Below are 43,240 nucleotides of genomic sequence, written 5' to 3'. Positions count from 1 at the left end.
CAGAAAAAAGCCAGAAATGGCTAAGAAAGTACTGGTTCGAGCATCGGATCAGCTCATTTTTTGGATTTTTAGCAATTCATATTCGATATGCGTTGATTTGTGGGTCTTTTTAGAGGTTCCCAATAGCTGCCATGAAATCATTAGCAAACTCTTCAAACGGAAAGCCTTCACAGTTATCCAGAGCGACTTTTGCTAACTTAGTATTAATTTCCTTTAAAGCCATCTAAAACTTTTCCCGTATTGTTTGAAGCTTGTACGTATTTAGCACGCTTAACGCCGCACTCTGCGGCAAATTCGGAGCGCAGCGGAGGATTTGTCCGGCAGCAGTACATTGTTAGGCATTTTTGCTGTCGTCCTCAACTGCAATATCGAAGTGGAACACATCCTCGATGGTGCCCACTTTTGAATACAACTCTATGGCGGGCTGATCCTCTACGCCTTTGTCGGCTTGAACGTAAATCACATACGCGCCGCGTGCAGCGCCAACAGCCTTTAGCTCTTGGATAAGGGCGGTGGCAACGCCCTTTCTGCGAAAAGTCGAAATTACCGCGAGGTCATAGATATATATCTCGCTTCTTTCCTGTTCAAACTTCTTCAGCTCATACGCTGCGATAGCACCTACGACTTTTCCTCCATCAACGGCAGCAAGCGCAATAAAGTTAGTTGTGCCAAGCAATGCTTGAAGGTAGCTTGACGACGGCTTGTTGCTGGAGTAGCTCACTTCGTCATCAAATACCTCACCGAACATCGCATTTATAGATTGCAACAATGCAACATCATTTGCACTGAGATGGATAATTTTGACTGGCACTCGTCCTCTCCTGATGCCTAACGCTTTGCACAGCCGCGGCGCGGCTGGCGAAAATTTTGGAACAAAATTTGTGACAGCTAGTGCCGTCAGCTGGTGCAACTGGTTATGTGTTGACCGACTGAAAGCCCCTAAACCTCACGGCATTCAAAGCCTGAAACAGATACACTCTTAACACCACGGGGACCACAAGCATCCTCCGCAAATTGGGAGTTGTCTTGAACCAACTTCGCAGCAATTATATCGTCGCCAATCCACATACCTACTGCAGTTACCGCAAGCAGGCTTGCGATTAAAGCTCCTTTAAAATACTTCATAGATATCTCCTTATCTAATACACATAAAGCTTAGATAATCGGCAGTGAGCAGTACGATACAATTTCGCTCTTCATTGTGCTGCTCACTGTCCGTATTGATCTTCTTGTTGCGCTAAGCGCCTCGGTAATGAGGAAATTTGGGGAAGGTTTGTCCTGTCCTTTCAATCGTTGCACACTGCCGAGTTGTTATATTCATAGCATTGAGCTGCTTCCGACGATGCCTTCACAATTCTTGCGGGCACGCCAAACTCTCTGCTCTACTTACGCAGTGTTACACTTTAAATCATCCCTCGCAACTATCTGCTGCCTCCTCTTTTTTGGCGCATAAAACACAGGTTGGTAGAGCATCTGCTCGCATTAAAAAGTCTTGCACCGATAGCTCTAAATAGTTCACTGCCTGCTGCCTAAAATGCGCTCTGGCTTGGTTCAATTTGTCTTCGCAGCAATGGTTATATAACCCATAACAGCGAACAGTTTGCTGGCCTGACTCCGCAATATGTTGCGCGGCAAGTGAGACTAGGTTTTCTGGCCGATACAGTCTTGTTTCGTACTGACCACTTTTGTGTGACTTGAAGCGAAACTTTACTTTGTCGTTCGCTTCAAATAGCCTCGCTTTTTGAAGCGGCCCACCTTTCATATACCTCGCTAGGTATTTCGCTACACCCATTCCGGTTGCATATGGCTTACACGCATGTACGACCCAAGCTTTTTTCTTGTGGCTGCTAATCCTGCTATGAATGGCTTTGTAGGTTAACTCTGGTGGAAGCTGTAACTCAGCATTGAGTAATGCTGCTCTCAGTGTTTTTAAAAGCTGCTTTTTAAACAAACGGCTAAGTACCTTTTGTGGGAACAAAATGTCGCGTTTTGGGGCTACCCACTCACCCACGTCGTTTAACCCACCGTGTGCAATCAAACAATGAATATGCGGATGTATTGACAGGCTGCGCCCCCAGGTATGTAGCGCCAAAATAAATCCTGGTTTAGCTCCCAAGTATTTCGGGTCGTTAGCGAGCGTATTGATCGCGTATCTAACTGACTGAAATAACGTATCGTTGAACCAACGCTTGTTGTACATCCATAGGCTGTTGTAGTCGTGAGGAATGGTAAAGATTATATGGTGGTGCTGAGTATCCAGCAGCTTGGCTTTTTGCTTTTCTAACCACCGAGCATTCGCTAGCTTCTGGCACTGAGGACACGCTCTACAACGGCAGCTGTTATGGTAAACACCAAGCAAATGACCATGCTCACAATAATCACTATGACTGCCCATTTTGGAAGTACGACAGTCTCTAATCTGTTTCAGGGCTTTGATCAGATGAGGTGGTAGCGGCTGCAAAGCCAAATAGGAATCTAGCTGGCTCTGCAGGATGTTTTGAAGGGTCAAAGTAGCCATGGATAAAATGTAGACTAAACTATATTTTTATCCAGTATCTAGAGGTCCTAATTCCTCGCTTGGCTCGCCAAGCGCGAGTGCAACGCCCGCATAAGCAGCGGGAAACAGTTGGCTAAAATTAGTGAGGAACGAACGGTAGCCAACTGTTAACCGTCTGCTCTTAATGCACTGGTTAAATGCTTATTTCATGACCTGTTCATAGAATAATACGTCAAGTTCACCTGAAAGTTCGTTGCCGCGTTCATCCGTGATTTTATATTTTTCTTGAGTGGCAGCTAGTGAAGCTGAGCCTTCAAGACCACCAATTAAGTTGTAGGTAGATTCTTTAATAGCCTGCTCAATTAACGATACAACTTCCGCTTTTAGTTCAGGGCTAAGATTTAGAGAATCTAGCTTAGTACCGATTGCGGTTTGGCCTTCAGCACCTTCAGCATAAAGAGATACTAGACTTTCAATCTCAGCTTTTATGTTACTGACGAATTGATCAGGGCTCATGATTACCTTAGGCATTTAACGCCCGCTTAAGGGGCAGCCAACGCTACGACTAACTTTCCGCACAACATCGTAACCACAAAAACTAACGCATGGTAAAAACGCCACGCGTTGGCTGTCCCTCTTGAAGCGTTTGTTAGGCATTTATTATCCGTTTAATCTCATCATAACTTGAGCAGTAAACTATTTTATTTTTGTATTTTGATGTGAAATTTGTAATGCGCACCATATTGTCAACATCAAATTTGCTATTCCATCGCCACAACTCAATGAAAGACGAAAACGTTTCTTTCCTAAAATCACCTAGAAAAAATTTACGAACCAAAAACCTTTTCAGTATCCTCCATTGACGCTTTATAAGAGGAGGGTTCAAAATTATAATTACATCCGCATTCTGAAATGACCGATCAAGCCATTTATAATAAACGCCTTCGATAATCCAATTATCGCATTCCAAAATAATATTAAGCTTTTCAGTTCTTAATTCTTCACTTGCTCGGATATATGAGTTTTGGCTTTGATCCCAAAATACCTCATCTAAATCGAAAGCAGTCAAATTAGTCGCTTGCTGCAACTTTTTGGCACTATATGTTTTCCCACTTCCGGGACCACCAATTATGTGGATTTTATGATACTGCAAGATGACTCCTTGATGCCTAACGCCGCGCTCTGCGGCAAATTTGGAGCGCAGCGGAAAATTTGTCCGACAGCAGCGCCTTGTTATATGGTGCCATCATAGGCACTCCCATCCGCTTACCAGTCCTGCCTCATCAAATTCGACGAGCAATTCCTTCGATGATAGAGCTCTACGCCTAGCTTCTCTCGATATAGAATCGAAATCATTAGAAGTCCTAAATGCGCGAACACTATTTCCTCTATACTCTTTCCATTTATTATCAACAAATTTAATAGTTCTGAATTCTATATCGTTGGCGCTTAGCTTTACGCCATTCCTAACAAAGTCGTCATCATTTTCTAGTAGTTTATGAATTGCTTTTGAGAGCAAGGCGTCAAATGTTATCGCTATAGCGAACGCCTCTTTCACAAATTGCTTAATATCTGTCGGTGGTGTATCTGCTCCGGCAACATGTGCCGCTCTGTGCCTTCTCAACGAGGCACTCTTAAATATCTCAGCCAACGATAACGTTGCAGTCAATCCTAGATCAGATGAAATTTTTGACATTTGACGCCACGGGTCTTCAACATTAAAAGACTTCAGAATATCTCCTATTACGGTATTGCTTATATTGGCTTGAGAATGAGCAAATGTATGGCTAGACAATTCATAGTTTGGAGTTGCTGTGGACGAAATTTTAAGAGCATGATCTTGAATATAAGAAGGCTTATCGTCCTTATCCAGCAGGCCCAACTGGTAATTCAATGCTGAAAGCACCTCGTACGTTGCTGCTCTTTGTAATTTCTCTGGCAACTCGACAAATGCTATTGTACATCTGCTGACTTCTTCCATGGCTTCTGAAGATCGTTTTTTAATAAAATCCTCTAACGATGCAAAGCTAACTACTGCTAGTCCGTTTCTGAGCATTCTCGCAATTGAGTTATGCTCTCTCTCAGTTAATGCTCTGTTCTGAACAGCATCCGTTTCAATTGAAGAATCAAGGCACCTGATACGCTCAATAAAGTCTGTTTTTGCTGAAGGCATATCAAACCTCAACAGCTTCAAGCATATCTTTTAGCTTTGACACTCGATTTCTAATGGCTAGAGTGTCACCTGTAGCTTGTGTCACAGCTTTATGAAACTCAGGATCATTTTCATATAAATCTCTAGTTGCAGATAGGACGACATCTTGCGCACCTTCCAATGCCTGAACTCTAGCCGGATCTAAAAGAGAAACGGCTACCATTTGTGCATCAAAAAGTGGGGCGATAAGTTGTTCTCTCCAGCCATTATTCAATGGTTTTTGAAAAGAAAAATCTCCCCATATCTTCTGGCAGCCTTCTATCGAGTACTGAAAAAGCTCCCGCAGCTCATTGACTTCTTTATCCTGGTTTTCTGCCATAAAGTCATCCATTGCCACAGATATTTTTTTACCAAAATTCTCCCAGCGACTATGAATTGTAAAAAACCTTAAAACTAGTTCTAGGTCATCCATACTTCTATATGCAGCTGATTTATTGGAAGTTATCTTTAGCTTCGATTTTAAAAATTCATTTTCAGATAGTTCAAAAAGCAAGTCATTTAATGGGCCTGCGAACGCAACATTTCTAATCTCTTGAGCTTTCAACTTCTCCCCACCAGTATTAAGCCTCAAGAAAACTTCATATTTCAATTCTGGATCAGATTGTTTGAGTAACGTTATTACACGCATGAATGGCCTAATAGAAAGAGCTCTCTTTAATTGAGCAGGCAGCTGCTCAAATGTAAAACCGTTTAGCTCAGGAACTTCTTTCAAGTCCTTTAATTTGAATTTTCCAGATAGAAAGTCATAAATGGCTGTTATTCTTTGCTTTCCATCGATAACCGTATACGTGCCATATTCATCTTCGGAGAGATAAACAGGTGGAACGGGTATATTTAGAAGAAAAGACTCAATTAGTGCAGACTGCTTCTCGACATGCCAACGATCCCTTCTTTGATAATGGGGTGTTATATCTATTGACTCAAACTTAACCATCTCCGCTATTGCAGAAAGTGAGAAATCAGATTGTTGAGTAACGAGGCTTTCCTGTGCTCTGGCAAATTTATCTAGTATTTCTTTCATTTCATGTCCAAATTTTCAATCTGACTTGTTGGTATCAACTTAAACCATATAACGCTTACAGCAGTTGCGCGGGCTTTTTCGCGTCGACTGCCTGTGATTGTTATGCATAGGTAGCCATTGATGCAACTTCATACTCCGAGGCATCACTAACTTCCTTTGCGGCAAATCTAGGTGGTAGAAATGCTAAGGCTTCTGCTTCACTCGTAAACTCGGCTTCGAGTATCGTAGGAATATTTCTGCCAACGTTTATGGACATCTTTACTCCATTGTACGGGAAGTAGTATCGGTGCCTTACAACTTCAATTCCTTCCAGTTTGGATAGAAAGCCGTATTCAGTTTCTGAAAGATAGATATTTGTTATTGGCTCACAAATAGCCGATGTCTTCCCGTATTTTTTACAAAGCTTATATTTAATACTGTCAATTGATTCTTCCTTTCTAAGACGCAAGCGTGAATCCGTTATATACAGATCAGTAAGTATCTTAACTTTCAGTTCAGAAAAGTCTGGTAGTTCGTCCTCATGTACTAACCACCTTCTTTCAATTTCTAGCTCAGAGTATTTCATTCTTCAGATGCATAACGCCGTGCGCATGCGCGCGAACTTGTGAGCGTCGCAGTGGCCGAAGGACACGAATGCCGCACTTTGTTAGGCTTTTTGTTCATGCTCTTTGCCACCTATTAATTCTTTTAACATTTCAAACGATAACTGCTCAATGCTATAACTGCTAAAAAAATTGTGCCAAAGCCTTGGAGCTTTGTTAGATAGCATTACTATTGCTGTATCTTGATTTGGGCAACAAACTACCATAGATTTTTGCCCCAATGTTTGCCCATTGTGCCAGGCAAAATCCCCGACCACGTCACCGCAGGCAAGCATCCAGGCTAGTCCTACATGATCACATTTTGGATCATTAATTGACGCCACAGTTGTTTTAGCCAATAGGTTCTTCCATTGTTCACCGGAGTAACCCAAATGTGCTTTTAAAAAAACAATCATATCCTTGGTTGTCGAACGCCAAAGCCCCGCAGGTTCCATACTGTCCCATTTAAAATGAGCTACTGCTTTTCCATCACCACCGTGCCCAATAGCTAAACGATGCTCGTCATAAACTGTATTCGAGACATGCGTATCGCTCATACCAAGAGGATCGAGAATATAGGTTTTTACTGCCTCTTCGTAAGTGCTCCCCACATGATCAGCCAAAAGATTACCAAGCAGTGCCATACCAATATTTGAATAGTTAAACTTGCCGCTCGTCAAAGGCTTATTAAGCCCGTTCAAAAAATTGCAGTAATCCGAGTGACTAAAATTTTTCACTGCCTTTTGCGTATCTAATATAAGGCCTTTAAAAGGGTTACTTGGCAGCCCTGATGTATGGTTAGCCAACTGCAACAAGGTCACATCTTTTGCAAATGGTAGTTCAGGCTTAAACTTATCAACTTTGTCATTTAAACTGACGAGACCTTTATCGACCAAAACAGCAAGTAATGTCGCTGTAAAGGTTTTCCCGACAGAGCCTATTTCAAAAACATCAACGCATGCTTGTGATTCATGACCGAAGTTGGCGTAATACGATTCACCATTGTGCCAAATTCCAACCGCTAATTGAGGAATAGAAGATTTAGCAACAAAGGCTCTAATTTTTTCGTCGATCTGTCTATTCACACTGATAGCCTAAAGCTATGTATAGTGCATGCGCGTTTTGGCCTGGCACGTGTTTCGGATTGGAGGAGTAAACTGGGCTTGCTAAGTGCCTGAATCGCCTACTGAAATCGAAACATGTAACGCTTTGTTAGGGGCAAAGTGTGCATGCGGGTAATGTTTTGTATCAAGGTACAACAAAAACACATTAAAACCAATGGCAACGGTTACACAAACTGGCTTTTTATCCACTACTATATATCCATATACTTTAAGTAGTGAGGTGTATTATGGCGCAAAGGCGATTGAGGGATGAGCTTCATGAAGCAATCCGAGTACGTGGCTATAGTTATAGAACCGAGCAAACCTACTATTTATGGATTTGTCAGTTTGTACGCTTTCACCATATGCGCCACCCAAAAGAGTTGCACGAGCACGAGGTTGAGCAGTATTTAACCTGGCTTGCCGCGCAGCGGCAGGTTTCGCCAGGCACGCAACGCATTGCACTGAATGCGCTGGTGTTTTTATATAAGCAGGTTTTGCATTTAGAGTTTGGGCAGCTAAATTTCCAGCCTGCCAAGCCCAATAAGTATTTACCCACTGTGTTAAACCCAGCTGAGGTGAGTGCCATTCTGGCGAACTTAGAAGCGCGCGACCGGCTCATTATTTCTCTGCTTTATGGCTGTGGATTAAGAATCAACGAATGCTTAAATTTACGTGTGGGCGACATCGATTCTCAGCGCTCAAGCATTACAGTTCGCAATACGAAGGGTAAGCGCGATCGCACGACGTTATTGCCAAAGTCTCTGGTATCCGAGGTTGTTAGCCAGCGCGAAAAAGCGATTATTTCGCAAGCGAAAGACAATCAAGCCGGATTTGGCCCATCTATTCCCCCTGCCCTTGCTAGAAAGTACCCAAATGCTTGGCAGGAACCATGTTGGATGTACATGTTCCCAAGTATACAAAGCAGTATTGAGCCTATGACTGGCAAGCTTGCGCGGCATCACTTGCATCGCTCGGTCGTGCAGAAGTCACTAAAGCGAGCGGTAAAAGCGGCAAGTATTAGCAAACGCGTTACGTGCCACACATTTCGCCATAGCTTTGCAACCGAGCTGTTGCGAAGTGGCACCGACATCCGAACGGTGCAGGAGCTACTTGGCCATTCAGATGTTAAAACAACGCAAATCTACACGCATATCATTGGTGAGCACTACGCTGGTACCAACAGTCCATTGGACACCATTGCTTTTGCAGCACCGCACACTTAGGCTATTGCGCACATTAATAACAGGAGGTGCTTTATGGCTAAACTAGCGGTGATTACCGGCGCTAACCGTGGCATTGGGCTAGCCCTTGCTAAACAGCTGTCGGCTAAGGGGTATGAGGTAATTGGCATTTGCCGTGAGTCGAGCACCGAGTTAGAAGGGCTTGCTGCGCGGGTAATAACTGGTATCGATGTTACCGATCAGGCGTGCATAGAGCGTGCAGCAACTGAGTTGAAGGGTAAGCAAATTGATTTGCTAATCAATAATGCAGGCCTACTAGACGACAATGTGTTGGGCAGCATTGAGCTAGACAGCATTCGCGCGATGATGGAAATTAATGCCTATGCACCGCTGAAAGTGACTGAAGCGCTTCTGCCTAATTTGGCGTCGGGTAGCAAGGTTGCACTCATTACCAGCCGCATGGGCTCCATTGCCGATAACACGTCGGGTGGCCGTTATGGCTATCGTGCTTCGAAAGCAGCACTCAATGCTTTTGGTAAATCGTTGGCGGTAGATTTAGCACCACAAGGTATTAGCGTGGTAATTTTGCACCCTGGATATGTGGCCACTCGTATGGTGGGTTATCGTGGCATGATTGAACCTGATGACTCGGCTCGTGGTTTGGTTGAACGTATTGAGGGGCTGAGTTTGCAAAACTCGGGGTCGTTCTGGCACTCTAATGGCGAAGAATTACCTTGGTAGTTATATTTATGTTTTCTCATTAATTGCTACTTTTTATTAAATATTATTCGTTATTTGATACTTTATACTATTTCATTAGAAGTCGACTAATTTCTCTTTCTTGCCTAACAACATGTAGCATCATTACATTTTGCTTCTCGATCTGATAGATCAATCTTATAGGGCCGACTAAAAGTTGCCTATAATTCAGTTCGGGAAGCTCATCTACTACAGGGCAAGATTCTGGAAACTGCTCTAACTGCTCCGTTCTCTGAAACACGAGTTTTGCTAGCTGCTCAGCCGCCATTGAGTTGCTTAGTTCGATGTATTCAATAATATCTCGTAACTCAAACAGCGCGGACTCTGTCCACTCGACGTCAAATTTTTCTGGCGGCATTATATTAGCCATTTCGAAAACATGTTTTTCGCTTCGTCAGATGTTTTGATGCGACCTTCGGAAATATCTCTCTGACCCTTTGCAATGCCTTCCAGAATTGCCATCCTCTGCTGCATCGACTCATAATCAGACACATCCACAAGATACGCCGATGGCTTGCCATGCTCCGTTATCAACACAGGCTCTTTGTCTTCATGTAAGCGCTGCAAGATATTTGTTGCTTGACGCTTTAAGTTGGTTACCAATTCAGTGCGCATTTATATACCCTCACGATTAGTATCACTATAGTATCATTATCGGCAGGTAATGCGAGCTCGTTTTCAGATGATGGCTTGCATGTCGCCCGAACCTCCGGTTCGTACGACCTACGAACCATTCTGTGAGTGAGTTAGCCGTATTTTTACAAACCACGAGCTTGGGAAGCATGGGTGTCGCAGTTCCCTGCGGGAAACATGGCCTACAACTGACCTAGATATACAGTTGCAACTAGATACCCGCCTTCGCGGGTATGACGATTGGTCGCCTCATTTTACTTATTAGTCCAAAGGTGAATGCACCAAAACGCAAAAAGCCAACCCTGGGGTTGGCTTTTTATTTTCAGAACTAGATACCCGCCTTCGCGGGTATGACTGAGGTCTAAGGCAAAGTTGATGAACCCATTAGGAAGGTATCTACTTCACGTGCAGCGCGGCGGCCTTCGTCAATAGCCCATACAATCAAGCTCTGACCACGGCGAGCATCGCCTGCTGCGAATACGCCTTCAACGTTCGTCGCAAACTTGTCGTATTCAGCTTGGGCGTTTGAACGACCATCTTTTTCAACACCAAACTGCTCTAGTAAGCCACCTTCTGGGCCTAAGAAGCCCATCGCCAACAATACTAGGTCGGCTTGGTAAACTTTTTCTGTGCCTGGCACTTCTTTCGGGCCTTGTGCTGTCCATTCAACCCCTACGGTGTGAACTTCTTTCACGTTGCCGTTGTCGTCGCCTACCATCTTCTTGGTCATCATGGTGTAGTGACGAGGGTCGTCGCCCTGCTCTGCAATCGCTTCTTCTTGGCCGTAATCTACCAGCAGTGTTTGCTTGTATTCAGGCCAAGGGTTGCTTGCAGCACGCTCAAGCGGCTTAGCACCCATAATTTCAAGCTGATGCACGCTCTTACAACCGTGGCGCAACGAAGTACCCACACAGTCGGTACCTGTATCACCACCACCAATTACTAGTACATTTTTGCCTTTGGCATCAATGTAGTTGCCGTCTAAGTGGCGGCTGTCTAGTAGGCTCTTGGTGTTCTGACCCAAGAATTCCATCGCAAAGTGCACGCCGTTTAGCTCTCGGCCTTCAACTGGCAGGTTGCGAGGTACCGTTGCACCGGTACAAATGACTACTGAGTCGAACTGTGCTTTCAGTTCGTCAGCCGTAATGTCTTTGCCCACTTCGGTATTCACAACAAACTTGATGCCTTCGGCTTCAAGAATGTCTACACGGCGCTGAACCACTTCTTTTTCCAGCTTCATGTTTGGAATGCCGTACATTAGCAAGCCACCAATACGGTCGGCACGCTCGTATACTGTCACTTCGTGACCTACGCTGTTTAACTGCGCTGCAGCGGCTAGGCCTGCTGGGCCCGAGCCAATGACAGCAACCGTTTTACCAGTGCGCACTTTCGGAGGGTTTGGTTTTACCCAACCTTCTTCGAAGCCTTTGTCGATAATCGACACTTCGTGCAACTTAATGGTGACTGGGTCGGCATTAATACCCAGCGTACAGGCGCTTTCGCACGGCGCTGGGCAAACACGACCAGTGAACTCTGGGAAGTTGTTGGTCATATGCAAACGATCCAACGCTTCTTTCCAGCGGCCACGGTAAATTAGGTCTTGCCATTCAGGAATCAGGTTATTCACTGGGCACCCCGCAACCTGCGGGGCGTACTTCGAATCACCAGACTGACAGAATGGGATACCACAGTCCATACAACGAGATGCCTGCTCGGCAATCTTCTCTTCTGGCCAGTGCTCGTGCACTTCCTTCCAGTCGCCTAAGCGCTCAGAAGGATTACGATCAGCAGGCAAATTCCGCTCAACATTTAAAAAACCTGTTGGGTTACCCATGAGTATCCTCCCAATTACTTGGCTTTCGCCAGGTTGTTCATGTGCATATCAAACGCAGCTTCCATCACTTCGTTGTCGGTTTCATACTGGCCGCTTTCACGTGCTGCAGTCATGTAACCAAGCATGCGCTTGTAATCTACTGGCATAACTTTGATGAACTTCGCCAACGAAGCATCCCAGTCGGCTAGTAGCGCTTCTGCTACATCAGAGCCTGTTTTCTCTTTGTGTTCAGTAATCAACGCTTGCAAGTCGGCTACGTCTTCCGGCGCTTCAACTTTTTCTAGCTGCACCATTTCCATGTTGCACTTGCTAGCAAAGTCACCATCAACGTCTAGCACGTAGGCAACACCGCCGCTCATACCAGCTGCGAAGTTGCGGCCAGTACGGCCTAGAATCACTGCCTTACCGCCAGTCATGTATTCACAACCGTGATCACCCACGCCTTCTACTACCGCAGTTGCACCCGAGTTACGAACACAGAAGCGCTCACCAGCAATACCACGGATAAACGACTTACCAGAGGTTGCACCGAAGAATGCTACGTTACCAATCAAGATGTTCTTGCTTGGCTCAAATTTCGATACTTTCGGTGGGTAAATCACCATTTCCGCACCCGACAGACCTTTACCAAAGTAGTCGTTGGCGTCACCTTCCATTTCGAAGGTAATACCCTTAGCGGCAAATGCACCAAACGACTGACCACCAGAGCCTGTTAGCTTCAAGTGGATGGTACCGTGCGGCAAACCTTTGTCGTCGTAACGCTTAGAAATTTCGTTCGACAACATGGTACCCACAGAGCGGTCGGTGTTCACCAAGTTCTTCTCAATTACCACTGGCGTTTGGTTTTCTAACGCATCTTTGGCTTTTTCGATGAACTCACGGTCAACAATGTCGTTGATCATGTGCTTCTGTGGCACGGTGCAGTACAGGCTATCGCCTTCTGCTGGTTCTTGCTTATACAAGATCGAGCTTAGGTCTAGGCTGTTGTACTTCCAGTGATCCACATTGTCGCGGAACTTAAGTGCTTGCGTTTGACCAATCATTTCATCAACGGTGCGGAAACCAAGCTCTGCCATAATTTCACGCAGGCCTTGGGTCAACATCTTGAAGAAGTTAACCACGTGCTCTACTTGGCCATTGAAGCGTGCGCGCAAGTCTTTGTTCTGCGTTGCAACACCCACAGGGCAAGTGTTCAAGTGACACTTACGCATCATGATACAGCCTTCAACAACCAAGGCGGCAGTCGCTACCCCCCACTCTTCAGCACCTAGAAGGGCTGCAACAGCAAGGTCGCGTGGCGTTTTCATCTGACCATCGGCCTGTACCACAATACGGCTGCGTAGGCGGTTTTTAACCAAGGTTTGATGCGTTTCTGCCAAACCTAGCTCCCACGGCAAACCAGCGTGGCGAATTGAGCTCAGTGGTGAAGCACCTGTGCCACCATCGTGGCCAGCAATCAGTACTACGTCGGCATAACCTTTGGTTACACCAGCGGCAATCGTACCAACGCCCGTACCCGATACGAGCTTCACGTTCACGCGTGCATCACGGTTAGCGTTTTTCAAATCGTAGATTAGCTGTGCCAAATCTTCGATCGAGTAAATATCGTGGTGCGGTGGCGGCGAGATCAGGCCTACACCTGGCGTTGAGCCACGAGTACGGCCAATCCACGCGTCTACTTTGTGACCCGGAAGCTGACCACCCTCACCTGGCTTGGCACCCTGTGCCATTTTAATTTGTAGCTCGTCGGCATTGGTTAGGTAGTAGCTGTTTACACCGAAACGGCCAGATGCCACCTGCTTGATTGCCGAGCGCAATAGGTCGCCATTTTCATTTGGCTTAAAGCGAATTGGGTCTTCACCACCTTCACCCGAGTTCGACTTACCACCAATGCGGTTCATCGCTGCGGCTAGGGTTGTGTGCGCTTCCCACGAGATCGAACCAAACGACATCGCACCTGTGGCGAAGCGTTTAAAGATGTTTTCCGCTGGCTCTACTTCATCGATAGAAATAGCAGGACGATCCGCGTTGAACTCCATCAAACCACGTAGGGTAAACGCTGCTTCGGCTTGGTCGTCAACAACTTTGGCGTATTCTTTGAACTTCTCGTAGTCGCCGCTTTGCGTCGAATGCTGTAGCAAACGAATGCTCGCTGGGCTAAACAAGTGGCGCTCGCCATCATGACGCCAAGCGTAGTTACCGCCAGTCGCCAAGGTGTCGGTGACAGGAATACGAGCTTCCGCTGGGAAGCCTTCGCGGTGCTTCGCCAATGCTTCTTTAGCAAGCTCTTTTAGGCCCACACCACCAATACGGGTAGTGGTTGCAGTAAAGTGCTTGTCAACAAGCTCAGCGTTAATACCTAGCGCTTCAAAAATTTGGGCGCCGTGGTACGACTGAATGGTCGAGATACCCATCTTCGACATAATCTTCAATAGGCCAGAGTTAACACCCTTAACGAAGCCTTTGAAGTGCTCTTCAGCTGTTTTGTCTTTGCTTAGTACGCCTTCTTCGCGCAACTCAACCAAAGACTCAATCGCCATATATGGGTTAACTGCCGATGCGCCATAACCTACCAATGTTGCCACGTGATGGGTTTCCCATACGTCGCCGGCTTCCACAATAATGTCGGCTTTAGCACGCAAGCCAGCACGAATTAGATCGTGGTGCACTGCAGCAGTGGCCAGCAATGACGGAATGGCAGCGTGGTCGGTGTCGATGCCACGGTCGCTGATAATTAGCAGCGAGTAGCCTTGTTCAACGGCTTCACGCGCGTCACGGCATAAGCGTTCAAGTGCTAGTTCTAGCTCAGCCTCATCACCATTGGCAACAAATACCGAGGCCAACGATTTGGCTTGTAGATGCTCATGGTCGATGTACGAAAGCTTAGCAAGCTCATCATTGCTCAATACTGGTTGTTTAATTTCAACCTTATGGCAATGGTCTGCTGTTTCAACTAGTAGGTTTTGCGATTTGCCCACATAAGTGCGCAAAGACATCACCATCTCTTCACGAATCGGGTCAATTGGCGGGTTGGTTACCTGCGCGAATTGCTGACGGAAGTAGTTAGACAGGTGCTGTGGTTTGTCAGATAGCACTGCTAGCGGTGTATCGTTACCCATAGAACCTAGTGGCTCTTTACCACCAGATGCCATTGGCGCAATCACCATGTTCAAGTCTTCGAACGAGATACCGAAGGCTTTCTGGTGTTGGCGCAAGCTAATTAGCTCTGGCTGGTCGCGGTGCTCAGGCGCATTTGGCAGTTCGTCTAGTTTGATCTGCTTCTGTGCTACCCACTCGCCATACGGCTGCTTCGAGGCAACACGTTGCTTCACTTCGTCATCCGCAATGATTCGACCCTCATCTAGGTCGGCAACGAAGATTTTACCTGGCTCTAAGCGGCCTTTTTCAATAACAGTCGCTGGGTTAACGCATAGCGCACCAGTTTCAGAGCCCATTACTAGCATGCCGTCGTCGGTTACTAGGTAACGAGATGGGCGCAGGCCGTTACGGTCGAGTGTTGCACCAATGGTAATACCATCTGTGAATGACAACGATGCCGGACCGTCCCAAGGCTCCATAACTGAAGCATAATACTCATAGAAAGCGCGTTTTACGCTATCCATGTTTTCTTGCGACTGCCACGCTTCTGGCACAAGCATCATCATTACTTGCTCTAGCGGGCGACCAGACAACAGCAATAGCTCAACCGCCATATCTAGGTTGGCCGAGTCAGAGCTGTCGCGGTTACAAATTGGTTTAATCAGCTCAAGTTCTTCAGGCGAGAAGTGAACTGATTCAAACAAGGCTTCGCGGGCACGCATCCAGTTCACGTTACCACGAACGGTGTTGATCTCACCGTTGTGAGCAATGTAGCGGAACGGCTGAGCACGACGCCATGCAGGGAATGTGTTGGTTGAGAATCGCGAGTGGAACATCGCCAAACGTGATTCAACCTCTGGGTTTTGCAGGTCTAGGTAGTACTCGCGTACTTGTGCCGTTGTTAACTGACCTTTATACACGATGGTGCGCGTATTCATCGATGCAATGTAAAACGCATCTTTATTGTCGTCAGCCAAATCGGCATTTAATTGGTGCGCTGTGCTTTTACGAAGCACGAATAATTTGCGGTCAAAGTCTTCACGTGACACTGACTCAGGGCGCTTAATAAAGATCTGCTGGATGTCTGGCTCGCTTTGACGCGATGCTTCACCCAGGCCAGAGTTATCACCTGGTACCTTACGGTAGCCCAGCACTTCGAGGCCCAACTTAGCAATATTCGCTTCAAAATGGTCACGGCTCTTGGTAGCCAATGGCTCTTCCGCTGGGAAGAACACCATGCCTACACCGTAGTCGCCCTCGGCTGGTAGAGTAAAGCCAAGCTTTTCTGCTTCTTTAGCGAAAAACTCGTGTGGGATCTGGATCAGAATACCTGCCCCGTCACCACTTTTTACGTCAAAACCTGTACCTCCACGGTGCTCCATACACGTCAGCATGGTTAGAGCATTTTCAATAATATCGTGCGACTTCTTGCCTTTTAGGTTGGCAACAAATCCGATACCACAGGCATCGTGCTCAAACTCAGGACGATAGAGGCCCTGCTGCGGTTGGTTGTAATGAGTCATACTAGGTTTCCTGTAAATTTTCCGACCCACCAAAACTCTGGTAAGTATCAGATAGAAATTTTGCTGTACTTGCACTTGCCGGTATATTCCCGCAAAAGCTCGCAACTCGCCCCAAGAAAACGTCTTAGTGCGCAGCGCACGGTGCTATTTGTTGCACCTTTTTAGCCTTTCGTTTTGCTTAGCAATTCAGCCCAACATCCGTTGCCGCCTACTTGTTCTAATTGCTCTAACGTTTGCCAAACAAAACAGCACAGCGTAAGTCCGGCGCGTTATTTATCATGCGGTGTTTGCAAACTCAAGAAAAAGCTTGATTTATGCAAATGAGACACTTTATCATTTAAACAACTACGCCTATAAAACCCTCAGTATTTACAAGGGCTCTAGCCATTTTCATGGCAAATTGTGTCGATCCAAATACCGACAATTTATTTTCTAATGTCACCATGACAATCAACATGGTTACATTCCGCCATTAATACGGCACTAATATAAAGACTGGCTCAACAATTAACCACCCTCTGGTCCAGATTTAATGATTCGCAACCTGCTCCAATCGTCATGCCACTGCTGATCTTCGGCATGCTGATAGATTGCCGTAGTCTCGAGCTTCTCATGTCGTGCCGCCTTACTTAGGTGCTTCAAACTCACACCTGCTTCATCGGCATGCGTAATAGAGGTATGGCGAAGCCAGTGTGTAGATGCGCGTTGCAACTGCTGCCTTATATAAGTATCCGACTGCAGCGCCGCTACCTCAGCAAACACTCCCTTCACTATTCTATACACCATGTTAGCGGTAACACCATTACGGCCAGTAACCGAGCGTAACAGCGGTGAATCATCATCAATAGGCGGAAGCTCACTCAACCCTAGGTACAAGCGATAACGCTTTAACGCAGCTAACATCTCTTGCGACACTGGCACCCGGGCCTGTTTGCCGCCTTTCCCGGTCACAAACCACCACCATCTACCTTTATATAAGCGAAAGCTATTCATCGATTGATTTGCCACCTCGGATACACGAGGCGCTAATAAATAAAGTAGCGAGAATAAAAAACGACAGCGCTCCGCCTGGTCGCGCGCCCTTTTGGTTTGCCCTGGCATAGACTGCACTTGCTGCCATACAAGTTGCCACGTATCTACTTCAAGATAGCGCTCTATTAATTGCTCATGCCGACGCGCCCCACGACGCTTGCCACGCACAAGTGCAATAGGGTTGGCTGGCAAGTATTGCCCAGCGACCAAGTAGCTAAACATGGCGTTCAACACAATCATTGCTTGGCGCTGACTCGCCTCGCTTAAGGGTTTGTTAAACGGACGCCAACGCGCATCGGTGCGCTTATACCTATGCCCTAGCCAACTAGCCGGCGGCGCAGCCAAAAAAGCTTGGTAATCTGCAATATCTAGTCTGGTAACCTGCTTCAGCCCATTTAACCCGCGCCATTGCAACCACATCAAAAAACGCTCGGCTTCTTTGCGGTAATTGCGCTGTGTCGCACCGTTAAATTCGTTAAGCCAAATAGCCACGGCTTGCACATCATTGCTCGCACCCAGCACGCCGCTTACTAACGGTGTTTGGCTAGAACCAGGTTGGTGCAAAGCAAGCACATGAGTGGCCAACTGCTCTACATCCTTCATGTGTTACTCATTATTCATGATTATGGGGATAATCATGAATTTTAAATCTATAAATTGCAAGTTACGGTTTACTGTACTTATTTTACAATGTACGGTTACAGTATATTGTACTTTTTTCTACGGATTTCAAAAAATGAAGCGAATTGCCACATTAGATGCAGTATTTGACGCGTGTAATGAACTAGAAGAAGCTGGTATTGCTTGGGATAGAGACGATGTGCGGGCAAAAATTGGTGGTGGCAGTTACAGCGTTATAGAGCCATTAATCAAAACTTGGCGAGAGCACGCCGCACTCACTAGCGCCCTACCCGAGATGCAAGCAGAGCTGCTTTTAGGGTTGAGCGCCTGGCTCAAAGATCGTTTTAATCAACAAATAGAGCAGTTAACAGACGAACTGCGTTCGAATTTTTCCGAGCTGGAGCAAGACAACACAACGCTAGCGCGAGACAACGAGCAGCTCACTCAACAGGTACTAGAACTACAGCAACAGCTAGACACCGAACAAAGTGAAACCCAGCAGCAAATAAAAGTATTGCAGGCACAAGTCGATTCACTTGGTGAAGAAAATGAGCAACTGTTGTCTCGATTAGATGATGCCGAACTACTGCAAAGCCAACTAGAAGAAGAACACGAAGCAGAACTTGCCAACCAACAGCAAACTTTTGCCACGCAATCTCACATCAAAGATCAAACCATTTCGGCACTGCAGGCGCATATCGCAAGTATTGAGCAAGAAGCAGAGGCAACTAAAGCTCAAAGTAATCAGCATACTGAACAACTACGTAAACAATCATCAGAGCTAGAAGAAATGCGGCAAACACTGGCTAGTCAATCGCAAGCGCATATGCAGGCACTGCATCAGCTAGAATTAGAAGGACTAGCCGCTCGTTCAGCACTACAGAGCACGAACCAGCAGTTAGAAAGTGAAGCCAACCAATTAAAGGCATTGCTAGCACGCACCGAAAAAGAGCGCGAGTTGCTGCTAAGTAAATTGCTAAAGGAGTCATCTAATGACACTCAAGCATGAAGCGGCCTATATCAACGGTCGGTGGCAAAGCACTAACAACACCATCGCTGTCGACAATCCTGCCACGCAAGAAGTTATTGGTCGAGTCCCCAACTTAGACGAATCTCACATTCAGCAAGCCACTGATCACGCCCATACCGCATGGCAACACTGGCGTGAGTTACCGACTACAGAACGCGGTGACTATTTAATGGCTTGGTACCACGCCATTATGGCGCATCAAGACGAGCTCGCGGCACTGATGACCGAAGAGCAAGGCAAACCACTGGCCGAAGCGAAAGGTGAAATTGCTTATGGTGCTTCATTTGTGAAGTGGTTTGCCGAGGAAGCCCGTCGGGCCAACGGCAATACCATTCCTGCCATGAGCCGGACCCAGCAGATCACCGTCATTAAGCAGCCGGTCGGCGTATGCGCTGCCATCACGCCTTGGAACTTCCCTAACTCAATGATTACACGCAAAGCAGCCGCCGCGCTCGCAGCTGGCTGTACCATAATTGTCAAACCAGCGAGTGCCACACCGTTCTCTGCGTTGGCTCTAGCCCAACTCGCTGAAGATGTTGGCATTCCAAAAGGCGTGTTTAATGTGGTAACTGGCAAGGCTAGCATGATTGCAAAAGTTGTTACCACTGACGCTCGAGTACGGAAAATAAGCTTCACAGGCAGCACAGATGTGGGCCGACAATTAATGCAAAGTGCAGCGACGAATATTCAACGTATTTCCTTAGAGCTTGGCGGTAACGCCCCGTTTATTGTGTTCGATGATGCCGACATTGATAAAGCAGTTGCCGGTGCGGTCGCCGCAAAGTTTCGCAACAACGGTCAAACCTGTGTATGCGTTAACCGTTTTTATGTGCACCGCTCTGTGCTCTCTAGCTTTGAAAGCAAACTGGTCGCCGCGGTGAAAGCACTACAAGTAGGCAATGGAATAGAATCTGGCGTTCAGCTCGGGCCACTGATCAATAACGAGGCAGTACAAACCTATCAACAGCATATTGATGACGCCTTAGAACATGGCGGAAATTTACTTTATGGCAACCAAGCGGCCGATGGTAATTTTGTCCAGCCAACCGTGATCACTAATGTTTCGCCAAAGGCACGTGTATGCAGAGAAGAAACCTTTGCACCATTAGCGGCGATTGTGCCATTTGATAGCGAAACGGAGGTACTAGATTACGCCAATGAAAGCGAATACGGCCTCGCAGGCTATTTTTATAGTGAATCAGTTCGCCGATGCTGGCGTGTTGCCATGGCCTTAGAGGTCGGCATGGTAGGCATTAATGAGGGGCTAATATCAAATGCGACGGCGCCGTTTGGCGGCATTAAAGCTTCTGGCCTAGGTCGTGAAGGCGCTCACGATGGACTAGAAGAGTACTTAGAAACCAAGTACCTATGTTTCAATTTTGCAGACTAGCACGCACTAGCGTCAATCGATTTGCCACCTCGCTGGCTAGCGAGCCAATTGGCATCTCAGCACCTGCTAACGCATGCCATAGTGCCCCCTGCACTGCCGGCTCGGGGCATTTTTGTGCCATCAGTGCAGCAATCACACCGGTTAGCACATCACCCATCCCCGGCGCAGCCATTGCAGGACTTCCCGCACCAATTACATGTACGCCATCATGCCACACTAAACTGCCATTGCCTTTTAACACTACCTGCTCAGCACGCTTAGCAAGGGCATGAAGCGACTCAAACCTGTCGGCTTCAACGGCCTGAGTATTTTTATTGAGCAATCGCGCTGCTTCACCCGGGTGCGGGGTAATCACCTCAACCATCGTATCCTTGGGCAACCAATACAGCCCATCGGCATCTACTATTTTTCTGCCTGGCACCGCAACTGCTTGCTCACAGGCCTTTTTACCCCAATCATCCCTTCCAAGACCCGGCCCGATCGCTAACACATCCTGATCAGTAGCCGACAACTCATCTATGGGCAACACCATGGCTTCTGGCAGCATACTGGCAATAATGGCAACATTTTGTTGATGACAGAAAACACTCACCTTGCCTGCACCCGCTTTTAAGGCAGCCAGAGCCGTCAAATAAGCCGCGCCTGCCATGCCACGCCCAGCACCGATCACCTTTACGTGGCCTGCGTTGCCTTTGTTGAAATAGTCACTGCGACAAGGCAAAGCAAGCTTGGTGACTAGCCGCGCATCGGGCTCAACTGATAGCTCAACACCCAAGCGCTTAACAATTTTTTCACCACAATAGTCACTGGCTTTACTGGTATACAGCCCCTGTTTTGCTGCCACCATTTGAATGGTTAGGTCAGCGTAAAAAGCGCACGTTTCGACCCAGCCTGTAGTGCCATTGACACCAGATGGCACATCGATGGCAATGCGGGCGCCGCTCATACGGTTAACCTGAGATATCCATTCTTCGTTTGGCAAACTGCCCCGAAAACCCGCACCAAATAAACCATCGATGATCACATCAGCATCATTAGGAAGCGATTCAGACACCGCACCACCAGCGCGCTCGAACAACTCTTTTGCCAGCTTAGCGAGCTCGGTTTTTGGCTCACCTACTGCACACAAGGTAACGGTATAATCACTAGCCAATGCCAAGGCGCCTACCAGGTAAGCATCACCGCCATTATTGCCTGGGCCTGCTAAGATCAACCAATGCTCACTACTTCGATAACGACGCTGAACTTCGTTGAAAATAGTTTGCCCAGCGCGTTGCATAAGCTGCCAGAGTGACATGCCTTGCTGGCTAGCGGCCTGGGCCTCATGCGCCAGCACAGTTTTTGGGGTATATAATTTCAACCTGGGCCTTCCTTGTTTAATACGGCTGGTGAATGGGTAAAACAACGGTAAAACGGCTGCCTTGGCCGATTTGACTTTGAACCTTTAACTCACCGTTATGCTCTTCAATAATGCCATAACTGATCGATAGACCTAACCCTGTACCTTCGCCAACAGATTTAGTCGTAAAAAATGGTTCGAACAGCTTTTCTAAATGCTCTGGTGCAATACCTGTTCCTGAGTCTTGCACGTGTAGGCACCAACGATCATCTTTACGGGTTACGTATAGATTAATTGGACCACCTTCTGGCATGGCTTGCGAAGCATTAACGATTAAGTTCGTTACAACTTGAATAAGCCGTGTTTCATCACCCTCAATCCAGCAATCAGGCACGATGTTATCGATGATATAAACATTGTCTCTCACCCTATGTTTAGCCAGATTCAGAGACCGCTTCACGAGTTGGTCTAACTGAAGTGGCTTTAGCACCATGGCTCCGTCGTGCACGTAGGCCTTTAGGCTTTTTATGATGTCTTTAATTCTTTGTAAGCCCTGCTGATTATCGGATACTATCTCTCTCATATCCTGTAAAATATCTGGCGCAACGTGCTGATTATCTGCTAGCTCCTCAATGTATTCAGACATCACTTTCATATTGGCAGCAATAAATCCAAGCGGCGTATTAATTTCATGCGCCATGCCTGCCGATAACGTACCAACCGATGCTAAGGTTTCTTGACGCGCCATCACGCCTTGCGCTTTTCTTAAGTTGTTTGCTGTCTCTTGTAGTGATTGATTTGCTTGCTCTAACAATTGCGTCCGATCAGCCACTCTCGCTTCTAGCGTCCGATTAGCTTCTTGCAACTGATGCTGATAGCGCTCTGTGCTTTCTCGCGCCGAGCTGAGATTCTCGGCCATTTTATTAAATGCGAGTGCAACCTCACCAATTTCATCATTAGTGGCGCGTTGAATGCGAACATCAAAGTCGCCATCCTTAATTTTATCGGCGGCACCACGCAAGCTACTAAGCTGGCGAGTCAGGTAACTACCGAGAAGAAACGAGAACAATGCAACAAGCAAGATTTCCGCCATGGCAATCGCCATAGCACCTCTGGCAGCAACGTCCATGGTGCGCTCAAAGGCCGAGACGTCGATGCCGATTTGGGCAACACCAAACTCGCTGCCGGATGCCACAATAGGCACCTCGAAAGCGAACTCGTTGTCATTATTCACTGCCAAACTTTCGTCTACAATGAACGGCCTACTGTCGAAGTTTGCTGTTTGCGCCAACACCAGGCCGCTTTGATTGACAACACGTAACCGATGCACTTTGCCTTCTAGTGCACTGATTAATGACTCCAAAGTAGCCAGGTCATAAGAAATTACGGCGTCTTTACTGGCTTGAGCAAACAAGCTTCCGACTAACTCAGTCTCGCTTGCTAACCTCTGCTCGCTGTAGCTGCGAAAATAGTTCAAGCCAGTTATAATCAGTAGTGTTAGCAGCGTTATCTCAATAACGGCTACCCCTACTATGGTTTTGGCCTTAATCGTCCAGCGCATATTCTGTTAATAAGTCATCTAATAGATTAATACCGAGTGCTCTTATATCGTTCCACTGTTGGTCATGCGCCTGCTCTACTGATTCGAAACTAATCTCACTTAGTAGTGCTTTGCCGCGCTGCGTTTCGTGCATTTGCGCAAAGGCCGCTGCCAACCGCTCAACAGCTGCTGTATCCACAGCAGGATGAGCGGCGAACGCATGCGGCGTATAAGCTGGGCTTCGCCAAAGAACTCTAAGTTTGTTTTGAGCAGCGTCATCCATCGTGCTCAGTGTGCGCTCAATACCGCCACCACCAGCAAATAAACCTCGGCCAACGGTAAGGTAAACGGAATCATGAGACGAGACATACTGCGGTGTAAACTCTATCTGCTGTTGCCTTAACACGGCTTGCGGGATGACTGTTGCGGCAAATGCGGCCGGCGAAGGGAAGGCAAGCGTTTGGTTGGCTAAATCGGCAAGGCTCTGCGCTGGCGAATTATTTGCGACGACAACAATGCCACGAATTGATTTATTTGCTTGTTTAGCAAAAGCACGATATCCGGGGTGCTGGGAAAACACGGTGTAGTGGTAAGGGTTCATATAAGCAAAATCATAAGCCCCTTCAATAAGCTCTCGCTCAAAGGCAGGGATATCTGCTGCCGTTTTGAACTGGTAAGTATCACCTGTTTGCTCACTTAAATATTTGAATATGGGCGTCCACTTTTCAGCGAGCACTTGTGCGCTTTGTTGTGGTACGATTCCAAACGTGAATGTATCTGCCATAGACAAACTGGTGAGCAAAACTAGAAAAATGGCGCGCATGGCACATCTCCCCTACTATTTACGTATAAGCCTAGCAGACGGCCAGCAATTCGCTTCAAGAAGGTAATAGGAAAAAAACAATGGCGAGTGACCAGCTATTCAGAACCATAACCATGAAGCCGCTAAAGAAGCCACCATCGAAAGAAGATGGCCTAGAGGTGTATTATCTTCATGAGTTATATCTTGCTAGTCTTGCAGCGTACGACGAAACCGACTTCTACGACATGGCACAACATATTGTTCGATTAGCGGTTAACAAACTCGACTTCGATCGCTTTGGCGTGCTGCTCTACGATGATGTGACCGAAACCATTCACGGTACCTGGGGAACCGATGCACGTGGCAATATTGTTGACGAAAGCACTTGCCATACACCAGCCACGGAAAAACTAAGCCCCATTGTGAAGGAGGTTCGCGATCGCGGCCAAATCGTTGTATGGGAAGACACACCAATCGTTGAGTTCTCCGAGACAGAAGAAGCACAGATAGAAGTAATTGGGCAAGGGTGGAACGCCGCCTATGCGTTTTGGTATGCAGGCAAACCTGTTGGTTGGATTGCTGCAGATAATGCCCTCCAGCATGGTCCTTTCGATAGCATTCATCAGCAATTATTTCGCATGATGGGTGATCTCCTTGGTGAGAGCTTCCGGCAAATTAAGCAAAACAATGAAATTACCCAGCTAAATCAGAAGTTGGAAGCACTAAACGAACAACTATCCAAAGAAGCCAGCCACGACCATTTAACCGGTTTACCCAATCGAAAGCTTTTTTATCAAACGTTTGATAAAAAACACTCTTTTTGCGCGCGCGAAGGTCACTGCTTGGCCATTGCGCTACTCGACCTCGATCACTTTAAGTGCGTCAACGACGAGTTCGGCCATGCAACGGGAGACAGCGCCTTGCAAGCCTTAGCGCAAACCTTCAAGAAAGTGCTACGAAACCACGACTTTGTTGCCCGCTTAGGTGGTGAAGAGTTTGCCATTATGATCGTGGGCAAAACACGCGCTGAATCTCTCGCTGTTTGTGAACGTGTGCGAGCAGCAGTAGAAGAATTTGTCGGGCCAGCGGCAGGCCTTCGCCAGCCCATAACAGCCTCTATCGGGCTGTATCATCGAGAACAACCAGAAGATGTCAGCGCTATGCTTAAGTATGCCGACAAAGCACTTTATTTGGCAAAGGATCAGGGTCGCAACCAAGTTGTCGCGTTTGAATAAATGTTATCACTACTATCTGAAACAGCATTGAGCTGGCAACCGCTAATGCTTGCCCAGAATAAAGTCTGGGTTGTTAGTTTGAATGAATACCTGCCGGGCGTGTCGGGCAATAAAATAGCTAAATTACACTTTCCGCTGTTGCGGGCGCAAACCGAAGGGTTCACCGGGGTTTTGACCTTTGGCGGCGCTTTCTCAAATCATCTTCTCGCCACTGCAGCAGCATGCAAACGAGCTGGGCTTAGAAGCGTAGGCATTGTGCGGACTGGCGCCATTGACCAAAACAATCCAACACTTAAAGCGTGTCAGCAACAAGGCATGACCCTGATTGCCTGCAACCGTGATGACTATCGCAAGCGCCACCATGCTGAATTTCTTTCAGCGCTACAGAATCGTTACCCAGATTACTTAATTGTTCCCGAAGGCGGAACTTCACTTGATGGGGTTGCGGGCGTGAGCCAATTAAACTTAAGCCAGACGCCAGACGGGCAAGCCAAAACTGTTTTTTGCGCCACTGGTAGCGGCGGCACACTAGCTGGACTAGCCAACGGCAACCCTAATGCGCATGTACATGGCATTGCCGTTGTAAAAGACAAGCAGCTGTTAAGCACGGTACAGTCACTCACGAATGGGCAGAACTGGACGCTGCACCATGGTTACGAGGGCAAAGGCTATGCGAAGTTTGCCGATCGAGAATGGCAAATGGTTAGCCTGACCCAACAGCAAGGCATTGAAGTCGAACCAATTTATACTGCCAAAGCGCTAATAGGCTTACACTCCTTACTGCCAAAATTGCCAACCGGGCCGATCGTGTTTTTTCATACCGGCGGCTTACAAGGCCTTGAAGGGATCGCGTATCGAGGCTTAATGCCAGATCGCCAACTCGCCTAGCGCGATACTTTCAATGGCATCACGCCTTACTTCCATGGCAGGCAAATATTCAACGTGCTGACCAAAAACCAAGCGCACGTCTTTTAGAAATACACTATCAAGATGGCTAGTTTGCAAATGGTTATTTAACTTCGCCGACATCGCCTCAAAGCGAGCGCTAATCATATTATTCGCCCCCTCGCCTACTAGCGCCTGCATGTCTGCAAAGTATTCTATAGGGTGAACCAAAGACCCCGAAATCACCTGCCCTTGCACAACAACTGTAACGGACACTTGCGGAAAACTCTCAGACGCTTTGCCAGCAGAGTCGAGAAATGCTTCTAATACATCTAACAACACTAGGTTGGCCATATACTCACCCGTCACCAGACACTTGGTTAAGTTTAGTCGATGAGGGACAAGCTATGAAAAACCTTAAGATACAAAAAACCCCACAATGACGAATCATGTGGGGTTAATTGCTTTCAAGCTCAAAGCTTGAATGGTGCCCGGAGCCGGACTTGAACCGGCACGGTGTTACCACCGAGGGATTTTAAGTCCCTTGCGTCTACCAATTTCGCCATCCGGGCAGATGGAGGCTGGAGTCGGAATCGAACCGGCGTCCACGGATTTGCAATCCGCTGCATAACCACTCTGCCATCCAGCCATATCATTGAGTTTGGAGCGGGAAACGAGATTCGAACTCGCGACCCCAACCTTGGCAAGGTTGTGCTCTACCACTGAGCTATTCCCGCGCCTCAATGTGGTTGCGTATATTAATGATCTTTTCTCCTACGTCAACCACTTTTCTCTAACTTTTTGATTTTTAAAGGAATATTTTATATTTGGTCAGTTTTTGTACTTTTTTATAGCACAACTTTTAAGCCAGTCACGCCTAGGGGTTACTCTTTTGGCAGTAAAATAGGCAATGCCGCTCTTAGATAGACAAACATCGACCAAAGCGTTAGCACTGCCGCCACTTGCAACAGGCCCAAACCAAGCCAAGGCAGCCAGTTAGCAAACGGGATAGCGAATATTGCCGAATGCGCGGGAGTGGCCAGTAAAACACCGATCGCAATCATCTGGAATGTTGTTTTAATTTTACCAATCATCGACACCGCCACATTGGCACGTTTACCAACTTGCGCCATCCATTCGCGCAGTGCTGTGATGGTAATTTCACGGCTAATAATAATAATCGCTGGAATGGTTAACCAAGGGCTAGCGAAGAACTCAACCAATACAACAAGCGATGCCGCAACAATAAGCTTATCGGCAACAGGATCTAAAAAGGCGCCAAATGGGGTGCTCTGGTTCCACTTGCGAGCTAGGTAGCCATCGAACCAGTCAGTAATGGCCGCGATGGTGAACAACGCACAAGCAAGCAAGGGCGCCCAGATAAATGGCAAATAAAATACACCCACGGTGAACGGGATCATTACGACTCGCATCAACGTGAGGAAATTTGGCAACGTCATGAAAACTCCACTAATGACTGTTTATATACTGATAAATTTGTTCGGCAAGCTTCGAACTCACCCCTTCTACGCGCTCAATCTCTCTTAGGGAGGCGCCTTTTAAACCGTGCACACTGCCAAAGTGGCGAATGATTGCCTTACGCCTTGCTGGGCCAACCCCAGGTATCTGCTCAAGCAGCGACTGCGAGCGCTTTTGGTCTCGCGCTTTGCGATGACCACTTATCGCAAACCGATGTGACTCATCACGAATATGCTGAATCAAGTGCAGCGCTGGCGAATGCCCCGGCAACATAATTTCTACCGTCGGCGTATCCAAGTATAGGGTTTCGAAACCGGGCTTTCGGGTCACGCCTTTGGCAATGGCGAGCAATCTTACCTGATTTCTCACGCCAAGTGTTTCTAATTGCGCAATGGTTTGGTTCATTTGCCCCTTACCACCATCAACCACTAGCAAATCAGGCAATGGGCGGTCTTCTTTTTGTAAGCGCTTTATCCGCCGCTCAATAGCTTGTGCCATCGCGGCATAATCGTCGCCCCCGGTAATACCAGTAATGTTCATTTGCCGATATTGGCGCTTATCTGGGCCATCTGGAGTGAACACCACGCAAGATGCTTTGGTCTCTTCCCCCATAGTGTGCGAGATATCAAAACACTCTAATCGCTGCGGCAGCCGCTCTAGTTTTAGCGCCTGCTGCAGAGCAACGAAGCGCCCAGCCATGGTCTCTTTTTTTGCTAGATGCATGGCCAACTGCTCTTGTGCATTGGTTTGCGCCAGCTCTTGCCAGCGCGCGCGCTCTTTGCGAACACTGTGGCGTATTGCAATGCGTTTTTGGTGAAGCTCGAATATGGCATCCTCGATGTCACTGGCATCTGCTACTTCAGAGGCAGTTATTATTTCATCTGGTAAGTCTGGTCGCTCGGATGCCAAATAGAACTGGCCGATAAACTGGCCAAACAGCTCCGACTTGTCATCATGCAGGCCAATTTTTGGGAAAAACGACCGCGAGCCCACTACTCGGCCCTTGCGTACCATTAACCAATGTAGGCATGCACCATGCGGCTGAAACTCTAGCGCAAAAACATCCACCTCACCCTGTTTACCTGCTACATTTTGATCTTCTTGTACTTTACGCAAATACAGAATTTGATCTCGAATGGTCGCCGCCTCTTCAAACTTGAGTGCCGCTACTTTATCTTGCATTTTGGCTTCTAACCGCTCGAATAATGCTTGATTTCGCCCTTCGAGAAAGTCGATTGCATCGGCAACCGTTGCTTGATAATCGGCATCGCTAATTTTGTTAACACAGGGCGCGGTGCATCGTTTGATTTGGTATTGCATGCACGGGCGTCGGCGCTGGTCAAATACTGAGTCTTGGCAGTCGCGCAACTGAAATGCACGTTGCAGCACAGTTAGGCTTTCGCGTACTGCATAGGTATTGGGAAATGGGCCAAAGTAGCGTCCGCGTTTTTTTCGCGATCCACGATGTAGGAAAATCCCAGGAGCCCGGTGCTCGGTCGACAAATATAGATAGGGATAGGATTTACCATCAATTAACAAAATGTTGTATGGCGGGCGGTACTTCTTAATAAGCGTTTGCTCTAAAAGCAAGGCTTCGGTTTCGCTGTGGGTAACGGTGACATCGATATGATGGATTTTACTCACTAACGCGACAGTTTTATTATTTAAGCCGCGAGCGCGAAAGTAACTGGATAAACGATTTTTAAGGTTTTTTGCCTTACCGACATAAAGCACGTCACTCGTTTCGTCGTGCATAATGTAAACGCCAGGGCGCGTGGTGACCGAAGTCAAAAACGCCTTGGCATCAAAATCAGGGTGTGGCATTAGTAATCAGTAGGGTCAATTAATCCATGGCGAATCGTTAGGTGAGTTAACTCAACGTCGCCGCTGACGCTCAGTTTATCAAATATTCGATACCGGTAGGTATTAATTGTTTTAGGGCTGAGCGACAATCTGTCAGATATAGCGCTCACTCGCTCGCCTCGCGCAATCATTGTTGCAACTTCCAACTCGCGCTCAGAAAGCTGCGCAAACGGCGACCCGCCACCATCTGGGTTCATGCTTTCTAGCGCTAACTGCTGGGCAACATCCGCTGTGATATACCGTTTGCCGCTAGCAACATTCTTGATTGCTACCAGTACCTCATCAAACTCGCAGCCTTTGGTAAGATAGCCTTGCGCTCCAGCCTTAATTAGGCGCGACGGATAGGTATCATCACTACAGGCAGTAAGCATAACTACCCGAACATCTGGGTAGCTTTGTACTATTTTTCGGGTGGCTTCCAAACCTGAAATACCTTCCAATTTCAAGTCTAGTAACATCACATTTGGCGTTTTTTCGCGCGCAATGTGGTAAGCGTCTTCACCGCTGGTTCCTTCAGCAACGACCTCGATACCATCACTGTCATCCAATAGCCGGCGCAAACCGCAACGGACTAACTCGTGATCGTCAACAATCGCAACTTTTATCATAACTACCTCGTGTCGCAGCAGGTTGATACTAACCCAACAAGCGCACTTCGAACAATCTTGAAACCGGTTTTTTACACCAATTTAATTAGAAATTTATTATTAGCCAACCAGCATTAAACCTTTGGTTAGGCCAGCTACAAATTTGCCTCGGCAAATGCGGCTAAACGTGAGCGTGACACACCTTGCAATGTCACAGACGCACCATGTTGAAACCCTTTAAAGCGCTCTGCCATATAGGTCAATCCAGAACTGAGTGCACCGAGGTAGGGGGTATCTATTTGTGCCAAGTTCCCCAGGCAAACGACTTTAGTGCCTTCACCCGCACGCGTGATAATGGTTTTGATTTGGTGTGGCGTGAGGTTTTGCGCTTCATCAACAATTAAGAATGTTTGCTGAAAGCTGCGCCCACGAACAAAGTTTAATGCTTTGAATTGTAGCGGCACATTGGCACCAACATAGTGTTCAGAAGAGCTCGGGTCGTAATCCTCAGCATGCAAGGCTTCCAGGTTATCGGTAAATGCACCCAACCAAGGCGTCATTTTTTCGGTTTCACTGCCGGGCAAAAATCCGATGTCTTCATCCAATCCACGTACACTTCGCGTTGCCAAAATACGTTTAAACTGTTTTTGCTCTACCGCTAACTCAAGCGCACAAGCTAAGGCAATGATGGTTTTGCCACTACCTGCTGGGCCATTGAGGGTAACCAAATCAACATCTGGGTCTAACATCAAATACATCGACATCGCCTGATAGATATCGCGCGGCGATAATCCCCAAGCATGCTGTTTCATTAGCAAACCGGTGTTTAGTAACTCCAGCTCCACCTGATCTTCGCTGGTCAGCACGCGACCAATAAACTCTTTATCATCAAGAATAAACTGATTCACATAGGCCGGTCCGCCTATTACTTGCTCTAGCATATCGCGCGCCAGTCTATGCGTTCGCTCACCCGACACTTGCTGTGGCTCGATTGCATCAAGCTTTTCCCAAAAACTGCCTGCTACTCGTACATAGCCTGTGGTGAGTCGGTCAATGTCGCTTACCAGCTGATCGTTATGATAATCCTCTGCTTCTAATCCACAGCCTTTGGCCTTCAAGCGCATATTGATATCTTTTGTAACCAAGACTAACTTTCGATTACTGCGCTTTTTCTGGATGGCCAACAGGTCGGCAATGATTTTATTGTCATTCACGTGCTCTGGCATGCCCGTTAGCTGCAAACTTGCGTCGCCGCTGTACATAAGAATACTGAGCGTGCCAAGATTAGGCCCAATACTAACGCCAGCTGCAATCTCGCGCGGAGATGCCTCTCCAATAATGCTATCAATGGTGCGCACGGCTTGGCGACAGTCCGCCGCTACGGCACTACTGCCTACTTTTAGTTTATCGAGCTCTTCCAGCACCACCATTGGAATCAGGACATCGTGCTCTTCAAAGTTGTATAGCGCGTTGGGGTCATGAATCAGTACGTTAGTATCTAGGGCAAATATTTTGCGAGCTCGCTCAGTCATTGATCATTCCTTATTGTTATTAATATATAATTTGGCTTAATTCATTAGCTGATCATCTGGCCCAAACACATTGCCAAACTCGGCTGGCCGTAAATCCATTCGATCTATGGTCACAAGGTTATATTTTGGCACCAACTCGCCATTGACCAGGGCATCTTCAAGCAACACAACATCAGCAGACACGCTATCAATAAAAAGCAAAACGGCGAGCGGGTATTCGGTATCACTCGGGATAGCGATCAAATCTAGTAGATCATAGTCATCGTGTTGCACGAATTGATGACTATGGCTTGGTAAAGATAGGTGGATAGGTTTGGCAAATCGGGCTGCTGCCACAACATGGATGGCGTCGATCACAATCGAGCTATCGGCCGCCATAATATCGGACTCATCACCAGCAACCATGTGCGTCATGGTCAGCGCTAGTAGCCGACGATCGGCTTCACTGAGATCAATTTCGCCCATTTCATCTGGCTGCGCCACAATTGTATCGAGTGGCATTTCTTCGCCATGGGAGTCAACATCGGTGCCGAACACCAATGACAACTGCACCGTCGGTTGCCCTGACTTATTAGTTGGTGATATTCGCCAACAAATACGATGCAAGTCTTCAATCATCGTAACCGCCCCTCTGTCTAGGACTATGCATATCACTGTGCTCAGCCAAGATGACAATTGCGTGTCAGTTATCACTTGAACCGATAAATTAAGTGTAGACGCTTTCAGGCAAAGTAAAATTTCCAATCATGTTGGCTTCGCCTAACCGGCCTACCTCGACGCTTGCCACTACCTTGGTTAAACTTGCAGCCAATATCTATGAGGTTTCCATGCTTAGTTACCAATCGTCCCTTTTGCCACTCGCAAAACAGTTAGCACACCTGCCCCACCTTGCCTTTTTTGACTCTGCTCAAGCAGATGGGCCGAAGAACCGATATGACATTCTCACCTGTGCGCCGCGAAAATGGTGGACATGGCAGGCTGGCAAACTGACAGGCAGTGACGAAGGTTCATTTGCGTTAGCCGAGCTGGCAGATTTTCTAGCTAAAGAACAACTGCCCAAGGACAGTACGTGCAACCTGCCATTTAACGGCGGCCTTGTTGGCTTATTGCGCTACAACAACGAGTTATTGGACATTAGCAGCAAGTGGCCAGACCAGGCCGCTACGCTAGAGATTGGCCTGTATGATTGGGCAATCGTGACAGATCACAAACATCAAACAACACAGCTTTACTTTCATCCATTTTGCTCAGCAAACACTCGCAAACTAGTCCAAAACGCGCTAACGACAGAACCATGCCAACGCACTAGTTTTAAGCTAACTTCAGCATGGCAGAGTACTTGGCAGGCAAGCGACTACCAAGCTGCGTTCAAGCGAGTAAAGGAATACCTAGTCAGTGGCGACTGTTATCAGATTAACCTAACACAGGCGTTTCGCGCCCTCTATGAAGGTGACTTGCTCAGCGCCTATGAGCGTTTACGAAACTCTGTTGGCAGCCCTTTTTCTGGTTTTTTTGCCACCAGCCACCATAGCATCCTGTCTGTTTCACCAGAGCGCTTGCTAAGAATCAATGAAAACAAAGAGGTTGAAGCACGCCCGATTAAAGGCACACGGCCGAGGTCTGCAAGTGCCGAGCAAGACCAAGCGAATGCACAAGCGCTATTAGTCAGCAGCAAAGACAAAGCAGAAAATGTAATGATCGTAGACTTGTTACGCAACGACCTAGGAAAAGTAGCCGAACCTGGTTCAGTGGCAGTGCCTACACTTTTTGGGCTTGAGTCCTATCGTAACGTGCACCACATGGTAAGCGTTGTAACGGCTAAGCTAGCTAAGCACGTTAGCCCCCTTGACTGTTTATTTAGCGCCTCACCGGGTGGTTCTATTACTGGCGCACCGAAGCGGCGAGCAATGGAAATAATTGATGAACTCGAAGCACAACCCCGATCAGCCTACTGTGGTTCACTTTTTTATTATGCCGCGAATGGCCGTTTGGATGCATCGATTTTGATTCGCACAATGGAAGCGGATGGCAAAGAACTAACCGTTAATGGTGGTGGTGGGATTGTCTATGACTCAAATGCCAACGAAGAGTATGAGGAGTCGTTGGCCAAAATTCGCAAACTAATGCAGGCGCTTGAATAAGCGGCTCGTTTGAGCCGCTTGAGAGCAATTAGTCGATACTAAGCTCGCGCACACTTGCTTTGATAAATTCTTTCTTAAGATCTTCATAAGTATGAACCGCTGGGAACTGCGGGAACTCATCAATAACATTTTGTGGTGCATGGAACAAAATACCTGCATCCGCTTCCGATAGCATGGTGGTGTCGTTATAGGAATCACCTGCTGCAATGCAGCGATACTTCAAGCTATGAAACGCTTTAATCGATTGGCGCTTTGGATCCGGTTGACGTAACAAGTAATCGCTCACACGTCCGTTCGCTTCCACTTGCAACTTGTGACACAACAGCGTTGGGTAGCCTAATTGCCTCATTAGTGGGGCTGCAAACTCATAGAAAGTGTCCGATAAAATCACCACTTGGAAACGCTCACGCAACCAATCAACAAATTCCTTGGCGCCTTCCAGCGGCTCAAGCGTGGCGATCACTTCCTGAATTTCATTGAGGCCTAGATTGTGCTCTTCCAACACGCCAAGGCGCATTTTCATCAGCTCGTCGTAGTCTGAAATGTCGCGCGTGGTGGCCTTGAGCGCGTCAATACCGGTTTTTTCGGCAAACTTGATCCAGATTTCCGGGATTAAAACACCTTCAAGGTCGAGGCATGCGATTTCCATGCGAAACTCCGTATAGAATTTTGAACAAATCGGCGAAACTCTAGCGGCATTCGCATGGCGGTGCAATCATTCTTTTAGTGCTTTGGTAGGGTTACGTGTTCAAACAGTGGCGCAACACTTGTTTTGGCAGGCGTTTCCATCGCTTGCTCCACCAGCTGCTTCTGCAAATGCGGTGCAAACATCTCCATAAACCGATAAACGAAGCCTCGCAAGAAGGTACCGCGACGAATACCAATGTGGGTAACACTCTCTTCAAACAAATGATCCGCCGGAATACTAACCAACTCATCATCAACGGTTTCACAAGCCATCGATGCCACAATGCCCACACCCAAACCAAGCTTGACGTAGGTTTTAATCACGTCTGAGTCGGCAGCAGTGAACACAACATTCTCTTCTAAGCCACGAGATTGAAACGCCTGATCTAGCTGAGAGCGACCGGTAAAGCCAAAGACATAAGTCACAATTGGGTACTGAGCCACTGCTTCGAGTGTTAGCGGCTGAACCCGTGTCAGTGGATGCCCTTTTGGCACAATGATTGACCGATTCCAGCGATAGCATGGTAGCGTCACCAAATCGGAGAAGTGCTCCATCGCTTCGGTCGCAATCGCAAGATCAACTTGGCCTTTGGCAGCCATCTCAGCAATTTGCATTGGCGTACCCTGGTGCATATGCAAATTCACATCAGGAAACTCAGCAATAAACTGCTCAATAATTTCTGGCAATGCGTAGCGCGCCTGTGTATGTGTTGTGGCAATACTCAATTCACCGCGGCGCGGATTAGAAAATTCTGAGGCGACGGCTTTAATATCATTGGTTTTTTGCAGAATTTCGCCAGCAATCTTCAGCACCGCCTCGCCAGCAGGCGTAATACGAGTTAGGTGTTTTCCCGAACGCGCGAATATCTCAATGCCTAGCTCATCTTCTAGCAAACGAATTTGTTTGCTGATGCCTGGTTGAGAGGTATACAAAACCTGCGCGGTCGCTGAGACGTTTAGATCATTGCGGGCAACTTCCCAAATGTATCTTAGCTGCTGAAGTTTCATAATCCGCCTTATTCGAGTAATAAAAAATATTTCTTCTATGACTTTTTAACATAGAAGAATGACTAACGCACCTACTTTGCCGCACCTTCGCTAAATGCCTAAAATCCGAAAATATTGCCAACACCACCCGAGTTACTGGCCCGCAACCGGAAGCGCTGAATCTCGAGTGTTGAAGCGCTTATTTCACAGCTTGACCAATAAGGATCGCGATCCGCAATTTTAACGTCCAAAAACACTAGGTACTCCACTCGACTCTCTACATATCGCGTCGAGCGGGCATCCAACGTAACTTGCTGAATGTCGGCGCCTTGCGCGTCTTTGTATACATTTTGGCGACAGGTTTCGAACGCTCGCTGCAGGCTATAATGGCGCACTGGTGGTGGCTCAGGCTCGCCTAGCACTACCTGTACAACTTGCGCGAATGCCTGTTGGCCAATGGGTGTTAAAGAAAACAAGGCGTAGAGCAACAAACCAACTAGACCTACGACTATAATCCAAACCGCTGCCTTTCCCTCTTTAGATTTCATAAATCCACTTTTGTCAACTTTCTTTTTAACCATAAGCTCACATAATATTGGAAAGTTACTTGTACACGCAGTCAAATTCAGCTAATGTCCGCGCTACCAAATACAGTGTGAAGTAAATTAGGTAGTCACTATGTCGCATCAACTAGACAACTTAAACATCCTGTCACAGGAAATATTAGTTACTCCTGCGCAAATAAAACAGGATATTCCGCTAACAGACGCTGCGGAAGAAACAATCGAGCAATCGCGCCAAGTCGTTCGTGACATTCTTGATGGCAAAGATCATCGAGTAATGGTCGTTATTGGCCCTTGTTCTATTCATGATGTGGAAGCAGCGAAAGACTACGCCCAGCGCTTAAAAAAACTAGCCGCGGCTGTTCAAGACACACTGTATTTGGTGATGCGCGTGTATTTTGAAAAGCCACGAACGACGGTGGGTTGGAAAGGCCTAATTAACGACCCATACTTAAACGACTCGTTTAAAATCGAGGATGGCCTGCATATTGGCCGCAAGTTACTGTTAGATATTGCCGAGATGGGATTGCCAACAGCAACCGAAGCCCTCGACCCAATTAGCCCACAGTATCTACAAGACTTGATTACTTGGTCAGCAATTGGCGCGCGTACTACAGAATCGCAAACGCACCGTGAAATGGCATCTGGTTTATCATCGGCAGTTGGCTTTAAAAACGGTACCGATGGCAGCTTAGGGGTTGCGATCAATGCTCTGCAGTCAACCAGTGCACCGCACCGTTTCTTGGGTATCAACCCAGATGGCCAAGTAGCAATCACGCAAACAGCTGGCAATAAATATGGCCACGTTGTCTTGCGTGGCGGCAACGGCAAGCCGAACTACGACTCAGTGTCGGTAGCTATGTGCGAGCAAGAGCTTAAGAAAGCTGGCCTTAAACCCAACATCATGATCGACTGCTCACATGCTAACTCCAATAAAGACGCCTCTCTACAGCCACTGGTAGCACAAAACGTGGCCAACCAGATCTTGGAAGGCAACGAGTCGATTATTGGCTTGATGATTGAGAGCAACATTGGCTTTGGTAGCCAGCCAATTCTTGATGATCGTGAGCAAATGCAATACGGCGTGTCGGTCACCGACGCATGCATTAGTTGGGAGCAAACCGAAGAAACCATCATGGGCATTCGCAACAAACTAAAAGATGTCTTACCCTCAAGAATAAAGTAATGACATTTGGTGCACCATGCAGGATGCCAATATTGCCTCCTCTTTCTTCTTGATCTTTACCGGTGCAGCGGTGGTCGCTACCGCTGCACTTTATACTCGCCAACCACTCATCATCGCCTACATCGCTTTGGGCGCCTTGCTTGGCCCGTATGGGTTTAAACTACTGGAACACCCGGAACTAACGACAGAAATCTCTGAGATTGGTATTATCTTTTTGCTATTTTTACTTGGCTTAGATATGCAGCCCAGGTCGCTTGCTCGCACCATTAAAGAAACCTCCATTGTCGCATTATTAAGCAGTGTCCTCTTTGCAGTCCTTGGCTGGATCATTGCCTTGGCTTTTGGTTTTACTGGCTTAGAGGCCGTTATCATCGGCCTCTGCTGCATGTTTTCCTCTACCATCATTGGCATAAAGCTCTTACCAACCACAGTACTGCATCACAAGCGCTCGGGTGAGCTAATGGTTGGCCTGCTACTGCTTCAGGACATTATTGCTATTACCACACTGCTAGCACTTACTGGCATGAACACAGACACCCCTGCTTTGCTGCATTACGGCCGGGCGTTGTTTGCCTTGCCACTGCTTGCTTTATTGGCTTGGCTTGCCGTCAGATACCTTCTTATTCCATTGCTAGAGCGCTTCGACCGCTTTCAGGAGTACATATTTCTACTGGCCATAGGCTGGTGTTTAGGCTTCGCTGAACTGGCTCACTTAGCCGGATTATCACTAGAGATAGGGGCCTTCATTGCTGGTGTAAGCCTTGCCTCACACCCAATCTCCCTGTTCATAGCACAGAGCCTTAAACCCCTTAGAGACTTCTTTTTAGTTATTTTCTTTTTTTCGCTCGGCGCCAACTTCAACCTGGCTCTACTCGACCAAGTGATTATCGCGGCATCCGTGCTAGCCATTACCATGCTGATAATCAAACCCTTAGTCTTTCGATTTTTATTTGGGCGAATCGTCGACAATAAAAGCTTGGCTTGGGACCTAGGCTTTCGATTGGGCCAAATTAGTGAGTTTTCATTATTGCTGGCATTTTTAGCCAGTAGCATGGGCGTATTGAGCAACATAGGCGCGCACGTTGTACAGGCAACGGCCATTATTACCTTTGCCATTTCTTCTTATATTGTGGTGCTAAACTTCCCATCGCCGGTGGCAGTAAAAGACGAATTACGGCGCGATTGAGCCAGAAAAAATTATTTTGGCTTTTTTCTAGCTGTTATTTAATACATTGTATACACTTACACTACGTGTATAGATAAACAATCGAGGTCAGTGTGAAACTTACCGCGCGCCAACAAGAAATTCTTCAATTGATTAAAAACCACATTGAAGAGACCGGCTACCCGCCAACTCGTGCCGAAATAGCGAAACATTTTGGTTTTAAATCACCCAATGCTGCCGAGGCACACCTACGTGCGCTGGCGAAAAAAGGCGCCATCGAAATGGTACCAGGCGCTAGCCGCGGCATTCGCTTAGCCGACGATGCGGCCAATGAGTCAGGCCTAGCAATTATTGGTCGCGTCGCCGCTGGCTCGCCAATACTAGCAGAACAACACATTGAGCAGCGGGCAGCTGTTGCCAGCAATTTCTTCTCACCGGCAGCCGATTATTTGCTTCGTGTGCAGGGTACATCAATGATCAACGCAGGTATTTTTGAAGACGATCTTATTGCCGTGCATCGCACTAGTGACGTTAAAAATGGCGACATCGTTGTCGCTCGTGTTGATGGAGATGTAACGGTGAAGCGCTGGCTAAAGCAAGGCAATAAAGTACAGTTAATCCCAGAAAACGATGAGCTTTCACCCATAGAAGTGGACGCCAGCCATGAGCTAAGCGTTGAAGGGTTGTGCGTAGGCGTTATTCGCCAACACTAACTGACCTGCAACGAGCATCAAATAATCGCTCCGTGCTGACTTCTGGCTATGCTTAATCATATAGCTTGGAGAACCTGTGATGAAGCTAATTGATGCGGTAGTCAAAAAGGCGGTTGCCTACCTTAGCGTGCAAAGGTACGACCCAGTGGCGCAGCCGGCTAATTTTGAGCGCTTGCGCCACGAGATACGCCCCTGCGACGTTGTGCTGGTAGAGGGCAATTCACATATCGCCAACGTCATACGTACGGTTACCCAATCGCGCTGGTCACACGCAGCACTCTACATTGGTCGCCTACACGATGTAGAAGACCCAGTGGCACGGCGAAAAATAAAAGAAGTGTTTGATGCCCAGCCAGATACACAGCTGGTTGTAGAAAGTGAGCTTGGCTTTGGCACAGTCATCCGACCTCTCAATGTTTATCAAAACCGGCCTATGCGACTGTGTCGTCCAAAGCTTGTTGGCTATAGCGACGCGCAAGTGGTGTTAAGCCAAGCTATTAGCCGGCTAGGCACAGACTATGACTTACGCCAGATTCTTGATTTAGCCCGCTTAATGATGCCCTGGTCAATTATGCCAAGGAAGTTTCGCTCAACACTATTTGGCTGGCAACCTGGGCAGTATACCCGCACAGTATGCTCAACCATGATTGCCGAGGCCTTTGGGACAATTAAGTACCCAATTTTGCCGTTGGTAAAAAAGCTCGACCACGGTGAGTTGCGGCTGTTTCAGCGCAATCCAAGATTAACGGTACCAGCCGATTTTGATTATTCGCCGTACTTCGACATCATCAAGTTTCCATACATCGACCTAGAGCAATCGTCGAATCAGCACTATAAGGGGCTACCTTGGCATGGGGATATTGAGCTAACGATCGAGGAGTCTAAACAATGGGTAGCAATTGATGCCTTTGCACCAGGCGAGCAGCGCCATGCTCGACGCCCTACCCGTTCAAATCACTAAGCTATCTTTCGCGATATGATGTTGAGTCAACCGCACTCGCTACATGGTGCTGGTGATTTTGTCTGAGTTCAACAAACCAGCCAACTGCTTTTCGATCTTGTCTTTTGCCAGAATACTTTTTTCATTGAACTGTATACCCACACCACTGACTCGGTTGTTTTGAGCGCCGCGCGGGGTGATCCAACAAACTTTACCAGTCACCGGTATTTTATCCGCTTCTTCAGGCAGGCTCAGCAAACAGAAAACTTCATCGCCCATCTTAAACTTGCGATTCGTCGCAATGAATATACCGCCATTCACCACAAATGGCATATACGATGCGTACAACACGGCTTTGTCACTTAAGTTCAGTGACATGAACCCACCAGCACCTGGAATCATTAACGCTCTCCCCAACACAAAGACATAAAGTCAATCAACATTGACTCCAACCAAGATTGTAAATTAAGTGACGCACCCCGGCGCATGGCGGAAATGTCACTAATTTGTTGATCAACCCATTTCATTAACTTATCAGATGGCAACGCCTGGTCAATCAGTTCGACTAATCCATTTGGATCCTGTAAGGCTTGCTGCTGCCCAAGGCTTGCTTTCACCAAATCGACTAACCAGGCTTGCAGCCAGGTCATCAGATGCTCAACTTCAAGCTTAGCCATGCCTGATGCCGCTTCTACCGCATTGAGCTTGCCGTCTAACAGCCCCGCAAACAGGGCGAGCAACTTTTCCCGGCTTGCCATGGTATCTTCTAGGCTAGCAGCAAGAACCGGCCGCCCTCGTGCTAAGTCTAGCAAGGTTTGTTTTTGCGCTATGTCATCTAGGTAGCTGAGCGCTTGCTCTGGGGTTGGCATTGGTACCACATAGCTCTGGCATCGTGAGCGTATGGTCGGCAATAACTGCCCAGGGCGCTCGGTCGCAAGAATAAATACTACACTGGAGGCAGGCTCTTCTAAGGTTTTTAGAATGGCGTTGGCCGATGCCGTGTTTAGCCGCTCAGCTTGGTCAATAAGTATCACCTTACAAGCCGCCACTTGCGGTCGTGTGGTGGCAAATTCATTTGCCTTACGCACCTTATCAACGCCAATCTGCTTTTTGCCTTCATCTGGTGCAACCAGAAGAAAGTCTGGGTGGGTATCCGCGTCAATTAGTCGGCAATCATGGCACTGGCCACACCGCTTACCATTGGTTTGATTTCGGCAGCGAAAAAGCTCTGCGATTGCATGTGCCGTTTCACTCACACCAATCCCCATATCACCGGTAATCAGCAGCGACGGCGCCAGTTGCTTGTTTTGCCATAGTTGGCCAAGCTGCAACATTAAGGAAGATGCCCACTCGATCCTCATAACCAGTCCTCCAGCTTAGTTCGCAGATCGCTCTGCACCTTTGCTAATGGCTGGCTAGCATCGATTACCCACCAACTTGGGTCCGTTTCGGCTTGCGCTAGATATCCTTGGCGAACCTTGTTGAAAAACTCTAACTTCTCGGATTCAAAACGATCTGGTTGGCTGCGCTGACCAGCACGCTGCAGCCCTACTTCAACCGGTGCATCAAGGTAAATCACTAAGTCGGGCTGACAGTCGCTGTGTACTAGTTCAGCTAACTGATCTATTGCTTGCAACCCCATTTCACGACCAAACCCTTGATAAGCTCGAGTCGAGCCGGTAAAGCGGTCGCACAACACCCATTGGCCTTGTGCCAAAGCTGGTTTAATTTTTTTCTCGATATGTTGGGCGCGGGCGGCGAACATTAATAACAGCTCGGCCAGTGGTACCGGTGCATCCTCTTGCTTGCTCAACAATAACTGGCGAATTGACTCCGCTAACGGTGTGCCGCCAGGCTCGCGGGTTTGCACCACATCACCATGCGCCGCGAGTATGTCTGCAATAAGGGCTAGGTTGGTAGACTTGCCAACGCCCTCTGAGCCCTCTAATACGATAAATTTGGCCATCATTGTCCCAACTGATATTTGCGTACCGCGGCATTATGATCAGCTAAATTAGTAGAAAACTGGGAGCTGCCATCGCCCCGCGCAACAAAGTATAAATAGTCTGTTTGTGCCGCATTGATCACCGCATCAATCGACTCAAGACCAGGGTTGGCAATTGGCGTTGGCGGTAAGCCATTTATAACATAAGTATTGTAAGCTGTGCGCTCACGCAAATGACTGCGGCGTAAGTCACCATCAAAACGATCACCTAAGCCATAGATCACTGTTGGATCAGTCTGCAGGCGCATACCTATATTGAGCCGGTTAATAAAGACGCTCGCTATGATCGGGCGATCACTGGCTTGTCCGGTTTCCTTTTCGATAATCGATGCTAACGTTAGCATTTCATAAGGGCTTGCCAAAGGTAGGCCTTCTGGGCGCTTTGCCCAAGCCGCATCGAGACGCTGCTGCATTTTTTCTTTAGCCCTAAGCAGTAGAGAGCTCACCGTTGTATTGGCGGCATAGCGGTACGTATCCGGAAACAACCAACCTTCTGGGTTACCTTCAATCGCCAATAGCTCGGCAACGCCCTCGGGCGTCAGCTCAATGTCTTTTTTTAGGTCTTCTGCTTCGTTTAATAGCGCCAGCCACTCTTTTACCGTTAGCCCTTCAGCAAATGTAATGCGCTCTAATTCAACGTCGCCACGCTCCATTTTGGCAAGCGCTTGTGCCACCGTTATGCCTGGTTCAAATTCATAGCGCCCAACATGCAAATAACTGCGTTCATTAAATTGCCACCACAAGCGCCAAATGTGGTGATTGCTTACCCACCCTTTCTGCTCGAACTCATACACTGTACGTGCAACGGTTTGCCCGCGTGGTACGCTATAGCTCGCTGCTTCTTCGATTGGCAGCACCCGTGCGAGTTCGTTCGCCACATACCAATAGCCAGCACCACCAGCAACAAGCAAAAGGGTAAATAACACAGCAAATACTTTAAATAACTTGGCGACCATAACGAACGTCTTCTATCAGGGAAAATAATTCAGGCAATACAGGCTCAACACTGAAAGCTTGACTGTTACAGCGCATAACGGGTGTTAGGCCACGCACCGCGTTGCTTGTCCAAATT

Annotated in this window: 43 protein-coding genes and 3 tRNA genes (1 of these 46 running past the window's edge); 12 read left to right on the top strand and 34 right to left on the bottom strand. The window is 47.5% G+C overall.

Annotated features, from left to right (window positions below; translation table 11 throughout):
- Window positions 1-196: hypothetical protein (locus DUW71_RS17905; protein ID WP_233546181.1), on the top strand; the 196-nt coding region annotated here is incomplete at its 5' end.
- 138 nt (window positions 197-334) lie between these two features.
- On the opposite strand, the gene DUW71_RS16660 is transcribed toward DUW71_RS17905, so the two are convergent.
- The 9 genes from DUW71_RS16660 to DUW71_RS16615 all read right to left on the bottom strand — a co-directional run bounded on the left by DUW71_RS16660 (window position 335) and on the right by DUW71_RS16615 (window position 7,396).
- Window positions 335-811 carry an AAC(3)-I family aminoglycoside N-acetyltransferase gene (locus DUW71_RS16660; protein ID WP_119396409.1) on the bottom strand — a complete coding sequence of 159 codons (477 nt, stop codon included), beginning with the start codon at window positions 809-811 and terminating at the stop codon, window positions 335-337.
- A gap of 128 nt (window positions 812-939) precedes the next feature.
- Window positions 940-1,125, bottom strand: a complete 186-nt coding sequence (locus DUW71_RS16655) for a hypothetical protein (RefSeq protein WP_119396408.1) — start codon at window positions 1,123-1,125, stop codon at window positions 940-942.
- Between the two features lie 283 nt (window positions 1,126-1,408).
- On the bottom strand, window positions 1,409-2,518 hold the full coding sequence (locus DUW71_RS16650) for an IS91 family transposase (protein ID WP_119396407.1): 1,110 nt from the start codon (window positions 2,516-2,518) through the stop codon (window positions 1,409-1,411).
- 180 nt (window positions 2,519-2,698) lie between these two features.
- Window positions 2,699-3,013 (bottom strand): hypothetical protein, encoded by a 315-nt coding sequence (locus DUW71_RS16645; RefSeq protein WP_158584218.1) that lies wholly within the window; start codon window positions 3,011-3,013, stop codon window positions 2,699-2,701.
- Window positions 3,014-3,146: 133 nt separating this feature from the next.
- On the bottom strand, window positions 3,147-3,650 hold the full coding sequence (locus DUW71_RS16635; RefSeq protein WP_119396405.1) for a P-loop NTPase family protein: 504 nt from the start codon (window positions 3,648-3,650) through the stop codon (window positions 3,147-3,149).
- Window positions 3,651-3,743: 93 nt separating this feature from the next.
- Complete coding sequence (locus tag DUW71_RS16630; RefSeq protein ID WP_119396404.1) at window positions 3,744-4,670, bottom strand: HEPN domain-containing protein; 927 nt, start codon at window positions 4,668-4,670, stop codon at window positions 3,744-3,746.
- 1 nt (window position 4,671) lies between these two features.
- Window positions 4,672-5,730, bottom strand: coding sequence for a DUF262 domain-containing protein (locus DUW71_RS16625; RefSeq protein WP_119396403.1), 1,059 nt, complete (start codon window positions 5,728-5,730; stop codon window positions 4,672-4,674).
- A gap of 100 nt (window positions 5,731-5,830) precedes the next feature.
- Complete coding sequence (locus tag DUW71_RS16620) at window positions 5,831-6,295, bottom strand: CYTH domain-containing protein (RefSeq protein WP_119396402.1); 465 nt, start codon at window positions 6,293-6,295, stop codon at window positions 5,831-5,833.
- A gap of 81 nt (window positions 6,296-6,376) precedes the next feature.
- Window positions 6,377-7,396 carry a serine hydrolase domain-containing protein gene (locus DUW71_RS16615; RefSeq protein ID WP_119396401.1) on the bottom strand — a complete coding sequence of 340 codons (1,020 nt, stop codon included), beginning with the start codon at window positions 7,394-7,396 and terminating at the stop codon, window positions 6,377-6,379.
- Between the two features lie 266 nt (window positions 7,397-7,662).
- On the opposite strand from DUW71_RS16615, the gene DUW71_RS16610 reads away from it, so the two are divergent.
- Both DUW71_RS16610 and DUW71_RS16605 read left to right on the top strand, forming a co-directional pair.
- Window positions 7,663-8,640 (top strand): integron integrase, encoded by a 978-nt coding sequence (locus DUW71_RS16610; RefSeq protein ID WP_119396400.1) that lies wholly within the window; start codon window positions 7,663-7,665, stop codon window positions 8,638-8,640.
- Between the two features lie 33 nt (window positions 8,641-8,673).
- On the top strand, window positions 8,674-9,339 hold the full coding sequence (locus tag DUW71_RS16605) for an SDR family oxidoreductase (protein ID WP_119396399.1): 666 nt from the start codon (window positions 8,674-8,676) through the stop codon (window positions 9,337-9,339).
- 67 nt (window positions 9,340-9,406) lie between these two features.
- Here DUW71_RS16605 and DUW71_RS16600 read toward each other — a convergent pair whose 3' ends face one another.
- The 5 genes from DUW71_RS16600 to DUW71_RS16580 all read right to left on the bottom strand — a co-directional run bounded on the left by DUW71_RS16600 (window position 9,407) and on the right by DUW71_RS16580 (window position 18,081).
- Window positions 9,407-9,727 carry a type II toxin-antitoxin system RelE/ParE family toxin gene (locus DUW71_RS16600; protein ID WP_119396413.1) on the bottom strand — a complete coding sequence of 107 codons (321 nt, stop codon included), beginning with the start codon at window positions 9,725-9,727 and terminating at the stop codon, window positions 9,407-9,409.
- The gene (locus DUW71_RS16595; RefSeq protein ID WP_119396398.1) at window positions 9,715-9,972 is read right to left on the bottom strand and encodes a type II toxin-antitoxin system Phd/YefM family antitoxin; all 258 of its coding nucleotides are present in this window, start codon (window positions 9,970-9,972) and stop codon (window positions 9,715-9,717) included. Before DUW71_RS16595 ends, DUW71_RS16600 begins: the two co-directional genes overlap by 13 nt.
- A gap of 379 nt (window positions 9,973-10,351) precedes the next feature.
- Window positions 10,352-11,824 (bottom strand): glutamate synthase subunit beta, encoded by a 1,473-nt coding sequence (locus tag DUW71_RS16590; protein WP_119396397.1) that lies wholly within the window; start codon window positions 11,822-11,824, stop codon window positions 10,352-10,354.
- Between the two features lie 14 nt (window positions 11,825-11,838).
- Window positions 11,839-16,446: a glutamate synthase large subunit gene (gene gltB, locus DUW71_RS16585; protein WP_119396396.1), complete on the bottom strand. Its 4,608-nt coding sequence runs from the start codon at window positions 16,444-16,446 to the stop codon at window positions 11,839-11,841.
- 507 nt (window positions 16,447-16,953) lie between these two features.
- Entirely contained in the window at window positions 16,954-18,081 is a 1,128-nt protein-coding gene (locus tag DUW71_RS16580; RefSeq protein ID WP_119396395.1) for a tyrosine-type recombinase/integrase, read from the bottom strand.
- Between the two features lie 133 nt (window positions 18,082-18,214).
- Here DUW71_RS16580 and DUW71_RS16575 point away from each other — a divergent pair, with 133 nt between their 5' ends.
- Window positions 18,215-19,108 (top strand): DNA-binding protein, encoded by an 894-nt coding sequence (locus DUW71_RS16575; RefSeq protein WP_119396394.1) that lies wholly within the window; start codon window positions 18,215-18,217, stop codon window positions 19,106-19,108.
- Complete coding sequence (locus DUW71_RS16570) at window positions 19,092-20,519, top strand: NAD-dependent succinate-semialdehyde dehydrogenase (protein WP_119396393.1); 1,428 nt, start codon at window positions 19,092-19,094, stop codon at window positions 20,517-20,519. Before DUW71_RS16575 ends, DUW71_RS16570 begins: the two co-directional genes overlap by 17 nt.
- Here DUW71_RS16570 and DUW71_RS16565 read toward each other — a convergent pair.
- Genes DUW71_RS16565 through DUW71_RS16555 form a run of 3 tightly spaced genes read right to left on the bottom strand, consistent with a single transcriptional unit; the run spans window position 20,503 to window position 24,221 of the window.
- Window positions 20,503-21,879 carry an NAD(P)H-hydrate dehydratase gene (locus tag DUW71_RS16565; protein ID WP_119396392.1) on the bottom strand — a complete coding sequence of 459 codons (1,377 nt, stop codon included), beginning with the start codon at window positions 21,877-21,879 and terminating at the stop codon, window positions 20,503-20,505. The genes DUW71_RS16570 and DUW71_RS16565 overlap by 17 nt on opposite strands.
- Window positions 21,880-21,895: 16 nt before the next feature.
- On the bottom strand, window positions 21,896-23,419 hold the full coding sequence (locus tag DUW71_RS16560; protein WP_119396391.1) for a sensor histidine kinase: 1,524 nt from the start codon (window positions 23,417-23,419) through the stop codon (window positions 21,896-21,898).
- Window positions 23,403-24,221 carry a phosphate/phosphite/phosphonate ABC transporter substrate-binding protein gene (locus tag DUW71_RS16555; RefSeq protein WP_119396390.1) on the bottom strand — a complete coding sequence of 273 codons (819 nt, stop codon included), beginning with the start codon at window positions 24,219-24,221 and terminating at the stop codon, window positions 23,403-23,405. Before DUW71_RS16555 ends, DUW71_RS16560 begins: the two co-directional genes overlap by 17 nt.
- Window positions 24,222-24,301: 80 nt before the next feature.
- On the opposite strand from DUW71_RS16555, the gene DUW71_RS16550 reads away from it, so the two are divergent.
- Both DUW71_RS16550 and DUW71_RS16545 read left to right on the top strand, forming a co-directional pair.
- Window positions 24,302-25,435, top strand: a complete 1,134-nt coding sequence (locus DUW71_RS16550; RefSeq protein ID WP_119396389.1) for a sensor domain-containing diguanylate cyclase — start codon at window positions 24,302-24,304, stop codon at window positions 25,433-25,435.
- Window positions 25,436-26,323: a 1-aminocyclopropane-1-carboxylate deaminase/D-cysteine desulfhydrase gene (locus tag DUW71_RS16545; RefSeq protein ID WP_119396388.1), complete on the top strand. Its 888-nt coding sequence runs from the start codon at window positions 25,436-25,438 to the stop codon at window positions 26,321-26,323.
- Here DUW71_RS16545 and DUW71_RS16540 read toward each other — a convergent pair.
- The 9 genes from DUW71_RS16540 to DUW71_RS16500 form a co-directional block, all read right to left on the bottom strand.
- Complete coding sequence (locus DUW71_RS16540) at window positions 26,297-26,674, bottom strand: hypothetical protein (RefSeq protein WP_119396387.1); 378 nt, start codon at window positions 26,672-26,674, stop codon at window positions 26,297-26,299. The two genes, DUW71_RS16545 and DUW71_RS16540, sit on opposite strands and share 27 nt — an antisense overlap.
- 131 nt (window positions 26,675-26,805) lie before the next feature.
- Window positions 26,806-26,892 (bottom strand) — tRNA-Leu (locus DUW71_RS16535).
- A 3-nt stretch (window positions 26,893-26,895) separates the two neighbouring features.
- Window positions 26,896-26,969: transfer RNA gene (locus DUW71_RS16530), tRNA-Cys, on the bottom strand.
- A 13-nt stretch (window positions 26,970-26,982) separates the two neighbouring features.
- Window positions 26,983-27,057: transfer RNA gene (locus tag DUW71_RS16525), tRNA-Gly, on the bottom strand.
- A 147-nt stretch (window positions 27,058-27,204) separates the two neighbouring features.
- Window positions 27,205-27,780, bottom strand: coding sequence for a CDP-diacylglycerol--glycerol-3-phosphate 3-phosphatidyltransferase (gene pgsA / locus DUW71_RS16520; RefSeq protein WP_119396386.1), 576 nt, complete (start codon window positions 27,778-27,780; stop codon window positions 27,205-27,207).
- A gap of 10 nt (window positions 27,781-27,790) precedes the next feature.
- Window positions 27,791-29,623, bottom strand: a complete 1,833-nt coding sequence (gene uvrC / locus DUW71_RS16515; protein ID WP_119396385.1) for an excinuclease ABC subunit UvrC — start codon at window positions 29,621-29,623, stop codon at window positions 27,791-27,793.
- Window positions 29,623-30,270 carry a UvrY/SirA/GacA family response regulator transcription factor gene (gene uvrY / locus DUW71_RS16510; protein WP_119396384.1) on the bottom strand — a complete coding sequence of 216 codons (648 nt, stop codon included), beginning with the start codon at window positions 30,268-30,270 and terminating at the stop codon, window positions 29,623-29,625. The genes uvrC and uvrY overlap by 1 nt, the downstream gene beginning before the upstream one ends.
- Window positions 30,271-30,404: 134 nt before the next feature.
- Complete coding sequence (locus DUW71_RS16505) at window positions 30,405-31,781, bottom strand: PhoH family protein (RefSeq protein WP_233546179.1); 1,377 nt, start codon at window positions 31,779-31,781, stop codon at window positions 30,405-30,407.
- A gap of 36 nt (window positions 31,782-31,817) precedes the next feature.
- On the bottom strand, window positions 31,818-32,399 hold the full coding sequence (locus tag DUW71_RS16500; RefSeq protein WP_119396383.1) for a hypothetical protein: 582 nt from the start codon (window positions 32,397-32,399) through the stop codon (window positions 31,818-31,820).
- Window positions 32,400-32,608: 209 nt separating this feature from the next.
- On the opposite strand from DUW71_RS16500, the gene pabB reads away from it, so the two are divergent.
- Window positions 32,609-33,922: an aminodeoxychorismate synthase component I gene (pabB, locus tag DUW71_RS16495; RefSeq protein WP_158584216.1), complete on the top strand. Its 1,314-nt coding sequence runs from the start codon at window positions 32,609-32,611 to the stop codon at window positions 33,920-33,922.
- A gap of 28 nt (window positions 33,923-33,950) precedes the next feature.
- Here the strand turns inward: pabB and thrH are convergent, their stop codons facing one another.
- The 3 genes from thrH to DUW71_RS16480 form a co-directional block, all read right to left on the bottom strand.
- Complete coding sequence (thrH, locus tag DUW71_RS16490; RefSeq protein ID WP_119396381.1) at window positions 33,951-34,571, bottom strand: bifunctional phosphoserine phosphatase/homoserine phosphotransferase ThrH; 621 nt, start codon at window positions 34,569-34,571, stop codon at window positions 33,951-33,953.
- A gap of 74 nt (window positions 34,572-34,645) precedes the next feature.
- A complete protein-coding gene (cysB, locus tag DUW71_RS16485) occupies window positions 34,646-35,617 on the bottom strand; it encodes an HTH-type transcriptional regulator CysB (protein WP_119396380.1) in 972 nt (323 codons plus the stop codon).
- 98 nt (window positions 35,618-35,715) lie between these two features.
- Window positions 35,716-36,144: a hypothetical protein gene (locus DUW71_RS16480; RefSeq protein ID WP_119396379.1), complete on the bottom strand. Its 429-nt coding sequence runs from the start codon at window positions 36,142-36,144 to the stop codon at window positions 35,716-35,718.
- Between the two features lie 130 nt (window positions 36,145-36,274).
- On the opposite strand from DUW71_RS16480, the gene DUW71_RS16475 reads away from it, so the two are divergent.
- From DUW71_RS16475 to DUW71_RS16460, 4 genes are all read left to right on the top strand, one after another.
- Window positions 36,275-37,345, top strand: a complete 1,071-nt coding sequence (locus tag DUW71_RS16475) for a 3-deoxy-7-phosphoheptulonate synthase (protein WP_119396378.1) — start codon at window positions 36,275-36,277, stop codon at window positions 37,343-37,345.
- 16 nt (window positions 37,346-37,361) lie between these two features.
- Window positions 37,362-38,531, top strand: a complete 1,170-nt coding sequence (locus tag DUW71_RS16470; protein ID WP_119396377.1) for a cation:proton antiporter domain-containing protein — start codon at window positions 37,362-37,364, stop codon at window positions 38,529-38,531.
- A 92-nt stretch (window positions 38,532-38,623) separates the two neighbouring features.
- A complete protein-coding gene (lexA, locus tag DUW71_RS16465; protein ID WP_119396376.1) occupies window positions 38,624-39,223 on the top strand; it encodes a transcriptional repressor LexA in 600 nt (199 codons plus the stop codon).
- Between the two features lie 79 nt (window positions 39,224-39,302).
- Window positions 39,303-40,184: a hypothetical protein gene (locus DUW71_RS16460; protein WP_119396375.1), complete on the top strand. Its 882-nt coding sequence runs from the start codon at window positions 39,303-39,305 to the stop codon at window positions 40,182-40,184.
- A gap of 39 nt (window positions 40,185-40,223) precedes the next feature.
- On the opposite strand, the gene DUW71_RS16455 is transcribed toward DUW71_RS16460, so the two are convergent.
- The 5 genes in view from DUW71_RS16455 to pabC are tightly spaced (each overlapping or abutting the next) and all read right to left on the bottom strand, a layout consistent with a single transcriptional unit that may run on beyond the window.
- Window positions 40,224-40,565, bottom strand: a complete 342-nt coding sequence (locus DUW71_RS16455) for a PilZ domain-containing protein (RefSeq protein WP_119396374.1) — start codon at window positions 40,563-40,565, stop codon at window positions 40,224-40,226.
- Complete coding sequence (gene holB, locus DUW71_RS16450) at window positions 40,565-41,524, bottom strand: DNA polymerase III subunit delta' (protein WP_119396373.1); 960 nt, start codon at window positions 41,522-41,524, stop codon at window positions 40,565-40,567. The genes DUW71_RS16455 and holB overlap by 1 nt, the downstream gene beginning before the upstream one ends.
- Window positions 41,521-42,129 (bottom strand): dTMP kinase, encoded by a 609-nt coding sequence (gene tmk / locus DUW71_RS16445; protein WP_325048590.1) that lies wholly within the window; start codon window positions 42,127-42,129, stop codon window positions 41,521-41,523. The genes holB and tmk overlap by 4 nt, the downstream gene beginning before the upstream one ends.
- Complete coding sequence (gene mltG / locus DUW71_RS16440; protein ID WP_119396371.1) at window positions 42,129-43,124, bottom strand: endolytic transglycosylase MltG; 996 nt, start codon at window positions 43,122-43,124, stop codon at window positions 42,129-42,131. Before mltG ends, tmk begins: the two co-directional genes overlap by 1 nt.
- Window positions 43,105-43,240, bottom strand: the 3' end of a protein-coding gene (gene pabC / locus DUW71_RS16435) for an aminodeoxychorismate lyase (protein ID WP_119396370.1). It continues 665 nt past the right edge of the window; 136 of the gene's 801 nt are visible here — the last part of the coding sequence; its start codon lies off the right edge, out of view; it ends in the stop codon at window positions 43,105-43,107. Before pabC ends, mltG begins: the two co-directional genes overlap by 20 nt.

Origin of the sequence: Salinibius halmophilus (assembly GCF_003577475.1) — a bacterium.
Taxonomy (GTDB): domain Bacteria; phylum Pseudomonadota; class Gammaproteobacteria; order Pseudomonadales; family Natronospirillaceae; genus Salinibius; species Salinibius halmophilus.
Note: the sequence above shows the minus strand (reverse complement) of the source record. Positions and strands in the feature narration are given on the sequence as shown.

Bases quoted from the DNA above. Each gene is read 5' to 3' on its own strand.
- DUW71_RS16655 (WP_119396408.1), bottom strand. From the start codon at position 1,125: ATGAAGTATTTTAAAGGAGCTTTAATCGCAAGCCTGCTTGCGGTAACT.
- DUW71_RS16650 (WP_119396407.1), bottom strand. From the start codon at position 2,518: ATGGCTACTTTGACCCTTCAAAACATCCTGCAGAGCCAGCTAGATTCC.
- DUW71_RS16645 (WP_158584218.1), bottom strand. From the start codon at position 3,013: ATGAGCCCTGATCAATTCGTCAGTAACATAAAAGCTGAGATTGAAAGT.
- DUW71_RS16630 (WP_119396404.1), bottom strand. From the start codon at position 4,670: ATGCCTTCAGCAAAAACAGACTTTATTGAGCGTATCAGGTGCCTTGAT.
- DUW71_RS16625 (WP_119396403.1), bottom strand. From the start codon at position 5,730: ATGAAAGAAATACTAGATAAATTTGCCAGAGCACAGGAAAGCCTCGTT.
- DUW71_RS16620 (WP_119396402.1), bottom strand. From the start codon at position 6,295: ATGAAATACTCTGAGCTAGAAATTGAAAGAAGGTGGTTAGTACATGAG.
- DUW71_RS16610 (WP_119396400.1), top strand. From the start codon at position 7,663: ATGGCGCAAAGGCGATTGAGGGATGAGCTTCATGAAGCAATCCGAGTA.
- DUW71_RS16605 (WP_119396399.1), top strand. From the start codon at position 8,674: ATGGCTAAACTAGCGGTGATTACCGGCGCTAACCGTGGCATTGGGCTA.
- DUW71_RS16600 (WP_119396413.1), bottom strand. From the start codon at position 9,727: ATGGCTAATATAATGCCGCCAGAAAAATTTGACGTCGAGTGGACAGAG.
- DUW71_RS16595 (WP_119396398.1), bottom strand. From the start codon at position 9,972: ATGCGCACTGAATTGGTAACCAACTTAAAGCGTCAAGCAACAAATATC.
- DUW71_RS16590 (WP_119396397.1), bottom strand. From the start codon at position 11,824: ATGGGTAACCCAACAGGTTTTTTAAATGTTGAGCGGAATTTGCCTGCT.
- gltB (WP_119396396.1), bottom strand. From the start codon at position 16,446: ATGACTCATTACAACCAACCGCAGCAGGGCCTCTATCGTCCTGAGTTT.
- DUW71_RS16580 (WP_119396395.1), bottom strand. From the start codon at position 18,081: ATGAAGGATGTAGAGCAGTTGGCCACTCATGTGCTTGCTTTGCACCAA.
- DUW71_RS16575 (WP_119396394.1), top strand. From the start codon at position 18,215: ATGAAGCGAATTGCCACATTAGATGCAGTATTTGACGCGTGTAATGAA.
- DUW71_RS16570 (WP_119396393.1), top strand. From the start codon at position 19,092: ATGACACTCAAGCATGAAGCGGCCTATATCAACGGTCGGTGGCAAAGC.
- DUW71_RS16560 (WP_119396391.1), bottom strand. From the start codon at position 23,419: ATGCGCTGGACGATTAAGGCCAAAACCATAGTAGGGGTAGCCGTTATT.
- DUW71_RS16555 (WP_119396390.1), bottom strand. From the start codon at position 24,221: ATGCGCGCCATTTTTCTAGTTTTGCTCACCAGTTTGTCTATGGCAGAT.
- DUW71_RS16550 (WP_119396389.1), top strand. From the start codon at position 24,302: ATGGCGAGTGACCAGCTATTCAGAACCATAACCATGAAGCCGCTAAAG.
- DUW71_RS16545 (WP_119396388.1), top strand. From the start codon at position 25,436: ATGTTATCACTACTATCTGAAACAGCATTGAGCTGGCAACCGCTAATG.
- DUW71_RS16540 (WP_119396387.1), bottom strand. From the start codon at position 26,674: ATGGCCAACCTAGTGTTGTTAGATGTATTAGAAGCATTTCTCGACTCT.
- pgsA (WP_119396386.1), bottom strand. From the start codon at position 27,780: ATGACGTTGCCAAATTTCCTCACGTTGATGCGAGTCGTAATGATCCCG.
- uvrC (WP_119396385.1), bottom strand. From the start codon at position 29,623: ATGCCACACCCTGATTTTGATGCCAAGGCGTTTTTGACTTCGGTCACC.
- uvrY (WP_119396384.1), bottom strand. From the start codon at position 30,270: ATGATAAAAGTTGCGATTGTTGACGATCACGAGTTAGTCCGTTGCGGT.
- DUW71_RS16505 (WP_233546179.1), bottom strand. From the start codon at position 31,781: ATGACTGAGCGAGCTCGCAAAATATTTGCCCTAGATACTAACGTACTG.
- DUW71_RS16500 (WP_119396383.1), bottom strand. From the start codon at position 32,399: ATGATTGAAGACTTGCATCGTATTTGTTGGCGAATATCACCAACTAAT.
- pabB (WP_158584216.1), top strand. From the start codon at position 32,609: ATGCTTAGTTACCAATCGTCCCTTTTGCCACTCGCAAAACAGTTAGCA.
- thrH (WP_119396381.1), bottom strand. From the start codon at position 34,571: ATGGAAATCGCATGCCTCGACCTTGAAGGTGTTTTAATCCCGGAAATC.
- cysB (WP_119396380.1), bottom strand. From the start codon at position 35,617: ATGAAACTTCAGCAGCTAAGATACATTTGGGAAGTTGCCCGCAATGAT.
- DUW71_RS16480 (WP_119396379.1), bottom strand. From the start codon at position 36,144: ATGAAATCTAAAGAGGGAAAGGCAGCGGTTTGGATTATAGTCGTAGGT.
- DUW71_RS16475 (WP_119396378.1), top strand. From the start codon at position 36,275: ATGTCGCATCAACTAGACAACTTAAACATCCTGTCACAGGAAATATTA.
- DUW71_RS16470 (WP_119396377.1), top strand. From the start codon at position 37,362: ATGCAGGATGCCAATATTGCCTCCTCTTTCTTCTTGATCTTTACCGGT.
- DUW71_RS16460 (WP_119396375.1), top strand. From the start codon at position 39,303: ATGAAGCTAATTGATGCGGTAGTCAAAAAGGCGGTTGCCTACCTTAGC.
- DUW71_RS16455 (WP_119396374.1), bottom strand. From the start codon at position 40,565: ATGATTCCAGGTGCTGGTGGGTTCATGTCACTGAACTTAAGTGACAAA.
- holB (WP_119396373.1), bottom strand. From the start codon at position 41,524: ATGAGGATCGAGTGGGCATCTTCCTTAATGTTGCAGCTTGGCCAACTA.
- tmk (WP_325048590.1), bottom strand. From the start codon at position 42,129: ATGGCCAAATTTATCGTATTAGAGGGCTCAGAGGGCGTTGGCAAGTCT.
- mltG (WP_119396371.1), bottom strand. From the start codon at position 43,124: ATGGTCGCCAAGTTATTTAAAGTATTTGCTGTGTTATTTACCCTTTTG.